This is a genomic window from Amycolatopsis thailandensis (assembly GCF_042723255.1).
Taxonomy (GTDB): domain Bacteria; phylum Actinomycetota; class Actinomycetes; order Mycobacteriales; family Pseudonocardiaceae; genus Amycolatopsis; species Amycolatopsis thailandensis.
The window spans coordinates 17,555-57,981 of record NZ_JBHXJK010000054.1 but is presented as its reverse complement, the minus strand read 5'-3'; the positions used below and the strand labels follow the sequence as shown (position 1 = coordinate 57,981).

General features: G+C 69.0%; 44 protein-coding genes and 1 tRNA gene. 27 read left to right on the top strand and 18 right to left on the bottom strand.

What is annotated here, in order from left to right; all coding sequences use genetic code 11:
* Positions 1–139: 139 nt before the first annotated feature.
* Entirely contained in the window at positions 140–1,117 is a 978-nt protein-coding gene (locus tag ACFWMR_RS22360) for a tetratricopeptide repeat protein (RefSeq protein ID WP_093935672.1), read from the bottom strand.
* A 98-nt stretch (positions 1,118–1,215) separates the two neighbouring features.
* On the opposite strand from ACFWMR_RS22360, the gene ACFWMR_RS22355 reads away from it, so the two are divergent.
* Positions 1,216–1,632, top strand: coding sequence for a hypothetical protein (locus tag ACFWMR_RS22355; protein ID WP_378379732.1), 417 nt, complete (start codon positions 1,216–1,218; stop codon positions 1,630–1,632).
* Here the strand turns inward: ACFWMR_RS22355 and ACFWMR_RS22350 are convergent.
* Complete coding sequence (locus tag ACFWMR_RS22350; RefSeq protein WP_378379731.1) at positions 1,629–1,931, bottom strand: thiamine-binding protein; 303 nt, start codon at positions 1,929–1,931, stop codon at positions 1,629–1,631. The two genes, ACFWMR_RS22355 and ACFWMR_RS22350, sit on opposite strands and share 4 nt — an antisense overlap.
* A gap of 87 nt (positions 1,932–2,018) precedes the next feature.
* Between ACFWMR_RS22350 and ACFWMR_RS22345 the strand changes: the two genes are divergently transcribed.
* Complete coding sequence (locus ACFWMR_RS22345) at positions 2,019–2,519, top strand: MarR family winged helix-turn-helix transcriptional regulator (protein ID WP_037341773.1); 501 nt, start codon at positions 2,019–2,021, stop codon at positions 2,517–2,519.
* A 73-nt stretch (positions 2,520–2,592) separates the two neighbouring features.
* On the opposite strand, the gene ACFWMR_RS22340 is transcribed toward ACFWMR_RS22345, so the two are convergent.
* The gene (locus ACFWMR_RS22340) at positions 2,593–2,958 is read right to left on the bottom strand and encodes a DUF3817 domain-containing protein (RefSeq protein WP_093937485.1); all 366 of its coding nucleotides are present in this window, start codon (positions 2,956–2,958) and stop codon (positions 2,593–2,595) included.
* Positions 2,959–3,161: 203 nt separating this feature from the next.
* The gene (locus ACFWMR_RS22335; protein ID WP_378379730.1) at positions 3,162–5,549 is read right to left on the bottom strand and encodes a GH92 family glycosyl hydrolase; all 2,388 of its coding nucleotides are present in this window, start codon (positions 5,547–5,549) and stop codon (positions 3,162–3,164) included.
* 285 nt (positions 5,550–5,834) lie between these two features.
* Between ACFWMR_RS22335 and ACFWMR_RS22330 the strand changes: the two genes are divergently transcribed.
* Genes ACFWMR_RS22330 through ACFWMR_RS22310 form a run of 5 tightly spaced genes read left to right on the top strand, consistent with a single transcriptional unit; the run spans position 5,835 to position 10,713 of the window.
* Entirely contained in the window at positions 5,835–6,821 is a 987-nt protein-coding gene (locus ACFWMR_RS22330) for a LacI family DNA-binding transcriptional regulator (protein ID WP_039919926.1), read from the top strand.
* Positions 6,818–7,873: a class I mannose-6-phosphate isomerase gene (locus ACFWMR_RS22325; RefSeq protein ID WP_093937487.1), complete on the top strand. Its 1,056-nt coding sequence runs from the start codon at positions 6,818–6,820 to the stop codon at positions 7,871–7,873. Before ACFWMR_RS22330 ends, ACFWMR_RS22325 begins: the two co-directional genes overlap by 4 nt.
* Positions 7,870–8,634 carry an ATP-binding cassette domain-containing protein gene (locus tag ACFWMR_RS22320; RefSeq protein ID WP_093937488.1) on the top strand — a complete coding sequence of 255 codons (765 nt, stop codon included), beginning with the start codon at positions 7,870–7,872 and terminating at the stop codon, positions 8,632–8,634. The genes ACFWMR_RS22325 and ACFWMR_RS22320 overlap by 4 nt, the downstream gene beginning before the upstream one ends.
* Positions 8,631–9,692, top strand: coding sequence for an ABC transporter permease (locus tag ACFWMR_RS22315; RefSeq protein WP_005167811.1), 1,062 nt, complete (start codon positions 8,631–8,633; stop codon positions 9,690–9,692). The genes ACFWMR_RS22320 and ACFWMR_RS22315 overlap by 4 nt, the downstream gene beginning before the upstream one ends.
* A gap of 31 nt (positions 9,693–9,723) precedes the next feature.
* Positions 9,724–10,713, top strand: coding sequence for an ABC transporter substrate-binding protein (locus ACFWMR_RS22310; protein WP_378379729.1), 990 nt, complete (start codon positions 9,724–9,726; stop codon positions 10,711–10,713).
* Positions 10,714–10,891: 178 nt separating this feature from the next.
* Here the strand turns inward: ACFWMR_RS22310 and ACFWMR_RS22305 are convergent, their stop codons facing one another.
* A complete protein-coding gene (locus tag ACFWMR_RS22305; protein ID WP_378379728.1) occupies positions 10,892–11,371 on the bottom strand; it encodes a hypothetical protein in 480 nt (159 codons plus the stop codon).
* A gap of 71 nt (positions 11,372–11,442) precedes the next feature.
* Here ACFWMR_RS22305 and ACFWMR_RS22300 point away from each other — a divergent pair, with 71 nt between their 5' ends.
* The 6 genes from ACFWMR_RS22300 (at position 11,443) to ACFWMR_RS22275 (ending at position 17,366) form a co-directional block, all read left to right on the top strand.
* A complete protein-coding gene (locus ACFWMR_RS22300; protein WP_167406337.1) occupies positions 11,443–12,489 on the top strand; it encodes a sensor histidine kinase in 1,047 nt (348 codons plus the stop codon).
* The gene (locus ACFWMR_RS22295) at positions 12,486–13,256 is read left to right on the top strand and encodes a LytR/AlgR family response regulator transcription factor (RefSeq protein ID WP_378379727.1); all 771 of its coding nucleotides are present in this window, start codon (positions 12,486–12,488) and stop codon (positions 13,254–13,256) included. Before ACFWMR_RS22300 ends, ACFWMR_RS22295 begins: the two co-directional genes overlap by 4 nt.
* Complete coding sequence (locus tag ACFWMR_RS22290; protein ID WP_005168537.1) at positions 13,253–13,600, top strand: hypothetical protein; 348 nt, start codon at positions 13,253–13,255, stop codon at positions 13,598–13,600. Before ACFWMR_RS22295 ends, ACFWMR_RS22290 begins: the two co-directional genes overlap by 4 nt.
* Entirely contained in the window at positions 13,600–15,333 is a 1,734-nt protein-coding gene (locus ACFWMR_RS22285; RefSeq protein WP_378379726.1) for a sodium/solute symporter, read from the top strand. Before ACFWMR_RS22290 ends, ACFWMR_RS22285 begins: the two co-directional genes overlap by 1 nt.
* Before the next feature lie 66 nt (positions 15,334–15,399).
* Positions 15,400–15,741, top strand: coding sequence for a DUF485 domain-containing protein (locus tag ACFWMR_RS22280; RefSeq protein ID WP_093937493.1), 342 nt, complete (start codon positions 15,400–15,402; stop codon positions 15,739–15,741).
* Entirely contained in the window at positions 15,738–17,366 is a 1,629-nt protein-coding gene (locus tag ACFWMR_RS22275) for a solute symporter family protein (RefSeq protein ID WP_378379725.1), read from the top strand. Before ACFWMR_RS22280 ends, ACFWMR_RS22275 begins: the two co-directional genes overlap by 4 nt.
* Positions 17,367–17,429: 63 nt before the next feature.
* Here the strand turns inward: ACFWMR_RS22275 and ACFWMR_RS22270 are convergent, their stop codons facing one another.
* Entirely contained in the window at positions 17,430–18,173 is a 744-nt protein-coding gene (locus ACFWMR_RS22270; RefSeq protein WP_378379724.1) for an isocitrate lyase/PEP mutase family protein, read from the bottom strand.
* Positions 18,170–18,634, bottom strand: a complete 465-nt coding sequence (locus tag ACFWMR_RS22265; RefSeq protein WP_378379723.1) for a carboxymuconolactone decarboxylase family protein — start codon at positions 18,632–18,634, stop codon at positions 18,170–18,172. The genes ACFWMR_RS22270 and ACFWMR_RS22265 overlap by 4 nt, the downstream gene beginning before the upstream one ends.
* A gap of 46 nt (positions 18,635–18,680) precedes the next feature.
* Between ACFWMR_RS22265 and pdxR the strand changes: the two genes are divergently transcribed.
* On the top strand, positions 18,681–20,060 hold the full coding sequence (gene pdxR, locus ACFWMR_RS22260) for a MocR-like pyridoxine biosynthesis transcription factor PdxR (protein WP_378379722.1): 1,380 nt from the start codon (positions 18,681–18,683) through the stop codon (positions 20,058–20,060).
* A gap of 81 nt (positions 20,061–20,141) precedes the next feature.
* Here the strand turns inward: pdxR and ACFWMR_RS22255 are convergent, their stop codons facing one another.
* Positions 20,142–20,822, bottom strand: coding sequence for a peptidylprolyl isomerase (locus tag ACFWMR_RS22255; protein WP_378280450.1), 681 nt, complete (start codon positions 20,820–20,822; stop codon positions 20,142–20,144).
* Positions 20,823–20,968: 146 nt separating this feature from the next.
* Between ACFWMR_RS22255 and ACFWMR_RS22250 the strand changes: the two genes are divergently transcribed.
* From ACFWMR_RS22250 to ACFWMR_RS22240, 3 genes are all read left to right on the top strand, one after another.
* Positions 20,969–21,556: a hypothetical protein gene (locus ACFWMR_RS22250; protein ID WP_093937498.1), complete on the top strand. Its 588-nt coding sequence runs from the start codon at positions 20,969–20,971 to the stop codon at positions 21,554–21,556.
* A gap of 138 nt (positions 21,557–21,694) precedes the next feature.
* Positions 21,695–22,048 (top strand): beta/gamma crystallin domain-containing protein, encoded by a 354-nt coding sequence (locus ACFWMR_RS22245; RefSeq protein WP_378379721.1) that lies wholly within the window; start codon positions 21,695–21,697, stop codon positions 22,046–22,048.
* A 16-nt stretch (positions 22,049–22,064) separates the two neighbouring features.
* Positions 22,065–22,418, top strand: a complete 354-nt coding sequence (locus ACFWMR_RS22240; protein WP_378379720.1) for a beta/gamma crystallin domain-containing protein — start codon at positions 22,065–22,067, stop codon at positions 22,416–22,418.
* Between the two features lie 45 nt (positions 22,419–22,463).
* Here ACFWMR_RS22240 and meaB read toward each other — a convergent pair whose 3' ends face one another.
* Together meaB and ACFWMR_RS22230 are read right to left on the bottom strand one after the other, a co-directional pair.
* A complete protein-coding gene (gene meaB, locus ACFWMR_RS22235; RefSeq protein WP_093937500.1) occupies positions 22,464–23,432 on the bottom strand; it encodes a methylmalonyl Co-A mutase-associated GTPase MeaB in 969 nt (322 codons plus the stop codon).
* A 5-nt stretch (positions 23,433–23,437) separates the two neighbouring features.
* On the bottom strand, positions 23,438–24,619 hold the full coding sequence (locus tag ACFWMR_RS22230) for an acetyl-CoA C-acetyltransferase (RefSeq protein ID WP_378379719.1): 1,182 nt from the start codon (positions 24,617–24,619) through the stop codon (positions 23,438–23,440).
* Between the two features lie 131 nt (positions 24,620–24,750).
* On the opposite strand from ACFWMR_RS22230, the gene mce reads away from it, so the two are divergent.
* The gene (gene mce, locus ACFWMR_RS22225; RefSeq protein ID WP_378379718.1) at positions 24,751–25,200 is read left to right on the top strand and encodes a methylmalonyl-CoA epimerase; all 450 of its coding nucleotides are present in this window, start codon (positions 24,751–24,753) and stop codon (positions 25,198–25,200) included.
* On the opposite strand, the gene ACFWMR_RS22220 is transcribed toward mce, so the two are convergent.
* A complete protein-coding gene (locus ACFWMR_RS22220) occupies positions 25,194–25,757 on the bottom strand; it encodes a TetR/AcrR family transcriptional regulator (protein WP_093937502.1) in 564 nt (187 codons plus the stop codon). The genes mce and ACFWMR_RS22220 overlap by 7 nt on opposite strands.
* Positions 25,758–25,773: 16 nt before the next feature.
* On the bottom strand, positions 25,774–26,142 hold the full coding sequence (locus ACFWMR_RS22215; RefSeq protein ID WP_093937503.1) for an SPW repeat protein: 369 nt from the start codon (positions 26,140–26,142) through the stop codon (positions 25,774–25,776).
* Positions 26,143–26,347: 205 nt separating this feature from the next.
* Here ACFWMR_RS22215 and ccrA point away from each other — a divergent pair, with 205 nt between their 5' ends.
* The 4 genes from ccrA to ACFWMR_RS22195 all read left to right on the top strand — a co-directional run bounded on the left by ccrA (position 26,348) and on the right by ACFWMR_RS22195 (position 30,599).
* A complete protein-coding gene (ccrA, locus tag ACFWMR_RS22210; protein WP_378379717.1) occupies positions 26,348–27,688 on the top strand; it encodes a crotonyl-CoA carboxylase/reductase in 1,341 nt (446 codons plus the stop codon).
* 104 nt (positions 27,689–27,792) lie between these two features.
* Positions 27,793–28,902 (top strand): chromosome segregation protein, encoded by a 1,110-nt coding sequence (locus tag ACFWMR_RS22205; RefSeq protein ID WP_093937505.1) that lies wholly within the window; start codon positions 27,793–27,795, stop codon positions 28,900–28,902.
* A gap of 105 nt (positions 28,903–29,007) precedes the next feature.
* Positions 29,008–29,457, top strand: coding sequence for a universal stress protein (locus ACFWMR_RS22200; RefSeq protein ID WP_093937506.1), 450 nt, complete (start codon positions 29,008–29,010; stop codon positions 29,455–29,457).
* The gene (locus ACFWMR_RS22195; protein WP_378379716.1) at positions 29,457–30,599 is read left to right on the top strand and encodes an adenylate/guanylate cyclase domain-containing protein; all 1,143 of its coding nucleotides are present in this window, start codon (positions 29,457–29,459) and stop codon (positions 30,597–30,599) included. Before ACFWMR_RS22200 ends, ACFWMR_RS22195 begins: the two co-directional genes overlap by 1 nt.
* Before the next feature lie 172 nt (positions 30,600–30,771).
* Here ACFWMR_RS22195 and ACFWMR_RS22190 read toward each other — a convergent pair whose 3' ends face one another.
* Genes ACFWMR_RS22190 through ACFWMR_RS22180 form a run of 3 tightly spaced genes read right to left on the bottom strand, consistent with a single transcriptional unit; the run spans position 30,772 to position 33,745 of the window.
* Complete coding sequence (locus ACFWMR_RS22190) at positions 30,772–32,004, bottom strand: aldehyde dehydrogenase family protein (protein WP_378379715.1); 1,233 nt, start codon at positions 32,002–32,004, stop codon at positions 30,772–30,774.
* Positions 32,005–32,055: 51 nt separating this feature from the next.
* A complete protein-coding gene (locus tag ACFWMR_RS22185; protein ID WP_378277374.1) occupies positions 32,056–32,769 on the bottom strand; it encodes a M50 family metallopeptidase in 714 nt (237 codons plus the stop codon).
* Between the two features lie 43 nt (positions 32,770–32,812).
* Positions 32,813–33,745, bottom strand: coding sequence for a DNA-3-methyladenine glycosylase family protein (locus ACFWMR_RS22180; RefSeq protein WP_093937510.1), 933 nt, complete (start codon positions 33,743–33,745; stop codon positions 32,813–32,815).
* A 143-nt stretch (positions 33,746–33,888) separates the two neighbouring features.
* Here ACFWMR_RS22180 and ACFWMR_RS22175 point away from each other — a divergent pair, with 143 nt between their 5' ends.
* The 3 genes from ACFWMR_RS22175 (at position 33,889) to ACFWMR_RS22165 (ending at position 37,044) form a co-directional block, all read left to right on the top strand.
* Entirely contained in the window at positions 33,889–34,659 is a 771-nt protein-coding gene (locus tag ACFWMR_RS22175; protein WP_378379714.1) for a class I SAM-dependent methyltransferase, read from the top strand.
* Positions 34,656–35,984, top strand: a complete 1,329-nt coding sequence (locus tag ACFWMR_RS22170) for a M20 family metallopeptidase (protein WP_378379713.1) — start codon at positions 34,656–34,658, stop codon at positions 35,982–35,984. The genes ACFWMR_RS22175 and ACFWMR_RS22170 overlap by 4 nt, the downstream gene beginning before the upstream one ends.
* Positions 35,985–36,075: 91 nt before the next feature.
* Positions 36,076–37,044, top strand: a complete 969-nt coding sequence (locus ACFWMR_RS22165; RefSeq protein WP_378379712.1) for a S1C family serine protease — start codon at positions 36,076–36,078, stop codon at positions 37,042–37,044.
* A gap of 100 nt (positions 37,045–37,144) precedes the next feature.
* Here ACFWMR_RS22165 and ACFWMR_RS22160 read toward each other — a convergent pair whose 3' ends face one another.
* Complete coding sequence (locus tag ACFWMR_RS22160) at positions 37,145–37,522, bottom strand: DUF3224 domain-containing protein (protein WP_378277999.1); 378 nt, start codon at positions 37,520–37,522, stop codon at positions 37,145–37,147.
* Between the two features lie 46 nt (positions 37,523–37,568).
* Complete coding sequence (locus ACFWMR_RS22155; RefSeq protein ID WP_378277990.1) at positions 37,569–39,095, bottom strand: helicase HerA-like domain-containing protein; 1,527 nt, start codon at positions 39,093–39,095, stop codon at positions 37,569–37,571.
* 112 nt (positions 39,096–39,207) lie between these two features.
* On the opposite strand from ACFWMR_RS22155, the gene orn reads away from it, so the two are divergent.
* Positions 39,208–39,816, top strand: a complete 609-nt coding sequence (orn, locus tag ACFWMR_RS22150) for an oligoribonuclease (protein WP_378379711.1) — start codon at positions 39,208–39,210, stop codon at positions 39,814–39,816.
* A 77-nt stretch (positions 39,817–39,893) separates the two neighbouring features.
* A tRNA-His gene (locus tag ACFWMR_RS22145) sits at positions 39,894–39,969 on the top strand.
* A 128-nt stretch (positions 39,970–40,097) separates the two neighbouring features.
* Here the strand turns inward: ACFWMR_RS22145 and ACFWMR_RS22140 are convergent.
* Positions 40,098–40,259: a hypothetical protein gene (locus ACFWMR_RS22140; protein ID WP_378379710.1), complete on the bottom strand. Its 162-nt coding sequence runs from the start codon at positions 40,257–40,259 to the stop codon at positions 40,098–40,100.
* Between the last annotated feature and the right edge of the window lie 168 nt (positions 40,260–40,427).

Below are 40,427 nucleotides of genomic sequence, written 5' to 3'. Positions count from 1 at the left end.
GGACGTTGAGTGTCCCCAATGCCACATTCGGGGCACCCGGGATCTCCTTCACCCCGGCCCGACACGCCGCCGCCCCAAGTACATGAAGGCCCCCTTCACAGCGCCTAGCGCAAGGAAGGGGGCCTTCATGTACTCAAGCTCAGTAGAGCGCGCTCGCCAGATCCCGCCGCGCCTTCATCACGCGCTCGTCCGCGGAGTCGAACAGCTCGAACAGCGCCACCAGGTGCTCCCGCGCCTTGTTGCGGTCGTCCCCCGCGGTCCGCCGCACGGCCGCGATCAGCCGCGCGAAGCCCGCCTCGGGCTGCTGCCCGGCGACTTCGAGGTCGGCGGCGGCGAGCTGGGCGTCGAGGTCGGCCGGGTCGGCGTCGGCCTTCGCGATCGCGTCCGGGCCCGCGGCCTCGGCCCGCGCGGTGAACTTCACCTGCGCGAGCGCGGTCTTGGCCTCCTCGTTCGCCGGCTCGACGTCGAGGATGCGCTCGTAGGCCGCCTGCGCCGCGGCGAAGTCACCGCGTTCGAAGGCCTCCTCGGCCTCGGTGAACCGCTCGTCCTCCGGCACCTCGACGCCGCCGCCGTTCTGCTCGGCGGCCTTGATGCCGGGCAGCCTGTCGCGCAGGGCGTCGAGCAGCGAACCGAGCCACTTGCGGATCTCGGGTTCGGGCAGCGCGCCCGAGAAGGCGTCGACCGGCTGGCCGCCGCCGATGGCGATGACCGTCGGGATCGACTGCGCGCCGAAGAGCTGCGCGATGCGCGGGTTGGCGTCGACGTCCACCTTCGCGAGCACCCAGGCGCCACCGGACTCGGCGGCCAGGCGTTCCAGCACCGGGCTGAGCTGCTTGCACGGCCCGCACCATTCGGCCCACAGGTCGACGACCACCAGTTGCTGGAGGGATCGCTCGACGACCTCGGTCTGGAACGTCGCTTCGGTGACGTCGATCACGGCGCCGCCCGTCGCGGGGCCGCCCGGTGCGGCACCGTCCGCGGCCGGGGCCCGCGGTGGGGCCGGAGGCTGTTTCTGGGGCGCCTCGGCACGCGCCTTGAGCGCGGAAAGGTCGACCGCGCCGGAAAGCGCGGCGGACAGGGCCGCCGTCTTCGATGCTGATCCGCGAGGGTGTGTCACGGTCCCCATCCTGGCACGCATCCCCGACCGTTTCACCGCATGCCCCCGCCTGCCCGCTTGGCAGGACGGTCCCCGTCCGGCAGGCTCGCTGCGAGGGGGTGATCGACATTCCGACACGCAGGACGGCCACGGTGGCCGTGGCCATCGCCATCGCGGTCACATGGGTGAGCGTCATCACGGTGCTGATCGCCCATCAACCCGATCCCGGTGTCGCCAGCCCGGGACAGCTGCGGGAGGGCCTCACCGCCGCGCTCAACGAACACGACGCCGAGGCCCTCTCCGAGCTCATCGATTACCCGCCCGCCTCGGCGGACGACTTCGCGAAGTCCTATCTCGACGCGCTGGCGGGCCGCGGCGCCCACGACGTCACGGTGAAGTTCGCGCCGGACGATCTGGCGCCGACTTCGGCGACCGTCAGCGGGAAGCTCGGCGACGGCACCGCGTTCGGTTACCCGGTGGCCGTCGCGGTCAAGGACAAGCTGTGGCTGGTGTCCTTCACCCCGCCGCTCCCCTAACCTTTCAGGTGCTTCTCGACCCGCTCGACCTTCGCGGTCAGCTGCCCCTCGTAACCCGGCCTGATGTCGGCCTTGAGCACCAGCCCGACCCGTGACGATCCCTCGCCCGCGGCCTCGACGGCGCGCTTGACGACGTCCATCACTTGATCCCAGCTCTCTCCTTCGATGTTGGTGAACATCGCGTTGGTCGAATTCGGCAGGCCGGACTCGCGCACCACTTTCACCGCGCGGGCGACGGCTTCGCTGACACCGCCGTCCTCCTCGGCCGCGGACGGGCTGACACTGAAAGCCACGATCATCTTCTGCTCCTCGTTCGGACACTTTTCCCACGGATAACACCCGGTCGCGCGCCATGGCACGGGTACCCGCTGGTAACTTCGAACGCCATGAGCCGTCCGTTGCCGTTCGACCCGATCGCCCGCGCGGCGCAGCTGTGGGAGGCCCGCATCGGGCCGTCCGAAACCATGGCCGCGGTGACCGGGATCATGCGCGTGCAGCAGATCATCCAGTCCGCCGTGGACGGCGCGCTCAAACCGCACGGGCTGACCTTCGCCCGGTACGAGGCGCTGGTCCTGCTGACCTTCGCCCGCGCGTCCCACCTGCCGATGCGCGTGATGGGCGAGCGGTTGCAGCTGCACCCGACGAGCGTCACCAACATCGTCGACAGGCTGGAAAAGGACGGCCTGGTCAAGCGCGTCCCGCATCCGACCGACCGCCGGACCACGCTGGTCGAGATCACCGACGAAGGCCGCGCACGCCGCGAAGAGGCCACGAAGGCGGTCACCGAGATCGACTTCGGGCTGACCGGGCTCACCGGCAAGCAGACCGAGCAGCTGACCGACCTGCTCACCAAGGTCCGCAAGGCCACCGGCGACTTCACCGAATAACCCCGCAAGTACGTGAAGGCCCCCTTCACTGCGCCTAGCGCAATGAAGGGGGCCTTCACGTACTTGCCGGAGATCAGGCGGCGGCGGGTTCCGGGGTCCTGGTGAACAGGCCGACACCACCGTGCGACAGCCGCTGCGGGCCGTCCAGCTTGCCGTTGCGCAGCGCCCAGGATTCGAACAGCCAGGTGAACAGCGGCGGGATGCTGGAGAGCAGCGCGAGGATCAGGGTCTTCGGGCGCCAGCCGAGCGGCTTCGCCACGGACAGGGAGACCAGCACGTAGAGGACGAACACGACGCCGTGCACCATGCCGAGGACGGGAACGCCGCCTTCGCCGAGCTTGACGGCGTACTTGAGGAACATCCCGACCAGCAGCCCGGCCCACGAAAGGGCTTCGGCTACCGCGGCCACGCGGAATACTAGAGCGGCCTTGCTGGACACTTTCTCCTCCTGTGGGGTCTCACCACTACGTGTACATACATGACTACGTCCGACGAGCACTGTCCAAGGCGGACTCGCCAGGGACGTCAACAGCGCTGTCGGACGTGGTAATACCAGTGTGAGGCGTGACGGCCCTCACCGGAACACCGGGGGTCGTGATGCTGCTCACGACCCCCGGTGCGAACCGGTCTAAACCACTCGGATCACCCGGCGCAGGGCGATTTCGGCGCGCCATCCGGGCCGGTCGCCCAAGTGGCCTTCGTCTCATCGCCGGTGAGCCTGAAGTCCAATGTGGTCCCTCGTGTCAGCTGTTCCAGGCCGACGTAGGCCCGCTGTGAACCGGATCCCAGCCCTTGGACGTACTGCAGCTTCGACGCGTCGGCGCCGTCGGCCTTGATCGTGATGTCGCGGCCGTTCTCCAAGTGCACCACCGACTTCTCGAAGCGCGGCGCGTTGAGCAGGAACTGACCGGTGCCCGGCACCGCCGGGTACAACCCCAGCGCGCTGAAGACGTACCACGCGGACATTGTCCCCAGGTCGTCGTTCCCGGTGACACCGTTGGGCGCGTTGGTGAACAACGTGTGCGCCGCGCGGACGACGGCCGAGGTCTTCCACGGCTGCCCGGTCAGCGTGTACATCCAGGGCGAGTGCAGATCCGGCTCGTTGTTCGGGTTGTAGCGGAACTGGTTGTAGTAGTTGTACGGGCCGACGACCCATTCCTCGCGCACGGTCTTCGCCGGATCCTTGACCAGATCCCCGTAGGCGAAGAAGTCGTCGAGGCGTTTGCCCACGTTCTCCTTGCCGCCCATGCGCTCGACCAGACCGGGCACGTCCTGCTGGGTCAGCCACTGGTACTGCCACGACGTGCCTTCGTGGAATCCGTCCGGACTCTGCGGGGTGTACGGCTTGCCCGCCGGGCTGAACCAGTCGCCACCGGTGACCTTGGGGCGGTAGAAACCGGTGAAGCCGCGGTCGGTCACCGACGAGTCCCACAGCGTCCGGTAGCTGCGTCCCTTGTCGGACAGGGCTTTCGCGTCGTCCTTCTTGCCGAGACCGGCGGCCATGATGGACAGTGAGCAGTCCGCGAGCGCGTATTCCAACGTGGCCGAAGCGCCATGGTTCGGGTCGGTGTCCTGCCCCTTCTTCGGGAAGTCCTTGTCGTACTGGACGAACCCGTCCTTCTGGTAGCTCGCGTTCCCCGAACGGCCCTGAAACGGCGAAGACGCGGGCGGGATCTCCCGCGAGTTCTGCAGAAGTGCCTGGTACGCCCTGAACTCCTGACCGGACAGCGCGCCGAAACGCCACAGGTCGACCAGGAACGGGGTGACCGGGTCGCCGGTCATCGTGTTCGTCTCCTGGTTCGCGTACGCCCAGCGCGGCAGCCAACCGCCCTGGTCGTGAATGGCGAGCACGGACTTCGCGACGTCCTTGGCCCGTGACGGCCGCAGGAGGGCGAGCAGCTGGTTCTGCGTGCGATAGGTGTCCCACAGCGAGAAGAACTCGTAATAGGTCCAGCCCAGCGCGCGGTGGATCTCGTCGTCGAACCCGCGGTAGCGGCCGTCGGCGTCGTTGCCGGTCAGCGGCTGCAGAAGCGCGTGATAGAGCGAGGTGTAGAACACCGTGCGGTCGTCCTTCGCCGCACCCTTGATGTCCACTGAGGACAGTTCCTTGCGCCAAGCCCGCTGGGCGCCGTCGCGGACCGCGTCGAACGAACGGCTTTTCTCGGACGCCAGGTTGAGCTTGGCGCCGAAAGCGTCGACGTGGGAGATCGCCGTCGTGGCGGTGACCTGCCCGCCCCCGAAGGTCAGCCAGGCACCGCGCAGGCCTTCACCTCCGGCGGACTCCTTCGAGCCCGGCGAGCCGCCCGTCGGCGACCAGGTGCCGAAAGACTTGAACGGCTTGTCGAACGTCGTGGTGAACCAGGTCTTGTACGGTTTCCCGCCGCAGAAAGCCTGCGACTCGACCATTCCTTCGACAGTCCGGTCCCCGACGACGCGGATCTGGCTCGCCGTCACGGGTTCCTTGTCGTTGGCCTGGCCGACGTTGACGAACACGTTGGCGTCGCCGGACTTCGAGAAGGTGTAGCGCTCGACGCCGGTCCGCGTGGTCGCGGTGGTCTCCGCGTCGACGCCGCCGTAGCCGGTGAGCCGGACCTTGTAATAGCCCGGCTTCCCGACCTCGCCCTCGTGCGTGTACGGCGAGGCGTACTTCTTGTGGTCGAAGGTGTCCGGTTTCGTGGTGTCGAACGCCGCGCCGGGCCCGACCGCGCCGGTGGTGGGCAGGGACGACACGAGACCGCCCTGCTCCCAGCAACCCGCGCCGGACAGGAAGAAGTGCCCGAAGCCGCGGATCGCGGTGTCGTCGTAGCGGTATCCGGCGTAATGCGAGGAGATCGGGCTGACCTGCGTCATCCCGAAGGGCGCCGAGGCGCCGGGGAAGGTGTTGCCGTCGTCCTTGGTGCCGATGAAGGTGTTGACCGCGTCCACGGGGTCGCCACCGGGTGCCGCCGCCGCGACGGGCGTGAAAAGCCCGGCGGGGACGACAAGCGCGGTGAGCAACCCGGCGACGCGGGTCGAAGTGTGTGCAGGCATGGGAAAGGCCGCCTCCTGACAACGTTGTCGCTGCCTGCTCACCTTCGACAAGAACAGACCACCCGGTCAAGAGGTCCGTCAAACCCTGTCCGATTCCGGACAAGGACCACGCGAAGGGCGGAGCGGAGGCATCCGGCCGTAACGGTTCAACCTCGGAAAGCGTCTCCAGGGCAAACCAGGCATTGACATCACCACTTCACTCGCGTTTCAATTCCCGCCACTATGACAACGTTGTCTTCCAGCGGACCGGACAACGTCCACCGCACCACCAGCCGACGGGCCACGATGAGCGACGTGGCCCGGCTCGCGGGCGTGAGCATCAAGACCGTCTCGCGGGTAGTGAACGACGAGCCCGCCGTCCATCCGGACACCGCGGAGCGCGTCATGGCGGCGATCGAGCAGCTCGGGTTCCGGCGCAACCTCGGCGCGCGGAACCTCCGGCGCGGCTCGACGACCGGGACGATCGGCCTGATCGTCGAAGACGTCGGAAACCCCTTCTATTCGGAGCTCAACCGGGCCGTCGAACGGATCGCGACCTCGTTCGGCCGCCAGGTGCTGACCGGTTCGTCGGAGGAGAACTCCGACCGCGAACGCGAACTGGTGCTGGAGTTCTGCTCCCGCCGCGTCGACGGGATCCTCGTCGTCCCGGCCGGGATGCAGCACGGGTACCTCGTCCCCGAGATGCGCGCCGGCACGCCGGTGGTGTTCCTCGACCGGCCCGCCGGCGACATCGTGGCCGACACGGTGCTGGTCGACAACATCGGCGGCACCGTCGAAGCGGTCGCCCAGCTGGTGAAACACGGGCACCGCCGGATCGCGTTCCTCGCCGACAGCCCGGACATCTTCACCGCGGGCGAACGCCTGCGCGGGTTCCGGGAAGGCTGCGTCCGCAACGGGATCCCGTACGACGAGAGCCTCGTCGTGATGCGGACCCCGACGGCCGAGAGCGTCGGCGACGCCGTGCGGCGGCTGCTCACCGGGCCGAACCCGGCCACCGCCGTCATCGCGGGCAACAACCGGGTCGCCGTGCACCTGCTGCGCGCGCTGGCGCACGCCGACCGGCGTCCCGCGATGATCAGCTTCGACGACTTCGAACTGGCGGATCTGCTGGATCCGCCGGTCTCCGTGATCGCGCACGACGTGAGCGCGCTGGGCCGGGCGGCCGCGGAACTGCTGTTCGCCCGGGTCCAGGGAGATCAATCCGCACCGAGAAAGGTAGTTCTGCCCGTGCATCTCGTAGCCCGCGGTTCCGGGGAGGTCGCCCCTTCATGAGCGGTCACCTCGAACCGATCCGCCTGCCGGCGAACCAGCCGCCGCAGTTCTACCGCGGCGGCGACGCCATCGCCGCGCTGCGGGGCGCCACCTCCGAGTCCAAGTTCGGGCCCGAAGACTGGGTCGGCTCGGCCACCACGATGTTCGGCCAGGAGACCAACGGCCTGACCAAGCTCCCCAGCGGGGTCTGGCTGCGCGACGCCGTCCGCGAGAACCCTTCCGCCTGGCTCGGCGCCAAGCACGTCGAGGCACTCGGCGATTCGACCGGCCTCCTGGTGAAGCTGCTCGACGCGGGTCAGCGCCTGCCGGTGCACTTCCACCCGTCGGACTCGTTCGCCCGGCGGCATTTCGACTCGCACTTCGGCAAGACCGAGGCGTGGATCGTGGTCGGCACCTACGGCGACGACCCGCGCGTCTACCCGGGCTTCAAGGAGACCGTCGACAAAGCGACGGTCAACGAATGGGCCCGCAGCCAGGACGCGCCCGCCATGCTCGAAGCGCTGAACAGCGTCGCGGTCACCCCCGGCGACACGGTCTACATCCCGGCCGGGCTGCCGCACGCGATCGGCGAAGGCGTGTTCGTCGTCGAACTCCAGCAGCCGACCGACTTCTCGCTGACCCTGGAATGGCGTGACTTCCTGGCGAACCCGGAGAAGGCGCACCTCGGGATCGGCTTCGAAACCGCCATCGAAACGCTGGACACCTCGGGCTGGGACGAGGAACGCCTCGGCTCGATCGTGAAACGCACCGCGGGCGACACAGCGTCCACTGTGGACCTGCTCGCCGACGGCAGTGACGCGTTCTTCCGCGCGGATCAGCTCCGTCCCGCTGTTTCCGGCACGTCGACAACGTTGTCACTCGACCCGTCGTTCGCGGTGCTGGTCGTCATGGACGGTTCGGGCACGCTCCGGACCGAACACGGCGGCGAGTACGCGCTGCGCAAGGGCGAGACCTACGTGGTCCCGCACGACGCCGGTCAGGCAAGCGTGGAGGGCGATGTCACCGTCATCCGCTGCCGTCCGCCGGCCCCCGAGAAGAGGGAGCGATCGTGAGCGAACTCCTGCTCGACGCCCAGAACCTGGTCAAACGGTACGGCTCGGTCGAAGCCCTGCGCGGCGCGTCCTTCCAGGCTCGCGCCGGTGAGGTCACCGCGCTGATCGGCGACAACGGCGCCGGGAAGTCCACTTTGGTCAAATGCCTGTCCGGCGCGGAGCAGCCGACGTCGGGCAAGATCCTGCTCGACGGCTCCGAGGCGCACCTGGACTCCCCCACCACGGCCCGGAAGATGGGGATCGAAACGGTGTACCAGGACCTCGCGGTCGCACCGGAACTGGACCCTGCCGCGAACCTGTTCCTCGGCAGGGAGATCCACCGCAAGGGGATCCTCGGCAAGCTGGGGATGCTGGACAAGAAGGAAATGCGGCGCCAGGCCGTGGACGAGTTCCAGCGGCTCGGCGTGACGCTGCAGAGCACCGACGTCCCGATCGGCTCGCTTTCGGGCGGACAGCGGCAAAGCGTCGCGGTCGCCCGGTCGGTCGTCTGGGCTTCGAAGGTCGTGTTCATGGACGAGCCGACGGCCGCGCTCGGCGTCGTGCAGCGCGAACGCGTGCTCGACGTGATCAAGAAGGTGCGGGACAAGGGCATCGCCGTCGTGCTGATCAGCCACAACATGCCCGAGGTGCTGTCGGTGGCCGACCGCATCGAGGTGCTGCGGCTCGGCAAGCGCGTGGCCCGGTTCACCGGCGCCGACACGAAACTGGAAGACCTGGTCGCCGCGATGACGGGCGCCCTCGTACAAGAGGAGGCGGCGTGACCGTGTCCACTCCGACGAAGAAGGACCCCGAAATCCAGACCTCCGTGGACGGCGGTTTCGGCAAGCGGTCGATCGGGCAGCGGCTGATCGGGGCCAACACGTTCTGGATCGCGCTGGTGCTGCTGGCGCTGATCATCGTCTTCACCGCGATCGCGCCCGCCGAGTTCGCGACGCTGTTCACCTTCCAGACGCTGCTCATCGAGACCTCGGTGCTGCTGGTGCTCTCGGTCGGCATGACGTTCGTGATCATCACCTCGGGCATCGACCTGTCGGTCGGTTCCGTGCTGATCTTCGCGGGCATGGTGGCGGGCAAGACGATGGAGGCGATGAGCCCGGGCGGCGACGCGACCAAGGCCGGCTGGGACGTCATCCTCGTCGGCCTGCTCGCCGCCGTCGTCGCGGGCACGATCTGGGGCCTGATCAACGGTTTCCTGATCGCGGTGGCGAACATCCCGCCGCTGATCGTCACGCTCGGCACGATGGGTGCCGCGCTCGGCGCCGCGTACCTGCTGAACAACGGGTCCGACGTGCGCAGCGTGCCGACCGAGCTCAACAAGACGCTCGGCTACGGGACGTCGTTCGGCGGGGTGCCGAACCTGGTGCTGGTCGCCGTGGTGATCACGCTGATCGGCGCGTGGCTGTTGCACACCACCAAATTCGGCCGCTACACCTACGCCGTCGGCTCCAACGCCGAGGGCGCGCGCCGGGCGGGTATCGGGGTGACAGCGCATCTGCTGAAGGTGTACACGCTCACCGGTTTCCTCGCCGGTGTCGCCGGTTTCCTCTCGCTGGCGTACTACGCGTCGACGACGATTTCGGCGCACACCACGGACAACCTCAACGCCATCGCCGCCACGGTGATGGGCGGCACGAGCCTCTTCGGCGGTGTCGGTTCGGTGCTGGGCACGGTGATCGGCGTGTTCATCCCGGCCGTGCTGAAGAAGGGCTTCAACATCACGCAGGTCCAGGACTTCTGGCAGATGATCGCGGTCGGCGCGGTGCTGATCGCCGCGGTCTGGTTCGACCAGCGGCGCCGTCGTCGCCGCAACTCCCGCTGATTCTCCCTACGCACAAAGAGGTGCAATCCCCATGAAGAAGACCCTGCTCGTCACCGGTGCCGCCCTTTCCGCGGCCCTCCTGCTGACCGCGTGCGGCGGTGGAACCGTCGGCGAGTCGTCGTCGGGCGACTCCGCCGCGAAGACCAACAACAAGAAGCTGTCGCTGATCCCGGGTGTGCAGGCCGAGCCGTTCTACATCTCGATGCAGTGCGGCGCCGAGGCCGAGGCCAAGAAGTCCGGCTACGAGATCACCACACAGGCGCCGCAGAAGTTCGACGCGGCCATGCAGACCCAGCTGGTCAACGCGCTGGGCTCCAACCCGCCCGCCGCGCTGCTGATCGCGCCGACCGACGCGCAGGCGATGCTCGCGCCGATCCAGCAGGTCAAGACCCGCGGCGCGAAGATCATCGAGGTCGACACCGCGTTGAAGGACACCGGCGTCGCGGAGTCGTCGATCTCCTCGGACAACGCCGAGGGCGGCAAGCTCGCCGCGAAGACGATGTCGGAACTGGCCGCGGGCAAGACCGGTTCGGTGCTGGTGCTCGACACCATCGCGGGCACCTCGACCACGAACACCCGCGCGAAGGGTTTCGAGGACGAACTGAAGAACTACCCGAACCTGAAGTCGGCGGGCGTGCAGTTCACCCAGAACGAGCCCGACCAGGCCGCGTCCAAGGTGACCGCCGCGCTGGCGTCCACCCCGGACCTGATCGGCATCTTCGCGACCAACCTCAACACCGGTGAGGGCGCCGCGACCGGCCTGCGGAACGCGGGCAAGATCGGCGCGGTCAACCTGATCGGCTTCGACGCGTCGCCGTCGGAGATCGAGGGCCTGAAGAAGGGCGAGTACCAGGGCCTCATCGCGCAGGACCCGGCCGCCATCGGGCAGCAGGGCGTGCAGCAGGCCATCGCGGCGCTGGAGGGCAAGCCGGTGACGCGCAACCTGACCGCTTCGCTGCACTCCATCACCAAGGCGAACATGGACGCGAACGCGCAGTACTTCTACAAGCAGAGCTGCTGACGCGCTTCGGTTCACGTGCGCCAAGTGTCATGAGGGGTCCCCATGAGACAGATCTTGTCCCATGGGGACCCCTCATGACATCCGGACCGACCATGAGGTGCCCGGTCATATGTCATGAAAGGGTCTTTCAAGACGTTTTTCGTCCTGAAAGACCCTTTCATGACATCCGGGACCCCGCTCACTCAGCGAGTTCCACCACGCCAGCGGGAGCGAAGAGCGTCAGAGCCGCGTACAGCCGAGCGCCCCCACCAAGGTGCCCCAGCGCGTACGCGTACTCACCGTCCTCCAACAGCGCTGAAGGCCCGGAAGCGGCAACCCACGAGAGCCGGTAGTGCCACCAGTGCATCCACCGCCCCACCCGGCGCTTCTCCCGCCAGACCCGCAGCCGCGTCACCTCGGTCCACCGGACCTCGAAGACACCCGGCACCGCGAAGCCCGAGGCCGACAGCGTCAGCACCGAGGCCGAACGCCGCAGGCCGAGCAGGATCAGCCCCGCGAAAGCCACGCTGAGCAGGCCGAACACCACCCCGTACGAAGACCTGGTCAGGGACACGACGACGGCCACCACGCCGCCCACGCCGAAGACCACTAGACCGACCACCGCGAGCCGACGCATCACGACGTCGAGGCGCAGCACCACCGCATCACCGGGGACCATGCCCGGAGCGTAACCGGCGAAACCACGCAGCGACGTTAGGATTCGATCCTCGACGTCGAGGAGGAGGCCGGATGACCACTCGCCTGCCCTGGCGTCCCGCCGCGACCGCGGATCCGGTGCCGGTGCTCGCAGCCGCCCAGCGCGTCTCCGACGATCTCATGGACGGTCTCGCCGGACCTCGCGCCCGCCACGCCACCCACGGCCTACGCCGGCTGTTCGGCGTCCCCGGCCTCGGGCTCACCGACCTTTCCGGCTCGCTCCTCTGGTCCGGTCGCCCGGCGGCCGACGACGTCGTGGCCTCGGCGCTCGACGAGGTCCTCCATTCCGAGACGCCGGTGTCCGAACCGGGACTGCTGGCGCTGCCGCTGCACGTCCACGACGAACTGGCCGGGGTCCTCCTGGTCACCGAAGGGACGAACGCCGTCGCGAGACAGGCTGCCGAACTCGTCGTCCACGCGCTCGAACGCGGGCGGCTGGAAGCGTCCGCCGAGCAGGCCGCGGAGGCGGAACTGCGCGCGCTGCGGGCCGAGATCTCCCCGCATTTCGTCTACAACGCGCTCACCGTGATCTCGTCGCTGGTCCGCTCCGATCCGGACCGCGCGCGTGACCTGATGCTCGACTTCGCCGAGTACACCCGCTACAGCCTCGCGCGGCACGGCGAGTACACGATGGTCGCCGAGGAGTTCCGCGCCGTCGAGACCTACTTGGCGTTGCAGCGCGCGGTGCTCGGCGAACGGCTCCGGGTGCAGGTACGCGTCGCGCCGGAGGTCCTGGCCGTCGCGGTGCCGTATCTCGTGTTGGAACCGTTGGTGGAGAACGCGATCCGGCACGGCATCGAACCGCGTGCGGAGGCCGGATTCATCCAGGTGCAGGGAATGGCGGAAGGGAACGACTGCGTGATCAGCGTCGAGGACGACGGTCTCGGCATGGACCCCGCCCGTGCGGCGGCGATCCTGGCCGGGCGCGGCGACGACGGCGGCGTCGGATTGGCCAATGTGGACAGACGACTGCGCAGCGTCTACGGGCCCTGGTACGGCCTGACGGTCGAGACCGAGACCGGCGCGGGCACCAGGGTCGTGGTGCGCGTGCCCCGATTCCAGCCGGGGGTGCTGCCGTGACGAACGGGTTGCGGGTGCTGGCGGTCGACGACGTCCCGCCCGCCCTCGACGAGCTGTGCAGTCTGCTGCGCGAGGCACCGGAAGTCGCCGAGGCCGTCGCGGCCGGTGACGCGCTCACCGCGCTCAAGATGTTGCAGGGCAGCCATTTCGACGCCGTCTTCCTCGACATCTCCATGCCAGGTCTCGACGGGCTCGAACTCGCGTCGCTGCTGGCGCGGCTCAGCGAACCACCGGTGATCGTGTTCGTCACCGCGCACGACGGGCACGCCGTCGCCGCGTACGGCATCGGCGCCGTCGACTACCTGCTCAAACCGGTCCGCGCGGAACGACTGTCCGCGGCACTGTCCAAAGTGGTCCGGATGGCGGGCAACCAGGACGGCGAGCCGAAGCCCGCGCCCGACGCGATGTCCGCGCTGCCGGTGGAATCCGGCGGGCGCACGCGGTACGTCCGGCGCGACGACGTCCAGTTCGTCGAGGCGCACGGCGACTACGTCCGGCTGCACACGAAATCCGGTGTCCACGTCACGCGGATGCCCATCTCCCGGCTCGAAGAGTATTGGGAGGGAACGGGATTCACCCGCGTGCACCGGGGTTTCCTGCTGGCCGTGGACGCGGTGCTCGAACTGCGCAGCGACACCACCGGCGGCCTGCTCGCGCACACCGAGGCGGGCGACGTCCCGGTGAGCCGCCGTCACGCGCGCGACCTGCGCGACCGGTTGCTCGCCGCCGCGCAGCGTGGTGAGCTGGGCCGGGGGAATCGCGCGTGAGCCGCGTCAAACGGGTCGCCGTCACCAGCCCGCAGACCCGGCTCGCGCATTCGCGGCGCCGGGCGCGCGGCCGCTGGCGGGTCCCCCGGCTGGCGGCGGGCGACGCCGAACGCGCGGACCGGCTCTACCGCGCCCAGCGCCGCCGCGGACTCCCCGCGCTGGCCGGGATGTTCGGGCTGGTGTTCGGGCTGCCGCTGGTGTTCGGGCTGTTCCCCGGGCTGGATTCGGTACGGCTGCTGGGAATCCCGCTGTCCTGGCTGATGATCGCGATCCTCCCGTACCCGGCCATGGCGCTGCTCTCGTGGTGGCAATTGCGCCGGGCGGAAAAGATCGAGGACGACTGATGGTCGCGGCTTTCGCGGTGGCCCCGGTCGTGCTGGTCACTCTCTTGATCGGGTTGCGCGGCGTCGCCGCCATGCGCACGACGTCGGACTTCCTCGTCGCCTCGCGCCGGATCTCGCCACTGGTCAACTCCGCCGCGGTCTCCGGCGAGTACCTGTCCGCGGCGTCGTTCCTCGGCGTCGCGGGGCTGGTGGTGAAGGACGGCATCGGCGCGCTCTGGTATCCGGTCGGGTTCACCGCCGGGTACATCGCGATGCTGGTGCTCGTCGCGGCGCCGATGCGGCGGTCCGGCGCGCTCACCGTGCCGGACTTCGCCGAAGCCCGGCTCGCCTCCCCCGCCCTGCGCCGGCTCGCCGCGTTCGTCGTCCTCGTGATCGGAACCCTTTACCTGGTACCGCAATTCCGCACCGCGGGGCTCGTGCTGACCGCCGTGGGCGGGACGCCGTACTGGGTCGGCGTCGTCATCGCGGGAACCGCCGTCAGCGCGACACTGGCGCTCGGCGGGATGCGCGCGGCGACCTACGTCCAGGCGTTCCAGTTCGTGCTGAAACTGCTGCTGTTCCTCGTTCCCGCGATCTGGCTGGTCTCCCAGGTCTCCCCGGAGGAACGAGCGGCGTCGGTGCGTCCGGTGGAGTTCACCCACTTCGCCCGCGACACGAACCTGTCCTTCGAGATCGACGTGACACTGACCCTGCGCGAGCCGACCACCCTGCTCACCCCGGAAAAGCATGTCGTGCCACCGGGAGAGCTGGTGGCCAGGAGCGGCGAGACACTGGAATTCGCCGCGGGCACACCGGTTCCCGCCGTCCGGGGCGGTGCCCCGCTGGGCGGGCCGGACTGGCAGCGCCCGCTGCTCGACCTCGGCGACCACGGCTATCCGCTGCTGGGCACCTGGGCGATCCTGATCGCGACCATGCTCGGCACCATGGGCCTGCCGCACGTCCTGATGCGCTTCCACACCAGCCCGGACGGCCGCGCCGCCCGCCGGACGGCGGCGATCACCGTCGCCCTGCTCGGCGTTTTCTACCTGTTCCCCGGGGTTTACGGCGTCCTCGGCCGGGTGCTGGTGCCGGAACTTTACGTCTCCGGCGCCACGGACACCGTCGTCGTCGCGCTGCCAGCACAGGTCGACGACGGCTGGGCGGGGTCGCTGTTCACCGGATTGCTGACGGCGGGCGCGTTCGCCGCGTTCCTGGCGACGTCGCTCGGGCTGCTGCTGGTGATCTCCGGCGCGATCGCGCACGACCTGGCTCCCGGCGGCCTGCGGAGACTGCGCTGGTCGGTGCTCGGGGCCGCGGCGGTGATGGTCCTGCTCGCGCTGCCGTCGGCCAGATTGGACGCCGGCGTCCTCGTCACCTGGGGCTTCACCGTGGCCGCGTCGACGTTCTGCCCGTTGCTGGTGCTCGGCATCTGGTGGAACCGGCTCACCGCGGCGGGCGCGATCAGCGGTGTCCTCACCGGACTCGTCGCGTCTTCGGGCTCGATCCTCGTCGCACTGTTCGTCCCCGGACTGAGTGGCCTGCCCGCGATCCTGGTGTCGCAGCCCGCGCCATGGTCGGTACCACTGGCATTCGGCGTAATGATCGTGGTTTCCTGGCGGGGCAGGCCGCCCTCCTGGTCGACGGCCGCCATGCTGCGGCTGCATCTGGACGATCGCACGGCCGAGACCCCTTCGTCGTGGTCCGAGCACCGTTCGTCGACCGTTCGTCGTCTCGGCAGGCGTTTGAACCGCTGAAGGTTCCGGTCGCCATTCCCCCTCCTTAACGTGTCGCGGAACACATTCGCGGCACGAGGAGACACGATGAGTACCGAAACGGACACTCAGGGTCCGCCCGACGTGGACTGGGACAAGGCCCACGACAGCCCCGAGTTCAAGGAACTGCGCTCGCGACTGCGCCGGTTCGTGTTCCCCGTGTCGGCGCTGTTCCTCGTCTGGTACCTGCTCTACGTGCTGCTCGCCGACTACGCGCACGGCTTCATGAGCACGAAGCTGGTCGGCAACATCACCGTCGGCCTGGTCTTCGGTCTGCTGCAGTTCGTTTCGACGTTCGTGATCACGTGGCTCTACGTCCGCTACGCGAACAAGAAACTCGACCCCATCGCGGAAAAGATCCGTACGGACATCGAGAGTGAGGCCAAATGACCCTCGCCGCCGGAGTCGAGGGCAGCAGCCCCGCACTCAACATCACCATCTTCGGCCTCTTCGTGGTGGTGACGCTGTTCGTCGTGTTCCGGGCCAGCCGCAACACGAAGACGGCGTCGGACTACTACGCCGCGGGCCGCGCGTTCACCGGTCCGCAGAACGGCGTCGCCATCGCGGGCGACTACCTGTCCGCCGCGTCGTTCCTCGGGATCGCGGGTGCGATCGCCGTCTACGGCTACGACGGTTTCCTCTACTCCATCGGCTTCCTGGTGGCCTGGCTGGTCGCGTTGCTGCTGGTCGCGGAACTGCTGCGCAACACCGGCAAGTTCACCATGGGCGACGTTCTGGCCTTCCGGATGAAGCAGCGCCCGGTGCGGGCCGCGGCGGCGACGTCCACCCTGGCCGTCTCGTTCTTCTACCTGCTGGCGCAGATGGCGGGTGCCGGTGGCCTCGTCGCGCTGCTGCTCGGGATCGAAAGCAAGGCCGGGCAGGCCGTGATCATCGTGATCGTCGGCATCATCATGATCGCCTACGTGCTCATCGGCGGTATGAAGGGCACCACCTGGGTCCAGATCATCAAGGCGGCGCTGCTCATCGTCGGCGCGCTGGCGATGACGCTGTGGGTGCTCGGCATGTACGGCTTCAACCTTTCCTCGCTGCTGCAAGGCGCCGTGGACAAGGCGGGCAAGGCCGGTGAAGCCCTGCTCGGACCGGGCAACCAGTACGGCAAGACCGGCACCACCAAGCTGGACTTCCTTTCGCTCGGCATCGCGCTGGTGCTCGGCACCGCGGGCCTTCCGCACGTCCTGATGCGCTTCTACACCGTGCCGACGGCGAAGGAAGCCCGTCGTTCCGTGGTCTGGGCGATCGGCCTGATCGGCGTCTTCTACCTGTTCACCCTGGTGCTCGGCTACGGCGCCGGCGCGCTGGTCGGCGCGGACAAGATCAAGGCCGCGCCCGGTGGCGTGAACTCGGCGGCGCCGTTGCTGGCGCTGGAACTCGGCGGCCCGATCCTGCTCGGCCTGATCGCGGCGATCGCCTTCGCGACGATCCTCGCGGTGGTCGCCGGGCTGACGATCACGGCGTCGGCGTCCTTCGCGCACGACGTCTACGCCAACGTGATCAAGAAGGGCAAGGCGACACCGGCTTCGGAGGTGAAGGTCGCCCGGATCACCGCGCTGGTGATCGGCGCGGTCGCGATCCTGGGCGGCATCCTCGCCAACGGGCAGAACATCGCGTTCCTCGTGGCGCTGGCGTTCGCGGTGGCGGCGTCGGCGAACCTGCCGACCATCCTCTACTCGCTGTTCTGGAAGCGATTCAACACCCAGGGCGCGCTGTGGAGCATCTACGGCGGCCTCGCGGTCTGCATCCTCTTGATCATCTTTTCGCCGGCTGTCTCAGGTAAACCCGTCGACGCGAAGACCGGGAAGAGCGCCTCGATGATCCAGGGCGTCGACTTCCACTGGTTCCCGCTCGACAACCCCGGCATCGTCTCGATCCCGGTCGCGTTCTTCCTCGGCTGGCTCGGCACCGTGCTGTCGAAGGAGCACAACCAGAAGAAGTACGCCGAGATGGAGGTCCGGTCGCTGACCGGCGCGGGCGCCGAAAAGGCCGTCGCCCACTGATCGCCGGGACGGTGCGGCCGGCATCCGACGCCCCCGGCCGCACCGTCCCGGTTCCCACTTCCCCTAGTAAGGCAGTTTCCCCGCCGCGAGTCCGGTGAGTTTCGCCCGGAGGTCTGCGCGGACCGACTGCCACAGCCCGGTGCCCAGCGAGATCCGCGCCACCCCCAGTGTGGCGAGCGCGGAGAGGTCGGGGCCTCCCGGCATCGGCGCGGCGTTGACCGCCCCCGGCGCGACCGCCTTCACGAACTCGCCGAGCACGTCCGGCGACTTCACCAGGATCGGGTACACGCAGTCCGCCCCGGCCTCGAAGTACGCCTTGGCCCGCGCGATCCCGTCCTCCAGTACGGCCTGCTCGTCGGCCGCGCCGAAGAAGACGTCGACGCGGGCGTTGATCACCAGCGCGTCACCGGCGGCCTCGCGCAGTTCCGCGATCAGGTCCGCCTGCGCGTCCAACGGCCGAAGTCCCCCGTTCGCGTGATCGGTGTCCTCGTAGTTGCAACCGACGGCACCCGCCTCGGCCAGCCTCGTCGCGAGTTCTCCCGCTTCGAGCCCGTACCCGCCTTCCGCGTCGACGGTCACCGGTACCGAGACCGCCCGCGCGATCCTCGCCGCCGCGGCGAACATCTCGTCGATGGGCGCGTTCTCCCCGTCGTCGTACCCGAGGGCCTTGGCGACGGCGTGGGAACTCGTCGCCACGACGGGGAAACCGGCGGCCTCCACGAGACGCGCGCTGTCGGCGTCCCAGGCGTTCGGCAGGAGGAGCGGCTCGCCGGCGACGTGCAGTTCCCGCAGCCGCGCGGCGGTCATTCGGCGCGCTCGGGCAGCGGCGCGTGGCTGGTCACGCACATCCGGTTCCAGCTGTTGATCGCGATGACCTCCCACGCGACCGCGCGATACTGCGCCTCGTCGAAGACCCGGGTGACCTCTTCGTAGACGTCGTCCGGGACGTCGTGGAGGGTGGCGACGTTGGTCATCGCCTCGGTCAGCGCCAGCGCGGCGCGCTCCTGCTCGGTGAAGAGCTCGGTCTCGCGCCAGCCCTGCAGCACGTACAGCCGCCGCGGCGACTCGCCCTGCTGCACGGCTTCGTGGGAGTGCATGTCGAGGCAGAAGGCGCAGTGGTTGATCTGCGAGGCGCGCATCTTCACCAGTTCGAGGATCTTCTGGTCGACACCGGCGTTGGCGGCGGCCTTTTCGACTTCGGCCTGCAGTTTCGACATGGCCTGGTAGATCTCGGGCACTCGCTTGCCCAGGTGGATTCGCTCGGTCATACCTGCGAATCTAGCGGCGACTGGCCCACGAGTATGGTCCAGTCACATGGCAGAATCTTGGTCCAGTTCGGGAATAGACGTCCATCTGGACTGGCGGCCCGAAAGCGGCCGGACCGGGCTCGCCACGGCGATCCGCGCGGCCATCCGGGAAGGACGCTGGCAGGCGGGCGCCGCGGTGCCCTCGACCAGGGCGCTGGCGCAGGACCTCGGGGTCGCGAGGGGAACGGTCACCCGCGTCTACGCCGATCTCGCGGCCGAGGGGTACTTGCGGACCGCGCAGGGCGCCCCGACCCGCGTCGCGACGGCGGGCGCGCTGCCCGCGTCACCGCCGAGACCGGTCCCCCGCGACCCGGCACCCCGCTGGGATCTGCGCCCCGGCAGGCCGAACCTGTCCGCTTTCCCCCGGTCGGCCTGGCTCGCGGCGACCCGCCGGGCCCTGCACCGGGCGCCGATGTCGGCGTTCGACTACACGGCCGAGTCCGGTGCGACGGAGCTGCGGGAGACGCTCGCCGCGTACCTCGCGAGAAGCCGCGGCGTGGTCGCCGACCCCGAGCGCATCCTGGTGTGCTCCGGGTTCTCGCACGCGATCGCGATCCTGGCGCGGGTCCTGCACGCGCGCGGCGCGGACGAGATCGCCTTCGAGAACCCGTCACTGCACATCTACCGGAACATCGCCGCCGCCAACGGCCCCCGGGTGGTCGGCGTCCCGGTCGACGACCACGGGATCACGGTGTCCGCTTTGGACAGTCCGGCGGTCGTCGTCACCCCGGCGCACCAGTACCCGCTGGGTGTCACGCTCGCCCCCCGACGACGCGCGGAACTCACCCGATGGGCGGAGGAGACCGGCGCCGTCGTCATCGAGGACGACTACGACGGCGAGTTCCGGTTCGACCACCAGCAGGTCGGCGCGCTCCAGGCGCTGGCACCCGAACGGGTCGTCTACGTGGGGACGACGAGCAAGACGCTCGCGCCATCGCTGCGCCTGGGGTGGATGGTGCTGCCGCGGTTCCTGGTCGAGCCGGTGCGCGCGGAGATGGCCGCGAGCGGCGCCCGGCCCGCTCTGCTGGACCAGCTGGCGATGGCCGAGCTGATCGACTCCGGCGCCTACGACCAGCACATCCGCCGCTGCCGCATCGAGTACCGCTCCCGGCGGGACCGGCTGCTCGCGGCGTTGCCGGATTCCGTGCTGCCGCAGGGGATCTCCGCCGGCCTGCACCTGGTACTCCAGTTCCCCGACGAGCTCCCCCGGGAAATGGAGGTGATCGCCGCCTGCCGCCGTCGCGCGATCGGGCTGGAAGGCCTCAGCGGCTACTGGATCGGCGAGCCCCGGCGCGAAGGGCTCATCATCGGGTACGGCGCCGCCGCGAAGCACGCTTTCGGCGGCGCCACCCAGGCCTTGCGCGAGGCCATCTTCGAGGTCACCTGACTCCCCCCGCGTTTCGTCCTCTGGATGCGGTACTTGCGTGTGCAAGGACCGCATCCAGAGGACTAAATGCGAGGGGTTCGCCTAGCAGAACCAGGGGCGCGCCCGCAGGATGTCGGTCTTCAGGACGGGGGCGCCGTCCACCGGCGCGGGGTTCTCCGGGGTCGGTTTGATCCCGCCGGCGGCGACGTCGTCGAGGGTTTCGAGGCCTTCGTGGCCGACGGTGCCGAAGATCGTGTAGTTCGGGCGCAGCGCGGAGTCGCCGTACACGACGAAGAACTGGCTCCCGTTCGTCGCCGGGCCCGCGTTGGCCATCGCGAGGACGCCACGCGAGTACACCTTGCGCTCGCCGGTCGGGTCGGTCGGCGCGGGCGGCAGGCCGACGGGCAGTTCGTCCTTGTACTTGTAGCCCGGGCCGCCCTCGCCGGTGCCGCTCGGGTCACCGCACTGCAGCACCTTCAACGTCGGATACGACGTCAGCCGGTGGCACGTCGTGCGGTCGTAGAACCGGTGCGTCGCCAGGTGCAGGAAGCTCTGCACCGTGCAGGGCGCTTTCGCCCGATCGAGGGTCAGGTCGATCTTGCCCTGGTTCGTCTTCAACTGCACCGGCACCTTGCCCCGGCTCGGCGTGCGACGAGGGTCCGGCGGCAGCGGGACCGGGCGTACGGCCGGGTCGTCCGGTGTCGCCGTGTACTGGCATGGCCCCTTCGTGACCTTCGGCGGCGTCCCCTCCGCGGACGCCGTTCCGGTACCGGCCGCGAGCATCAGCCCGGCGCCCAGCACTGCGACAAAGACTTTCGCGATCCTCTGCACGGTTCCTGCCTCCCAGCCGTGGACGAAGAGGAGAGCATAGGGTGAATCCCCGCCGCTCACACAGGTCCGGAAGTAGGTGCGCGGTTAGGGTCGGAGCCGTGGAGATCGCCGAACGACACCAATGGCAGCTGAACGCGTTGACCTTCCTCTACGCGTACACGCAGTACGTCCTGGTCCACGAGAGGGTCATGGCGGGGCTGTCGCCGGAGAAACCGGCCGAACTCGACAAACCGCGCATGCTCAGGCTCGCCAAGGTCGTCGACGACATGATCCTCGACTTCCGCCGGGAGGACGGGCTGACCGACCTCGAACGGCGCCGCGTCGTCCGGCTCGCCAGGGAGATCAAGTCGCACGTCCGCGAGAAGTGGCCGCCTCGCGAGCCGTCGCTGACCGAGTGGGTCGCCTCCGCCGCGGCGCACTTCTACTGCGAGGAGCACATCAACAACGGCTACGTCCGGATGGGCCGCGTCTTCGACCCCGACATGGCCGACAGGTTCCTGGAACGCGTCGAGTTCTGCCGGGGGCAGACCGTCACGATCACGAACTACGCCAACAAGGTCGCCGCGGGCGAAGAGCTCACCTACGGCGAGACCAACCAGCTCGAGGTCTGGAAAGAGGACGCGGTCAGCCATTTGGACAACCTCGACAGCGACTTCGGCGACATCAAGATGTACGTCGAATTCTGACCGCTGCACGGACGGCCAGACTTGCCTGTCCCAAAGCACCCGCGGCACCGCCGGAAAATTGACACCGGCCACCCTTGATCGAGATGCTCGATATCGCACGATGCACACTCCTTTTCCCATTAGCTAAAGGAGAATTCTGTGATCTCGAGCAAGAAGACCGCGGGCCGGATCGCGGCCTTGGCGGCGGCCGCCGCCGCCATGTTCACGATGGTCGTCCCGACCGGGACGTCGTTCGCCATCGACCACATCCCCTGCCGCGCCGGGGAGAACTTCCTGAAGATCTGGTCGCACCTCGACGGCCGGGACAGCGTGGACTGCTACGCCAACCGCGGCCGGATCGGCTTCGGCGGCTGGTGGGTGGACAAGATCGAGACGGGCAACAACGACCTGATCTACAGCGACGCCAACGGCGATTCGGTGAGAGTCAACCGGTGGACGATCATCACGTACCCGAACCGCCCGCCGCGGGTCAACTACATCGAGATCCTCTGACCTCGAAGGAGAAACCATGATCTCGACCAAGAGGAAGGCGCGGCGCGTCCTGGCCGCGGCGGCCGCCGCTGCCGCCGCGTTCAGCCTGCTCGTGCCGACCGGGACCTCGTTCGCCATCGACCACATCCCGTGCCGGGACGGCGAGAACTTCCTGAAGATCTGGTCGCATCTCGGCGGGAGCTCCAGCGTCGACTGCTACGCCAACCGGGGCAGGATCAGCTTCGGCGGCTGGTGGATCGACCGGATCTACACCGGCAACAACGACCTCATTTATTACGACAGCAATGGTTCCGACGTCAGAATCAACCGGTGGACCGACATCAGTTTCCCGAATCGTCCGCCGAAGGTCCGCGTCATCGAAATCCTCTGAATAAACCTCGTGAGTGGTAAGGACGGTTCTAACCGTCCTTACCACTCACGAGCCGCGAAGATCTCTGATCAATTCTTCGGCCGCCGCGAACGGATCGAGCTTCCGTGCCACCACGCGTTCGGCCAGTTCGGCGAGCCTGTCGCCGGAGCGCAGGTCCACGATCTCCGCGCGCAACCGCTGCACGGCGATCGCCTCGACCTCGTCACGGGCCCGTGCCGCGCGGCGCCGGGGCAATTCGTCGCGCTGGACCAGCCAGTCGTGGTGCTCGCCCAGCGCGCGGACGACGTCGTCGACCCCCTCCCCGCGCGAGGCCACCGTTCGCACGATCGGCTGACGCCAGCTCGGGCCGCGAATCTCCCTGCGCACCAAGGAGATCATCTGCTTGAGGTCGTGGACGGTCGCGTCCGCGCCCTCCCGGTCCGCCTTGTTGACCACGAACACGTCCGCGATCTCCAGCACGCCCGCCTTCGCCGCCTGGATCCCGTCACCCATCCCGGGCGCGAGCAGGACCACCGTGGTGTCGGCCAGTTTCACGACGTCCACTTCGGACTGCCCGACCCCGACGGTCTCGATCAGCACGACGTCGAACCCGGCCGCGTCGAGCACGCGGACCGCTTGCGGCGTCGCCCACGAAAGCCCGCCGAGATGCCCGCGCGTGGCCATCGAACGGATGAACACGCCGGGATCGGTGGCGTGTTCGGTCATCCGGATCCGGTCGCCGAGCAAGGCCCCGCCGGAGAACGGCGACGACGGGTCGATCGCCAGCACCCCGACCCGCAGGCCCTGCGCCCGCAAGGCCGTGAGCAGCGCGGACGTCGATGTCGACTTGCCGACACCGGGCGGACCGGTCAGCCCGACCACCCGCGCGTTACCGGTGTGCGGCGTCAGCTTCGCCGCGACCTCGGGCAACCGCGGATGGGCGTCCTCGACCAGCGACAGCAACCGGGCGATCGCGCGGGGGACGCCGTCCCGCGCGCGACCGACCAGTTCGTCGATGTCCAGCTGTACCGGCAAGGGCTTTACGGGACGCGGAGCAGCAGCGCGTCGCCCTGGCCGCCACCACCGCAGAGGGCGGCGGCCCCGAGGCCACCACCGCGACGGCGGAGTTCGTGGATCAGGTGCACGGCGAGCCGCGCGCCGGACGCGCCGATCGGGTGACCGAGGGCGATGGCGCCACCGTCGACGTTGACCTTCTCCGGGTCGAGGCCGAGCTTGTCGGCCGAAACCAGGCCGACGGCGGCGAACGCCTCGTTGATCTCGACGAGGTCGAGCGCGTCGGCGGTCAGCTTCTCCTTGGCCAGCGCGGCCAGGATCGCGTTCGACGGCTGCTCGTGCAGGCTGGCGTCCGGGCCGGAGACCACGCCGTGCGCGCCGATCTCGGCGAGCGGGGTCAGGCCCAGTTCCTCGGCCTTGGCCTTGCTCGCGACGATGACCGCGGCCGCGCCGTCGGAGATCTGCGAGGCCGAACCGGCGGTGATGGTGCCGTCGGAGGCGAAGGCCGGGCGCAGCTTCGCGAGACCTTCGGCGGTGGTGTCGGCGCGGACGCCTTCGTCCTTGGAGAAGACGACCGGGTCGCCCTTGCGCTGCGGGATCGACACCGGCGCGATCTCGGCGTCGAACCGGCCCGCCTCGATGGCGGCGGCGGCGCGCTGGTGCGAACGCGCGGAGAACTCGTCCTGCTGCTCACGGGTGAGCCCGTAGCGGCTGTTGTACTTCTCCGTCGAAGCACCCATCGCGACCTGGTCGAAGGCGCAGAACAGACCGTCGTAGGCCATGTGGTCGACGAGCGTGGTGTCGCCGTACTTGTAGCCTGCGCGGGACTTCGGCAGCAGATGCGGCGACTGGGTCATCGACTCCTGGCCGCCCGCCACGATCAGGTCGAACTCGCCCGCGCGGATGAGCTGGTCGGCGAGCGCGATGGCGTCGAGACCGGAGAGGCAGACCTTGTTGATGGTCAGCGCCGGGACGGTCATCGGGATGCCGCCGGCGACCGCGGCCTGACGGGCCGGGATCTGGCCCGCGCCGGCGGTGAGCACCTGGCCCATGATCGTGTACTGGACCGCGTCCGGGGAGACCCCGGCCTGCTCCAGCGCCGCCTTGATGGCGAATCCGCCGAGTTGCGCGCCCGAGAAGTCCTTCAGGGAACCGAGCAGTCGCCCGATCGGTGTACGGGCGGCACCCAGGATCACGGAACCGGACACGGCGTCCTCCAAGCATCGGCGCAAGGGCAAAGGGGGTCTTCGCGACCATACCCGGGTCACGGGCGTCTTGATGGAGCCAGTGTGAGGCGGCGCACGCCGGTTCGCCCGCCCGCGGACCTATCCTGCTCTGCATGAACCAGGCGCTGAAACCGTTCGTGACCGCCATCGACCACGTCGGCATCGCGGTGCCCGACCTCGACGCCGCGATCGCCTTCCACGCCGAGCACTTCGGCCTGGAGGTCGCGCACGAGGAGGTCAACGAGGAGCAGGGTGTCCGCGAGGCGATGCTCCGCGCGCCGGGCACGGCCGGGACGGAGACCGCGATCCAGCTCCTCGCGCCGCTGCGCGACGATTCCGCGATCGGCAAGTTCCTCGCGAAGAGCGGCCCCGGGTTGCAGCAGCTGGCGTACCGAGTGTCCGATGTGGACGCCGCCGCGGCGGCCCTGCGCGCGCAGGGACTCCGGCTGCTCTACGAGGAGGCGAAGCGCGGAACGTCCAACAGCCGGGTGAACTTCGTGCACCCCAAGGACGCCGGTGGCGTGCTGGTGGAACTGGTCGAGCCGGCGAAAGACGGTCACTGACCTCGGGTCAGGGCTTCGGCGATAAAGGCGACCTCGCGATCGATTTCGGCGGGGTCCCCGTCTTCGTTGTGCCGCGCCGTCGCGTGACGATGGCTGACCGCCCGCGCCAGCAGCCCGGACGCCGAATCGACGTCGGCGATCGCGAGGTTGCCGCCGGTCGCGGCCACGATCACCGCCTTCACCTGCCGGACGAGTTGCTGGAACCGTTCGGCCAGCGCGTCGCGGACCGCGCGGTGCGTGTCGGCCTCGCGCCACAGCAGGTGTGACAGCGCCAAGGACCGGTTGAACCGCCTGTCCAGTTCCACGACGAGGCCGCGCAGGCTGCCCGCGAGATCGCCGGGCACCACCACGACAGCCGGTTCGATCCGCGCGTCGGGCAGTTCGGCGACCAGCGCGGCCAGCAGATCCGACTTACGCCGGAAGTAGTAGTGCACGAGGCCCTTGGGCACGCCTGCCCGCTCGGCGATCCGTGACGTGGGCGTGGCGTCGAAACCGGATTCGGCGAACAGCGCCTCCGCGGCCCGCAGGATGCGCTGTTTCGCCGAATCCTCTTTCACGCCGTTTCCTCTCGTGTCAGTGCTGTCCCGCCGTCTTGTGCGTCGCCTGGGCGATCGGCATCGCGGCCGCCCCGGCCACCACGGTCAGGACGCCACCGACCCAAGCCGTCCAAGACGCGCCCATGAAGACGGCGAATCCCATCACCCAGGGCGATATGAACAGCAGCGCGCCCAGGACGATCTGAATGCCTTCGCCGTAGACCATGCCAGGCATCGCGAGCGACGCGAGGCCGTCGAGGGCGATCAGCGCGCCGAGGATGACGAGCGACCACATGGCGGTGCTGTCCGTGGTCATCCAGAGGGGTGAAAGAGCGACCACGACACCGATGACCACCTCCGCCCAGTCATGGGGGCGGGTCCAAGGGCGCGTCGTGGGTTCGTTCATGCGTGCTCACCTCCGAAATTCGGCTGAACCTGCAGGTCGGAGAGATCTCCACCGCCCATCGTCCGCTTGGTTGGCCAGCCGGTCAAGACCGGTCGATAACACTTCGGGATGTGGAAGTGCTCCACGTCTCGTACGGTTGTGGTCTTGGTTACCGGTGAGTAATTTGAGTCGCCACAACGCCGTCACCCCTTTCGCGGAGGTTCCGATGTCGCAGCTCGGCGAGATCCAGCAGGCCATTCTGAACGATGACCTCGGCGCCGTGGCGTCGCTCGACGTGCCGGAGTCCTACCGCGGCGTCACCGTGCACAAGGACGAGGCCGGCATGTTCGAAGGCCTCGAAAGCCGGGACAAGGACCCGCGCAAGTCTCTGCACGTGGACGACATCCCGACGCCGGAACTCGGCCCCGGCGAGGCGCTGGTCGCGGTCATGGCGAGCGCGATCAACTACAACACCGTCTGGACCTCGATCTTCGAACCGGTCTCGACCTTCAAGTTCCTGGAGCGCTACGGACGGCTTTCGCCGCTTTCGAAGCGCCACGACCTGCCGTACCACGTCGTCGGCTCGGATCTTTCCGGTGTCGTGCTGCGGACCGGCGTCGGCGTGCACAACTGGAAGCCGGGCGACGAGGTCGTCGCGCACTGCCTCAACGTCGAACTCGAGGGCCCGGACGGGCACAACGACACGATGCTCGACACCGAGCAGCGGATCTGGGGCTTCGAAACGAACTTCGGCGGCCTCGCCGAAGTCGCGCTGGTCAAGGCGAACCAGCTGATGCCGAAGCCGGACCACCTCACCTGGGAAGAGGCCGCGTCCCCCGGCCTGGTGAACTCCACCGCCTACCGCCAGCTCGTCTCGCGCAACGGCGCGGACATGAAGCAGGGCGACGTCGTGCTGATCTGGGGCGCTTCGGGCGGCCTCGGCTCCTACGCGACGCAGTACGCGCTCAACGGCGGCGCGATCCCGGTGTGCGTGGTCTCCAGCCCCGAAAAGGCGGAGATCTGCCGGAAACTGGGCGCGGAGCTGATCATCGACCGCAACGCGGAGGGCTACAAGTTCTGGAAGGACGACGACAACCAGGACCCGAAGGAGTGGCAGCGGTTCGGCAAGAAGATCCGCGAGCTGACCGGTGGCGAGGACCCGGACATCGTCTTCGAGCACCCGGGCCGCGAAACCTTCGGCGCTTCGGTCTACGCCGCGCGCAAGGGCGGGACGATCGTCACCTGCGCGTCGACGTCCGGGTTCATGCACCAGTACGACAACCGCTATCTGTGGATGAACCTCAAGCGGATCATCGGCAGCCACTTCGCCAACTACCGCGAATCTTGGGAAGCGAACCGGCTGATCTCGAAAGGTCTGATCCACCCGACGCTGTCGAAGACCTACGCGCTGGAAGACACCGGACAGGCCGCGCTGGACGTGCACCGCAACGCCCACCAGGGAAAGGTCGGCGTGCTCGCCCTCGCCCCCGAAGAAGGTCTGGGCGTCCGGAACCACGAGCTGCGCGCGAAGCACATCGACGGGATCAACGCGTTCCGGAACGTTTAGCGCGCCAGAACGCGCTTTCGCCGCGCGTTGCGTGGGTGCTCACCCTTCCGTGACCGCTGCTCGACTACGGTAGAAGGATGAGCCTTGGCGAGGAACGGGAGCTAGTGCCGCTGGGAGCCGGCTTCGACGTGGCGAAGCGCGGTTACAGCCGTGCGCAGGTCGACGAACATCTCGAACGGCTTGACGCCGATCTGAAGATGCTCACCGCCGATCGCGATGCCGCCATCGGGCAAGCGGGCGACCTGGCACGGCAGCTGGAGATCGCGCGCGGCGAGATCGCGGACCTGCGCGGGCAGGTCGACAGGCTCGCCCAGCCGCCGACGAGCGTCGAAGGCCTGTCAGAGCGGCTACAGCGCATGCTGCGGCTCGCGCAGGACGAGGCCGCCGACACCAAGGCGCGCGCGGAAGCCGAAGCCGGGCACATCCGCGCCAAGGCCGAGACCGACGCGAGCGCCATGCGGGCCCGCTACGAGCAGCTGCTCAACGAGCTCGACCTCCGTCGCAAGGAGATGGAGGCCGAGCACCGCGGGGTGCTGGAGACGGCGCGCGCCGAGGCGAAGGACATCACCGACAAGGCGAAGGCCGAGCGCGACAAGCTCGACGCCGAGTCGCAGCAGCGTCGCACTCAGGTCGAAGAGGACTTCGAGATCGCGATGGCGTCGCGGCGCACCGAAGCCATGCACGCACTGGCCGAGCAGGAGGCCGCGAGCAAGGCCGAGGCCGCCCGCCGCGTCCGCGAGGCCACCGAGGACGCCGCCGCCATCCGCGCGAAGGTGCTCGAAGAGGAGACGACGGCCAAGGCCGACATCGAGCGCCGCCAGCGGGAGTCGGTCGCCGACGCGAACAAGCGCAAGCAGGACTCGATCACCGAGGCCAACGCCCGGCTCGCCGAAGCGGCCGACGAGGCACGCCGTCGCGTCCGGCAGGCCACCGAGGAGTCCAACCGGCGGATCACGCAGGCCACCGAACGGGTGGAAGCGCTGCGCAAGGTGCGCTCCAGCCTGGCCGAGCAGGTCCGCACCGCGCGGACCGCGCTCGCCGAGGCGACGCACGTGCTCGGCGACGAGCCGCACGTCCCGGCCGACCTGAAGGCGAAGCCGTCGCCCGACTCGGAGGCCACCGTGCAGCTCCGGACGGCTGATGTGCCGAAGGCCACATCCGGCGCGAAGCCTTCACCGCGACCTGCGGCAGCGCAGAAACCGACTGGCGAGTAACCTTCTCACCCGACCGGGCTCACGACGGCCTGCGGGCCCGTCGCCGAGCGGTTATCGTCGCTGCTCGCGCGCAGGTGCGGGCTGTCAGATCGGTGGAGGTTGCGGATGGCTGCATATCGGACCGTGGTCGTGGGCACGGACGGATCGGATTCTTCGTTCGCCGCGGTCGACCGGGCGGCGGGTGTCGCCGGGGACTCCGGAGCGACCCTGGTCATCGTGTGCGCCTACTACCCCGCCAACAAGGGCGACGTGGAGAAGGCGCAGGACGTCCTCGGTGACGAGGCGTACCAGGTGGTGGGCTCGGCACCGGCCGAGGACACCCTCCTGTCCGCCCGTGACAGGGCGGCGAAGGCCGGCGCGAAGAACATCGAGACCGCCGCTGTCGTCGGCGACCCGGTCGACTCGCTGCGCAAGGTCGTCGCCGACCGTTCCGCGGACCTGCTGGTGGTCGGCAACCGCGGGCTGAACACGCTCGCGGGCCGCATCCTGGGCTCCGTGCCGTCCGAGGTCGCGCGGAAGTCCGGGGTGGACGTGCTCATCGTCCACACCACCTGATGCCCGAACCCGGCGAGATCTCGCCCGACGCGCTGCAACAGCGCCTCGAACGGATCCTGCTCGGCGGAAAGCGCAAGTACACCCGGCTCGAAGTCGCCGAGAAGGCAGGCGTTCCCGAGGAACGCTCTCGGCGACTTTGGCGTGCGCTGGGTTTCGCGACCGTCGAAGACGACGAGGTCGTCTTCACCGACGCCGACATCGAGGCGATCCGGACGGCCGACCAGCTGATGAGCTCGGGGCTGATCGACCCGAGCATCGAGCTGGCGGTGACGCGCGCGCTGGGCCAGCACCTTTCGCGGCTCGCGGAATGGCAGGTCCACATGCTGTGGACGATGATCACCGAGAACAAGGAGATCGGCAGCAGCGAACGCCAGATCGGGCGGCTCGTCGACAGGCTGCTGCCCGAACTGCAGAAGGTTCAGGACTTCGTCTGGCGCCGCCACCTCGCCGCCTACGCCGGCCGGGCGCTGGCCATGCCGGACGAGGACCTCGAAGCGCGGACCGAGGTGGTCGGGTTCGTCGACATGGTCGGCTACACCCGGCTGACCAGGCAGGTCGGCGAGGACGAGCTGACCGACATCCTCGACCGGTTCGAATCCGTCGCCACCGAAGTGGTCGCCGATCACCGCGGGCGGATCGTGAAGATGATCGGCGACGAGGTCCTGTTCGTCGCCGATTCCGCCGTCGACGGCGCCGAGATCGCCCTCGCGCTGTCCGAACGCTCGGACGCCGACGAAACGCTGCCCGCCGTACGCGCCGGTCTGGCGTCGGGCCGGATCCTCAGCCGGTTCGGCGACGTCTACGGCTCGGTCGTGAACCTCGCCGCCCGCCTCACCTCGACCGCGCGGCCGGGCACCATCCTGGTGGACAAGGAACTCGCCACCGAACTCCTGCCTTTACCGCAGTACGAGGTGCGGACGCGGCGACCGGTTTCGGTGCGGGGGTACAACCGGCTGCGGCCTTCTTCACTGCGTCGGGCGAAAGACCGGCCTTCGGGCATGTTCGCCTCTTCGCAGCAGCTCGCCGCGGAGATGCTGGGGCTGGGTGACACCGCTCCTGCTCCCGACCACGTCGAGGACGAGGTCGAGGACGCCACCGCGGACTCCTTGCCGCCGCGGCCCAAGCGGCGCCGCCGCCGCTGACCGGGCTGGCTGCTCCGCCGGGAGAGCAAGGGACCTTTGCTATCGCCACCGGCCGGTCGGCGCCCTCGGGATCTTGAGAGGCCCGGGTGTCATGAAAGGGTCGTTCAAGACGTTTTTCGTCCTGAACGACCCTTTCATGACATCCGCGAGAAGGGTGAAGCGCGGGGCTAGGTCAGCCGGGGAGCACGGCGTATTGCCGCACGTACAGGTCGGTGTAGGTGACCGGACCGCGCGGACCGGGCACCTTGTCCAGGTTGATGCCGGTCTCGGGGACGGCGAGGAGCTTGAAGCCGTCGAGCAGCCGGGTGGGGGCGTTCCAGAAGACACCGGTGCCGGTGTACGCGTCGAAGAACGTGTCGGCGGCTTCGCTGCTTTCGGTGGCGATGCCGGCGGCAAGGCCCGAGGTGCGCTCGTTGGCGATCTCGGCCGCTTCGGGCAGGCCCGTGACCTTCGCGACGGTAACGGTCGCTTCGCGGTCCGAGTCGAGCGCCCATTCGTAGCCGATGGCGTGCTCGTGCGGGGCGAGCGACGGGGTGACGCCGCGTTCGGCCAGCGCGCCGGAGATGCCGGGCCAGACGCGGTCGTGGGCGGCCTCGTGGATCAGCAGCAGGTTCAGCCGGTTGCAGACGCCGAGCCTGTCGAGGCTGTTGAAGACCAGGTCGCGCACCTTGTCGGTGTCGGCCGCTTCGTCGACGTACAGCACTCCGCCGCCGTCGGCGTGAGCCAGCGTGCGGACACCGTGGACGGCCGCTTCGGTGGCCAGTGCCCGGGTGCTGTCACCGCTGCCGCGCAGGATGACCAGCGGCACGAGCTCGGGGAACCGGACCAGCGCGGAAGCCGCCTCGCGCTCGGCGCGCGGCACCAGCTGGACGACGTCCGGGTCGATGCCCGCTTCGGCGAGCGCGGGGGCGATCACGGTCTCGCGCAGGCGCTGGGCCGAGCCGAGCGCGGCGGAACCCGTGCGGAGCACACCGCCGTTGCGCGACTTCACCAGCTGCGAAGCGACGTCGACCGTGACGTTCGGGCGCGCCTCGTAGTTCGCGCCGATCACGCCGACCGGACGGCGGCGCTCCACCAGCCGCAGTCCTCCGTCCAAAGTGGACACGTCGACGGACCGCTCCTGGTGCGGCGCACCGGCCAGGAGACGGAGCTGGTCGGCCATGCCGGTCAGGCGCTCGGGGGTGATGGTGAGCCTGTCGAGCAGGCCCGCGCTCATGCCGTCCTCGCGTGCCTTGGCGATGTCGGCCTGGTTCGCCTCGAGCACGACGTCGGCGTGCTCGACCAGCTTGTCCGCCATGGCGTTCAGCGCGGCGTCGATCGCCTCCGGGGAGGCGGCGGCCAGCGACGGCGCGGCCCGTTTCGCCGATCGAGCGCATTCCTCGACGGCCTTGGCGACCTCGTCCATCTCCGACTCCTTCCGCGCGGAACGAGCCATCAGTGTGCCGTACCGCCCCGGTCAGGCGACGGTCGGCTCCAGCAGCCACAACCCGCCCGCGAAGAGACAGCTCACCGTCAGCACGGCCATCACCAGCACCCACAGCACCGCGGGCATCGCGGTGAGCCTGCCGAGCTGATCGGCGTCGGAATCCCTCGCCGCTCCCCGGCGCCGCTTGATCTGGAGCTCGACCACCGGCCGGACGCCGCCGAACAGCAGGAACCAGGTCAGCAGGTAGACGAAGATCGCCTGGAACCACGACGGCGCCACCAGCGCGACCAGCCCGAGCACCACCGAGGTGGCGATCACGGTGAACACGCCGTAGGTGTTGCGCACCATCACCAGCACGCCCAGCAGCATCAGCGCCATCACGATCAGCACGACGGTGATCAGGTCCGACGAGAGCAGTCCCGCGAACACCAGGCCGAGCACCGCGGCGGCCGGGTACCCGGCCAGCGCGGTGAACGCCATCCCCGGCCCCTCCGGCTTGCCACGGGAGACGGTGACACCGGAGGTGTCCGAGTGCAGCTTGATGCCTTGCAGACGACGGCCGACCAGCACCGCCGCGAGCGCGTGACCTGCCTCGTGGACGAGCGTGATCAGGTTGCGGGCGATCCGCCACGGCCTGCCTGACAGCACCACGAGCAGTGCGAGACCACCGGTGACGAGGGTGATCGTGCCGGGCGGGGTGGACTGGGCGATGTCGGAAACCGTTTCGGCGGGAGACGAGCTCACCTCACCAGCTCACCACAAGCCGGATATGCCCGGTGTCAGGCGGTCATCGAACCTCCATTCCCGCGCGTGCGAAACTCGGGTCGTTTCGCAGGGCGAAGGCCACCCAACTGCGGAACGGCCGCCACACCGTGGACAGCTCCTCCAGTTCCTCGAGCGGTGCCTCCGGCAGGTCGTACGCGACTCGCATGGCCTCCTGCACCCGGGGCTCGTCCGCCGGGAAGACGTCCGGGTGCCCGGCGCCCCGGATCAGGATCAGCTGCGCCGAGAACGGGCCGATCCCCGGCAAGCGCTGCAGCCAGCTCAACGCGTCCGGGACCGGCATCGCGCGCAGATAGGCGGCGTCGAGCAGACCGTCCTTGGCGGCGTTGGCCACCGCGCGCAGCCGCTCGGCCTTCACCTCCGGCAGTCCGCGCCGGGCATCCGGCCCGGCCAGGACGTCCGGCGCCGGGAACGACATGAGGATCTTCCCGCCGACGTCCACCGGCCTGCCGAACTCCTCGGCGAGCCGTCGTTTCACCGTGGCGGCCTGCGACATCCGCGTCCGGTGGCTCAGGATCGCCCAGCAGGCCGCCTCGTACGGCGAATGGAACAGCACGGGCCGCAGCCCGGGGAGCGCCTGCTGGAGTCGGCGCACCACGGGATCCGCGGTGCCGATCTTGGTGAAGCCGACGCCGTCGACATCCGCCGAAAGGATCCGCCGCACCTGGGCACCGACCTCGACGGCGAGCCCTTCTCCGGCGAAGACCTCCACCTCGATCGAGCCGGGTGATCTCTGTCTGACGGCCGCGCCGACGTGTTCCCAGCCCGCTTCCGCCGGGAAGGCGAGGCGCAGGGTGCCGGGTTCGGCGGCGGCGTCGGTGCGGCACGCGGGCGGGAAGTCGGTCAGGAACCGGATGGACTTGTCGAGGTCGAACGGGCCGCGCACCGGGATGCGCAGCGTGGTCGAGGCGGTGTGCTGGAGGATCGAGCCGGTCATTTTCGGGCTCCTCTTCGGCTGGGGAACGGCGACTTCCTCCGACGTTAGAGACGGCCACCGACAGTTTCGGGCCGCGGCGGCGGGGATGTCGCGAACGGGCCGGTCATGGCAGATTCTCGGTGACCACCGTGAAGGGAGCAGCCATGCCGGACCATCGCGAACGTCTTTCGAGCCTGCTTCGGCCGGGCACCACGACATCCGGGCCGGACAAGGGTTTTCTCGATCTGCTGGGAGAAATCCCGCAAGCCGGGCCGCCGACCGGGCTGGCTCAGCGGCTGATGCGCACCTCCGCCGTGCCGATGATCTACGAGCGGTACTGGCGCCCGACGCTGGGCAGGGTCGCGAAAGGACTGAACGGCCCGACCATGGCGGACGAGATCCGGATCGCGATCGAAGCGCTCCGCCTGGTTCCGGGCCAGGTCGCGCTGGACGTCGCGTGCGGCACCGGCCGGTTCACCCGCGCGTTCGGTGAAGCGGTCGGCCCGGACGGCCTGTCCATCGGTCTCGACGGTTCGGTCACCATGCTGGAGAAGGCACTCGCCGCGCCCAATCCGGCGGCGGTGACCTATCTGCGCGCCGACGCCGTCGACCTGCCGCTCGGCGATTCCACTGTGGACGCCGTCTGCTGTTTCGCCGCGCTGCACATGTTCGCCGACCCCGACGCGGCACTGGATTCGTTCGCCCGCGTGCTGAAACCCGGCGGCTCGCTGGTGCTGCTGACCAGCGCCCGGCACAGTGATCAGCCGATGCGGCTGGCGGACACCTTCCTCGGCAGGCTGAGCGGACAGCGGATGTTCGACCGCGGCGAGATCGCGCTGAAGCTGTTCCGGCGCGGATTCGACCACGTCGGCGAGCGGTACTCCGGTGTCACGCAGATCGTGACCGGAGAGCTACCGGTTAACATCCGGAAATGATCCGCTCTGAGCACGCTTCGCCGATTCCCCCCGACGACAGCTACCTCCGTTCCCTGGTCGACGCGACCGCGGACGCCGTCGCCGCGGCCGAACCGCTCGGCTCGCCGCACGAGGGCGCGGACCCGGCCACCCGCGACGCGGTCAGCGCCGGGATCCGCGCGCTGACGGCGGAATTGGTGGAGCTGAGCCAAGACCTGCACGCTCATCCCGAAGAGGGGTTCGCCGAGCACCGCTCGGTCCGCGCGCTCGGGGAGCTGCTCGAACGGCACGGCCACGAAGTGACGATCGGCGCGGGCGGACTGGACACCGCCTTGGTCGCGAGCACTCCCGGAAGCGGCCCGCACATCGCGGTCCTCTCCGAGTACGACGCCCTTCCCGGACTCGGCCACGGCTGCGGGCACAACGTCATCTGCACCGCGGGCGCGGGCGGTTTCCTCGGCGCGGCGGCGGTCGCCGAGCGGCTGGGCGGCCGGGTCTCCTTGATCGGCACGCCGGCGGAAGAAGGCGGTGGCGGCAAGGAGACCATGGCCCGCGCCGGGGTTTTCGACGACGTCGACGCCGTGGTCATGCTGCACCCGTTCAGCCATGACATCGCCATGCATCCGTTCCTCGGCAGGCGGCAGCTGGAAATGGTGTTCCACGGTGTCGGCGCGCACGCTTCGGCGCAGCCGTTCATGGGACGCAACGCGCTCGACGCCGCCGTCGCCGCGTACCAGGGTGTCGCGGCGCTTCGGCAGCATCTGCCGTCCAGCGACCGTGTCCACGGCGTCTTCACCGACGGTGGCGCGCGGCCGAACGTCGTTCCCGAACGAGCGGCTCTGCTGTTCTATCTGCGCTCCGCGCAACCGGACACGTTGCGCGACCTCGCCGACCGGGTTTCCGCGATCGCGCGGGGCGCGGCGGAGATGACCGGCTGCGGCGTCGAACTGCTGTGGGACGCCCAGCCCGCGTACCTGCCGATCCGGTTCAACACCACGCTCGCCGGACGCTGGTCGGTGCATCAGGTCGACGCCGGCCGCAAACCGCTGCCGCCGGGGATCGTGCCCGAATTCCTCACCGGTTCGACCGATCTCGGCAATCTCTCCTACCGGATGCCCGCGATCCACCCGATGATCGCCATCGCGGGACCGACGACCGCCTTGCACACCAAGGAGTTCGCGGCCGCGGCCGGTTCCCCGGACGGTGATCGCGCGGTCGTCGACGGCGCGCTGGGGCTGGCGCTGACCGCCGTCGATTACCTGGCCGACGCGAAACTCCGCGCCGCGGTGCACGAGGAGTTCGAGACATCGGGCGGGGCGCTGGACGTACCCACGTTCTTCGACTGAGGAAACGCTGAGATTTCTCAGCTGATTCTTCTCAGGAAAGCACAGGGGTTTTCCACAGGAGGTTCACAAGTAAGAGCGCGAATCTTGGTCCATGACCGAGAACGAGAGTCGGCCCGGCCCCGCCTCCACCGGTGGGCACCAGCCGCCGCACCAGCAGCAGCAGTACCCCGGTTACACCCCTTGGCAGGCCGCGCCGAATCCGCTCTTCACTCCGCAGCAAGCCCAGACGCCCGTCCCGCCGCCGCGCAAGAAAGGCGGCCGGGTCGCCGTCCTCGTCAGCGCGACGGCGCTCGCCGCCGCACTCGTCGGCGGGGTCGGCGGAGCGGCGCTCATGGGTCTCGGATCCACGTCTTCGGCGTCCGGCCCGGGTTCGTCCGCGGTCGCCAACGGGCAACTGGTCGGGAACACCACTTCGGGTGACGTCAGCGGGGTCGCCGCGAAGGTGACGCCGAGCGTCGTCCAGGTGAACGTGACCACCGCGCAGGGTGAGGCCGTCGGCTCCGGCGTCATCCTGACGGCGGACGGGCGCGTCCTCACCAACGCCCACGTCGTCGCCGACGCCCAAGGCGACGTCACCGTCACCCTGTCGGACGGCAAGCAGTACAAGGCGAGCGTGGTCGGCGCCGACACGAAGGCCGACATCGCCGTTGTCCAGCTGAAGGGGGCGAGCGGGCTGACACCGGCTTCGCTCGGCGACTCCGGCAAACTCGCCGTCGGCCAGCAGGTCGTCGCGATCGGCTCGCCCGGCGGGCTCCAGAACACCGTGACCACCGGCATCGTGAGCGCGCTGAACCGCAAGCTCGACGAGCTCAGCAGCGGCCAGGAGCGGCGTTCGCCGTACAGCCGGACCACGAACGAAGCCGGGCCGAGCTACACCGCGATCCAGACCGACGCCCCGATCAACCAGGGCAACTCGGGCGGGGCGCTGGTGGACGCGCAGGGGAACGTCATCGGCATCAACTCGGCGCTCTACAACCCGACCTCGACCGGCAGCATCGGTATCGGTTTCGCGATCCCCATCAACGACGCGAAGAAGATCGTTGAGCAGATCGTCGGCTGACCCGGCCGACTGGACCGTTGTCAGGGGGCGGCCCAGCAGGCGATGTCCGTGAAGGCCTTCTCGAGGGATTCGGGGTCCCGCGAGAAGGCCTTCACGGATTTCAGAGTTCGTACGTGAGGGTGAAGGTGTGGTTGCCCTCGTCGTCCTGGACGATCTCCGCCGTCCCGGTGATGCCGGCCAGCTCGCCGTGACCGGAGCCCGGCAAGACGATCAGGTGATGCCCGTTCTCCCCCGCCGAGTGATGCAGGACGAATCCGCCCTTGCGCCCGTCGACGGACACGGCCAGCCGCTCGAACGCGACGTACGCCGAAGACGTCTCGTTCACCGCCGCGAGCATCTCGACGGCGCTGGTCCCCTCGACGGCTCCGGTGAACGTCTTCGTCAGCAGCACACGCGAGAACTCGGTGCCTTCGGGCTTCTCGGTGGCTTGCGGGTCCCAGCCGTCCACGGTGAACGCGGCTGTCGCGGTGTTGGTCATGACGCCGAGTCTGCCGGACATACCTGACAGAATGCGTCAGGTATTTTCACCGCCTCCGGTTCCCGAACAGCCCGCGCGTGATCTCCCGCCCGAGCGCGCTCGCCGCCGAGCGGAGGAATGACTTCACCGCCGGGTTCTTCATCGCCTGCTCGACCATCCCCGGCGCTTCCTTCTCCGGTTTCGGAGCTGGGGGCGCTTCCGGCGGAGCTTCACCGGCGGGCGGCGCGGCCACCTTCGCGGCGAGCTTCTCGTAGGCCGACTCACGGTCGATCGTCTCGGCGTACTTCGCGTGCAGATCCGAAGACGCCGTCGCCGCGGAGATGGCTTCGGCTCCGATGGACCCCATCTTCGACCGCGGCGCGCGCAGGCGGGTCCACGCGACCGGCGTCGGCGCGCCCCGCTCCGAAAGCACGGTGACGATCGCTTCGCCGATACCGAGCGACGTCAGCGCCGAGTCCAGCTCGTAGTGCTTCGTCTTCGGGTACGTCTTCACCGTCTTCGTCAGCGCCGCCTGGTCCTCGGGCGTGAAGGCGCGCAGCGCGTGCTGCACCCGCGCGCCCAGCTGAGACAGGACGTTGTTCGGGATGTCCGTCGGGAGCTGCGTGCAGAAGAACACGCCGACGCCCTTCGAGCGGATCAGCTTCACGGTCTGCTCGATGCGCTCCAGGAACGCCTTCGACGCGCCGTTGAACAGCAGGTGCGCCTCGTCGAAGAAGAACACCAGCTTCGGCTTGTCGAGGTCGCCCTCCTCGGGCAGCTCTTCGAACAGCTCGGCCAGCAGCCACATGAGGAACGTCGAGAACAGCGCGGGTTTCGACTGGAGGTTGTCCAGCTCCAGCAGGGTCACCATCGCCTTGCCGTCGACCTCGCGCATCAGGTCGTGGACGTCCAGCTCGGGCTCGCCGAAGAAGTCCTCACCGCCCTGAGCCTCCAGATTGGACAGCGACCGCAGGATCACCCCGGCCGTCGCGGCCGAGACGCCGCCGATACCTTTGAGGTCCTCTTTGCCCTCGTCACTGGTCAGATGCGTGATGACCGAGCGGAGGTCCTTCGTGTCCAGCAACGCCAGGCCGCGCTGATCGGCCCAGTGGAAGATCAGGCCGAGCGTCGACTCCTGGGTTTCGTTGAGCCCCAGCACCTTCGACAGCAGGATCGGGCCGAAACTGGTGATCGTCGCCCGGATCGGCGCCCCCTTGCCGCCCGTGCCGAGCGACAGGAACTGCACGGGGAACGCGGCGGGCTCCCAGGAGTCACCCAGCTCCTCCGCGCGCTTGGCGATCTTGTCGTTGCTCTCGCCCTGCGCGGCCAGCCCCGACAGGTCGCCCTTCACATCCGCCAGCACCACCGGCACTCCCGCGGCCGACAGCTGCTCGGCGATCAACTGCAAGGTCTTCGTCTTACCGGTGCCCGTGGCGCCCGCGACCAGCCCGTGCCGGTTCAGCGTCGCCAACGGGAGGCGGACCGCCGCCCCGGCGTCGGCCTTGCCGTCGATCACGACGGCGCCGAGCTCCACCGCCGCCCCTTCGCTCACGTAACCCTGCGCGATCTCCTGGGCTGGACCCTGTTCGGCCACTGTCGCTCCCTGGTCTGTGATATGGCTCACCTGAGGATGCACACGCTGCCAGCAACGCGCCGAACCCGCACGTCGCGCGTCGTGAATCCCCGGGTCGGGTTAGGGTTTCGGGGTGAACGACCGCCTAGTCTGGATCGACTGCGAGATGACGGGGCTCGACCTCGGCAAGGACGCGTTGATCGAAATAGCCGCGCTGGTGACCGACGCCGAACTCAACGTCCTCGGCGAGGGCGTCGACATCGTCATCCACACCGACGACGAAACCCTCGACGGCATGCCGGAGGTCGTCCGCGAAATGCACGCCCGCTCCGGCCTCACCGAAGAGGTCCGGCGCTCCACGGTCACCATGGAAGAAGCCGAGCAGCGCGTCCTCGAGTACATCCGCGCGCACGTGCCCGAGGCCAACGTCGCCCCGCTCGCCGGCAACTCCATCGCCACCGACCGCGGCTTCATCACCCGAGACATGCCCGCCCTGGACGGGCACCTGCACTACCGCATGGTCGACGTCTCGTCGGTGAAGGAACTCGTCCGGCGCTGGTACCCGCGGATCTACTACGCCAAGCCCGAGAAGGGCCTCGCGCACCGCGCCCTCGCCGACATCAAGGAGTCCATCGGCGAGCTCGACTACTACCGCCGCGTCGCCTTCGTCCCCCAGCCCGGCCCGACCACCGAACAGGCCAAGGCCGCGGCCGCTGAAGTGCAGGAACGCCACGAACGGTAACCCGTTGCGAGCCCCCGAAACGGGCACGCTAATATAGTGCGGCCGAGGTGATGGGAAGCTTCCCGAGCCCGGCGATGGTGGGCGTAGCTCAGCTGGTAGAGCACCTGGTTGTGGTCCAGGAGGTCGCGGGTTCGAAACCCGTCGCTCACCCCATCACCCCAGTTTGGTCGGTCTTTCCGCCAGGCTGGGGTTTCGTGTTTCGGGGGTATCCGTAGCTCGCGCGAGTTCAGGGAAGAACTCGCGCGGAGGATGCCATGCGACGATGGCCGGTATGAGTGACCTCAGGACTCTTCGTGCTGGTCGGCGGCGATCACGCCGACACCGGTCACGACCGTGACGGCGCCGCCGCCCACTTCGCCGTGGCGATGCGAGCCCGGGTATCCGAACTGCACGAAGGCCCAATCCCAGAAGTGCCGACGCGATCCGGAGAAGATCTGGGACACCGGCACACAGAAGTGCCGGTACAAGACCAGCGGCGAGACGCAGTGGGAGTACCTCGACGGGACCCCCGGCCCAGGAATGTCATGAGGGGTGGCCGTAGGGCGGAAATAGTGCGAAGGGGTGCCCCCAAGAAAAAGGGGGGGGTACGGGCGCCCCCGGGGGTAAAGGGG

Coding starts and splice junctions, on each gene's coding strand:
- ACFWMR_RS22350 (WP_378379731.1), bottom strand. CDS start 1,931: ATGATCGTGGCTTTCAGTGTCAGCCCGTCCGCGGCCGAGGAGGACGGC.
- ACFWMR_RS22345 (WP_037341773.1), top strand. CDS start 2,019: ATGAGCCGTCCGTTGCCGTTCGACCCGATCGCCCGCGCGGCGCAGCTG.
- ACFWMR_RS22335 (WP_378379730.1), bottom strand. CDS start 5,549: ATGCCTGCACACACTTCGACCCGCGTCGCCGGGTTGCTCACCGCGCTT.
- ACFWMR_RS22330 (WP_039919926.1), top strand. CDS start 5,835: ATGAGCGACGTGGCCCGGCTCGCGGGCGTGAGCATCAAGACCGTCTCG.
- ACFWMR_RS22325 (WP_093937487.1), top strand. CDS start 6,818: ATGAGCGGTCACCTCGAACCGATCCGCCTGCCGGCGAACCAGCCGCCG.
- ACFWMR_RS22310 (WP_378379729.1), top strand. CDS start 9,724: ATGAAGAAGACCCTGCTCGTCACCGGTGCCGCCCTTTCCGCGGCCCTC.
- ACFWMR_RS22305 (WP_378379728.1), bottom strand. CDS start 11,371: ATGGTCCCCGGTGATGCGGTGGTGCTGCGCCTCGACGTCGTGATGCGT.
- ACFWMR_RS22300 (WP_167406337.1), top strand. CDS start 11,443: ATGACCACTCGCCTGCCCTGGCGTCCCGCCGCGACCGCGGATCCGGTG.
- ACFWMR_RS22285 (WP_378379726.1), top strand. CDS start 13,600: ATGGTCGCGGCTTTCGCGGTGGCCCCGGTCGTGCTGGTCACTCTCTTG.
- ACFWMR_RS22280 (WP_093937493.1), top strand. CDS start 15,400: ATGAGTACCGAAACGGACACTCAGGGTCCGCCCGACGTGGACTGGGAC.
- ACFWMR_RS22275 (WP_378379725.1), top strand. CDS start 15,738: ATGACCCTCGCCGCCGGAGTCGAGGGCAGCAGCCCCGCACTCAACATC.
- ACFWMR_RS22270 (WP_378379724.1), bottom strand. CDS start 18,173: ATGACCGCCGCGCGGCTGCGGGAACTGCACGTCGCCGGCGAGCCGCTC.
- ACFWMR_RS22265 (WP_378379723.1), bottom strand. CDS start 18,634: ATGACCGAGCGAATCCACCTGGGCAAGCGAGTGCCCGAGATCTACCAG.
- pdxR (WP_378379722.1), top strand. CDS start 18,681: ATGGCAGAATCTTGGTCCAGTTCGGGAATAGACGTCCATCTGGACTGG.
- ACFWMR_RS22255 (WP_378280450.1), bottom strand. CDS start 20,822: ATGCTCGCGGCCGGTACCGGAACGGCGTCCGCGGAGGGGACGCCGCCG.
- ACFWMR_RS22240 (WP_378379720.1), top strand. CDS start 22,065: ATGATCTCGACCAAGAGGAAGGCGCGGCGCGTCCTGGCCGCGGCGGCC.
- mce (WP_378379718.1), top strand. CDS start 24,751: ATGAACCAGGCGCTGAAACCGTTCGTGACCGCCATCGACCACGTCGGC.
- ACFWMR_RS22215 (WP_093937503.1), bottom strand. CDS start 26,142: ATGAACGAACCCACGACGCGCCCTTGGACCCGCCCCCATGACTGGGCG.
- ccrA (WP_378379717.1), top strand. CDS start 26,348: ATGTCGCAGCTCGGCGAGATCCAGCAGGCCATTCTGAACGATGACCTC.
- ACFWMR_RS22200 (WP_093937506.1), top strand. CDS start 29,008: ATGGCTGCATATCGGACCGTGGTCGTGGGCACGGACGGATCGGATTCT.
- ACFWMR_RS22195 (WP_378379716.1), top strand. CDS start 29,457: ATGCCCGAACCCGGCGAGATCTCGCCCGACGCGCTGCAACAGCGCCTC.
- ACFWMR_RS22190 (WP_378379715.1), bottom strand. CDS start 32,004: ATGGACGAGGTCGCCAAGGCCGTCGAGGAATGCGCTCGATCGGCGAAA.
- ACFWMR_RS22180 (WP_093937510.1), bottom strand. CDS start 33,745: ATGACCGGCTCGATCCTCCAGCACACCGCCTCGACCACGCTGCGCATC.
- ACFWMR_RS22175 (WP_378379714.1), top strand. CDS start 33,889: ATGCCGGACCATCGCGAACGTCTTTCGAGCCTGCTTCGGCCGGGCACC.
- ACFWMR_RS22170 (WP_378379713.1), top strand. CDS start 34,656: ATGATCCGCTCTGAGCACGCTTCGCCGATTCCCCCCGACGACAGCTAC.
- ACFWMR_RS22165 (WP_378379712.1), top strand. CDS start 36,076: ATGACCGAGAACGAGAGTCGGCCCGGCCCCGCCTCCACCGGTGGGCAC.
- ACFWMR_RS22160 (WP_378277999.1), bottom strand. CDS start 37,522: ATGACCAACACCGCGACAGCCGCGTTCACCGTGGACGGCTGGGACCCG.